This is a genomic window from Nonomuraea antri, assembly GCF_013283785.1.
GTDB lineage: Bacteria > Actinomycetota > Actinomycetes > Streptosporangiales > Streptosporangiaceae > Nonomuraea > Nonomuraea antri.
Genome location: NZ_JABCPZ010000003.1, coordinates 1 through 54,801 on the forward strand (window position 1 = coordinate 1; position 54,801 = coordinate 54,801).

At 70.1% G+C, this 54,801-nt stretch carries 58 protein-coding genes, 1 pseudogene and 1 riboswitch (1 of these 60 only partly in view); of the genes and pseudogenes, 31 read left to right on the forward strand and 28 right to left on the reverse strand.

Annotated elements, in window-relative coordinates; translation table 11 throughout:
* Positions 1-102: pseudogene (locus HII36_RS59455) on the forward strand (IS982 family transposase); the annotation flags it as partial.
* Between the two features lie 65 nt (positions 103-167).
* Here the strand turns inward: HII36_RS59455 and HII36_RS01300 are convergent.
* Positions 168-983 carry an MBL fold metallo-hydrolase gene (locus HII36_RS01300; RefSeq protein ID WP_173521151.1) on the reverse strand — a complete coding sequence of 272 codons (816 nt, stop codon included), beginning with the start codon at positions 981-983 and terminating at the stop codon, positions 168-170.
* 4 nt (positions 984-987) lie between these two features.
* Complete coding sequence (locus tag HII36_RS01305) at positions 988-1,188, reverse strand: hypothetical protein (protein ID WP_173521152.1); 201 nt, start codon at positions 1,186-1,188, stop codon at positions 988-990.
* A 202-nt stretch (positions 1,189-1,390) separates the two neighbouring features.
* On the opposite strand from HII36_RS01305, the gene HII36_RS01310 reads away from it, so the two are divergent.
* Both HII36_RS01310 and HII36_RS01315 read left to right on the forward strand, forming a co-directional pair.
* The gene (locus HII36_RS01310) at positions 1,391-1,870 is read left to right on the forward strand and encodes a hypothetical protein (protein WP_173521153.1); all 480 of its coding nucleotides are present in this window, start codon (positions 1,391-1,393) and stop codon (positions 1,868-1,870) included.
* Between the two features lie 17 nt (positions 1,871-1,887).
* Positions 1,888-2,565 (forward strand): class F sortase, encoded by a 678-nt coding sequence (locus HII36_RS01315; protein ID WP_173521154.1) that lies wholly within the window; start codon positions 1,888-1,890, stop codon positions 2,563-2,565.
* On the opposite strand, the gene HII36_RS01320 is transcribed toward HII36_RS01315, so the two are convergent.
* Positions 2,566-4,938 (reverse strand): acyl-CoA dehydrogenase, encoded by a 2,373-nt coding sequence (locus tag HII36_RS01320; RefSeq protein ID WP_173521155.1) that lies wholly within the window; start codon positions 4,936-4,938, stop codon positions 2,566-2,568. It lies immediately after the preceding gene.
* A 431-nt stretch (positions 4,939-5,369) separates the two neighbouring features.
* On the opposite strand from HII36_RS01320, the gene HII36_RS01325 reads away from it, so the two are divergent.
* From HII36_RS01325 to proS, 3 genes are all read left to right on the forward strand, one after another.
* On the forward strand, positions 5,370-5,732 hold the full coding sequence (locus HII36_RS01325; RefSeq protein WP_173521156.1) for an RNHCP domain-containing protein: 363 nt from the start codon (positions 5,370-5,372) through the stop codon (positions 5,730-5,732).
* Positions 5,733-5,734: 2 nt separating this feature from the next.
* Positions 5,735-6,130 (forward strand): RNHCP domain-containing protein, encoded by a 396-nt coding sequence (locus HII36_RS01330; protein WP_173521157.1) that lies wholly within the window; start codon positions 5,735-5,737, stop codon positions 6,128-6,130.
* Between the two features lie 204 nt (positions 6,131-6,334).
* Complete coding sequence (gene proS, locus HII36_RS01335) at positions 6,335-7,777, forward strand: proline--tRNA ligase (RefSeq protein WP_173521158.1); 1,443 nt, start codon at positions 6,335-6,337, stop codon at positions 7,775-7,777.
* 11 nt (positions 7,778-7,788) lie between these two features.
* Here proS and HII36_RS01340 read toward each other — a convergent pair whose 3' ends face one another.
* Both HII36_RS01340 and HII36_RS01345 read right to left on the reverse strand, forming a co-directional pair.
* A complete protein-coding gene (locus HII36_RS01340) occupies positions 7,789-8,697 on the reverse strand; it encodes a tetratricopeptide repeat protein (RefSeq protein WP_173521159.1) in 909 nt (302 codons plus the stop codon).
* 17 nt (positions 8,698-8,714) lie between these two features.
* A complete protein-coding gene (locus tag HII36_RS01345) occupies positions 8,715-10,154 on the reverse strand; it encodes an aldehyde dehydrogenase family protein (RefSeq protein WP_173521160.1) in 1,440 nt (479 codons plus the stop codon).
* Between the two features lie 67 nt (positions 10,155-10,221).
* On the opposite strand from HII36_RS01345, the gene HII36_RS01350 reads away from it, so the two are divergent.
* The 3 genes from HII36_RS01350 to pgeF all read left to right on the forward strand — a co-directional run bounded on the left by HII36_RS01350 (position 10,222) and on the right by pgeF (position 12,672).
* Positions 10,222-10,809, forward strand: coding sequence for a GNAT family N-acetyltransferase (locus HII36_RS01350; protein WP_173521161.1), 588 nt, complete (start codon positions 10,222-10,224; stop codon positions 10,807-10,809).
* 74 nt (positions 10,810-10,883) lie between these two features.
* On the forward strand, positions 10,884-11,954 hold the full coding sequence (locus tag HII36_RS01355) for a class I SAM-dependent methyltransferase (protein ID WP_173521162.1): 1,071 nt from the start codon (positions 10,884-10,886) through the stop codon (positions 11,952-11,954).
* Positions 11,955-11,964: 10 nt separating this feature from the next.
* Positions 11,965-12,672: a peptidoglycan editing factor PgeF gene (gene pgeF, locus HII36_RS01360; RefSeq protein ID WP_173521163.1), complete on the forward strand. Its 708-nt coding sequence runs from the start codon at positions 11,965-11,967 to the stop codon at positions 12,670-12,672.
* Between the two features lie 4 nt (positions 12,673-12,676).
* Here the strand turns inward: pgeF and HII36_RS01365 are convergent, their stop codons facing one another.
* The 3 genes from HII36_RS01365 to HII36_RS01375 are packed head-to-tail and all read right to left on the reverse strand — an operon-like array spanning position 12,677 to position 14,919.
* Positions 12,677-13,018 (reverse strand): hypothetical protein, encoded by a 342-nt coding sequence (locus tag HII36_RS01365; RefSeq protein ID WP_173521164.1) that lies wholly within the window; start codon positions 13,016-13,018, stop codon positions 12,677-12,679.
* A gap of 27 nt (positions 13,019-13,045) precedes the next feature.
* Complete coding sequence (locus HII36_RS01370) at positions 13,046-14,200, reverse strand: ATP-dependent DNA ligase (protein WP_173521165.1); 1,155 nt, start codon at positions 14,198-14,200, stop codon at positions 13,046-13,048.
* Positions 14,197-14,919 carry a pyrimidine reductase family protein gene (locus tag HII36_RS01375; protein ID WP_173521166.1) on the reverse strand — a complete coding sequence of 241 codons (723 nt, stop codon included), beginning with the start codon at positions 14,917-14,919 and terminating at the stop codon, positions 14,197-14,199. Before HII36_RS01375 ends, HII36_RS01370 begins: the two co-directional genes overlap by 4 nt.
* Before the next feature lie 132 nt (positions 14,920-15,051).
* On the opposite strand from HII36_RS01375, the gene HII36_RS01380 reads away from it, so the two are divergent.
* On the forward strand, positions 15,052-15,453 hold the full coding sequence (locus HII36_RS01380; RefSeq protein WP_173521167.1) for a hypothetical protein: 402 nt from the start codon (positions 15,052-15,054) through the stop codon (positions 15,451-15,453).
* A 3-nt stretch (positions 15,454-15,456) separates the two neighbouring features.
* Here the strand turns inward: HII36_RS01380 and glgX are convergent, their stop codons facing one another.
* Both glgX and HII36_RS01390 read right to left on the reverse strand, forming a co-directional pair.
* A complete protein-coding gene (gene glgX, locus HII36_RS01385; RefSeq protein ID WP_173521168.1) occupies positions 15,457-17,574 on the reverse strand; it encodes a glycogen debranching protein GlgX in 2,118 nt (705 codons plus the stop codon).
* A gap of 33 nt (positions 17,575-17,607) precedes the next feature.
* Positions 17,608-18,033, reverse strand: a complete 426-nt coding sequence (locus HII36_RS01390) for an OsmC family protein (RefSeq protein WP_173521169.1) — start codon at positions 18,031-18,033, stop codon at positions 17,608-17,610.
* A 150-nt stretch (positions 18,034-18,183) separates the two neighbouring features.
* On the opposite strand from HII36_RS01390, the gene HII36_RS01395 reads away from it, so the two are divergent.
* From HII36_RS01395 to HII36_RS01405, 3 genes are read left to right on the forward strand one after another with little or no spacing between them, the layout of a single operon-like run.
* Positions 18,184-18,741 carry a sigma-70 family RNA polymerase sigma factor gene (locus HII36_RS01395; protein ID WP_217369034.1) on the forward strand — a complete coding sequence of 186 codons (558 nt, stop codon included), beginning with the start codon at positions 18,184-18,186 and terminating at the stop codon, positions 18,739-18,741.
* Entirely contained in the window at positions 18,741-19,640 is a 900-nt protein-coding gene (locus HII36_RS01400; RefSeq protein ID WP_173521170.1) for a maleylpyruvate isomerase family mycothiol-dependent enzyme, read from the forward strand. The genes HII36_RS01395 and HII36_RS01400 overlap by 1 nt, the downstream gene beginning before the upstream one ends.
* Before the next feature lie 6 nt (positions 19,641-19,646).
* Positions 19,647-20,771, forward strand: a complete 1,125-nt coding sequence (locus HII36_RS01405) for a P-loop NTPase family protein (RefSeq protein ID WP_173521171.1) — start codon at positions 19,647-19,649, stop codon at positions 20,769-20,771.
* Here HII36_RS01405 and HII36_RS01410 read toward each other — a convergent pair.
* On the reverse strand, positions 20,761-21,621 hold the full coding sequence (locus tag HII36_RS01410; protein ID WP_173521172.1) for an ADP-ribosylglycohydrolase family protein: 861 nt from the start codon (positions 21,619-21,621) through the stop codon (positions 20,761-20,763). The two genes, HII36_RS01405 and HII36_RS01410, sit on opposite strands and share 11 nt — an antisense overlap.
* 22 nt (positions 21,622-21,643) lie before the next feature.
* The gene (locus tag HII36_RS01415) at positions 21,644-22,978 is read right to left on the reverse strand and encodes an ankyrin repeat domain-containing protein (RefSeq protein WP_236003068.1); all 1,335 of its coding nucleotides are present in this window, start codon (positions 22,976-22,978) and stop codon (positions 21,644-21,646) included.
* A 172-nt stretch (positions 22,979-23,150) separates the two neighbouring features.
* On the opposite strand from HII36_RS01415, the gene HII36_RS01420 reads away from it, so the two are divergent.
* The 3 genes from HII36_RS01420 (at position 23,151) to HII36_RS01430 (ending at position 25,292) form a co-directional block, all read left to right on the forward strand.
* Positions 23,151-23,975, forward strand: coding sequence for a DUF1707 SHOCT-like domain-containing protein (locus tag HII36_RS01420; protein WP_173521173.1), 825 nt, complete (start codon positions 23,151-23,153; stop codon positions 23,973-23,975).
* A gap of 70 nt (positions 23,976-24,045) precedes the next feature.
* Positions 24,046-24,546, forward strand: a complete 501-nt coding sequence (locus HII36_RS01425) for a SigE family RNA polymerase sigma factor (protein WP_173521174.1) — start codon at positions 24,046-24,048, stop codon at positions 24,544-24,546.
* 2 nt (positions 24,547-24,548) lie between these two features.
* Positions 24,549-25,292: a hypothetical protein gene (locus HII36_RS01430; RefSeq protein WP_173521175.1), complete on the forward strand. Its 744-nt coding sequence runs from the start codon at positions 24,549-24,551 to the stop codon at positions 25,290-25,292.
* A 3-nt stretch (positions 25,293-25,295) separates the two neighbouring features.
* Here the strand turns inward: HII36_RS01430 and HII36_RS01435 are convergent, their stop codons facing one another.
* The 5 genes from HII36_RS01435 to HII36_RS59095 form a co-directional block, all read right to left on the reverse strand.
* On the reverse strand, positions 25,296-26,075 hold the full coding sequence (locus tag HII36_RS01435) for a sirohydrochlorin chelatase (RefSeq protein WP_173521176.1): 780 nt from the start codon (positions 26,073-26,075) through the stop codon (positions 25,296-25,298).
* Positions 26,057-26,785 carry a phosphoadenylyl-sulfate reductase gene (locus tag HII36_RS01440; protein WP_173521177.1) on the reverse strand — a complete coding sequence of 243 codons (729 nt, stop codon included), beginning with the start codon at positions 26,783-26,785 and terminating at the stop codon, positions 26,057-26,059. The genes HII36_RS01435 and HII36_RS01440 overlap by 19 nt, the downstream gene beginning before the upstream one ends.
* On the reverse strand, positions 26,782-26,949 hold the full coding sequence (locus HII36_RS01445) for an Insertion element protein (RefSeq protein WP_173521178.1): 168 nt from the start codon (positions 26,947-26,949) through the stop codon (positions 26,782-26,784). Before HII36_RS01445 ends, HII36_RS01440 begins: the two co-directional genes overlap by 4 nt.
* A complete protein-coding gene (locus tag HII36_RS01450; protein ID WP_173521179.1) occupies positions 26,946-28,616 on the reverse strand; it encodes a nitrite/sulfite reductase in 1,671 nt (556 codons plus the stop codon). The genes HII36_RS01445 and HII36_RS01450 overlap by 4 nt, the downstream gene beginning before the upstream one ends.
* Positions 28,617-28,722: 106 nt before the next feature.
* Positions 28,723-28,806: a putative leader peptide gene (locus HII36_RS59095; protein ID WP_311132608.1), complete on the reverse strand. Its 84-nt coding sequence runs from the start codon at positions 28,804-28,806 to the stop codon at positions 28,723-28,725.
* 208 nt (positions 28,807-29,014) lie between these two features.
* Here HII36_RS59095 and HII36_RS01455 point away from each other — a divergent pair, with 208 nt between their 5' ends.
* From HII36_RS01455 to HII36_RS01480, 6 genes are all read left to right on the forward strand, one after another.
* Positions 29,015-30,664: a recombinase family protein gene (locus tag HII36_RS01455; RefSeq protein WP_173521180.1), complete on the forward strand. Its 1,650-nt coding sequence runs from the start codon at positions 29,015-29,017 to the stop codon at positions 30,662-30,664.
* Between the two features lie 151 nt (positions 30,665-30,815).
* The gene (locus HII36_RS01460) at positions 30,816-31,439 is read left to right on the forward strand and encodes a hypothetical protein (protein ID WP_173521181.1); all 624 of its coding nucleotides are present in this window, start codon (positions 30,816-30,818) and stop codon (positions 31,437-31,439) included.
* Between the two features lie 766 nt (positions 31,440-32,205).
* Positions 32,206-32,667 (forward strand): hypothetical protein, encoded by a 462-nt coding sequence (locus HII36_RS01465; RefSeq protein ID WP_173521182.1) that lies wholly within the window; start codon positions 32,206-32,208, stop codon positions 32,665-32,667.
* 22 nt (positions 32,668-32,689) lie between these two features.
* Positions 32,690-33,610 carry a hypothetical protein gene (locus tag HII36_RS01470; protein WP_217369035.1) on the forward strand — a complete coding sequence of 307 codons (921 nt, stop codon included), beginning with the start codon at positions 32,690-32,692 and terminating at the stop codon, positions 33,608-33,610.
* A gap of 61 nt (positions 33,611-33,671) precedes the next feature.
* Positions 33,672-33,956 carry a hypothetical protein gene (locus HII36_RS01475; RefSeq protein ID WP_173521183.1) on the forward strand — a complete coding sequence of 95 codons (285 nt, stop codon included), beginning with the start codon at positions 33,672-33,674 and terminating at the stop codon, positions 33,954-33,956.
* Positions 33,957-34,664: 708 nt separating this feature from the next.
* Complete coding sequence (locus HII36_RS01480) at positions 34,665-36,302, forward strand: YfjI family protein (RefSeq protein WP_173521184.1); 1,638 nt, start codon at positions 34,665-34,667, stop codon at positions 36,300-36,302.
* Between the two features lie 678 nt (positions 36,303-36,980).
* On the opposite strand, the gene HII36_RS01485 is transcribed toward HII36_RS01480, so the two are convergent.
* The 7 genes from HII36_RS01485 to HII36_RS01515 all read right to left on the reverse strand — a co-directional run bounded on the left by HII36_RS01485 (position 36,981) and on the right by HII36_RS01515 (position 40,372).
* The gene (locus tag HII36_RS01485; protein ID WP_173521185.1) at positions 36,981-37,367 is read right to left on the reverse strand and encodes a hypothetical protein; all 387 of its coding nucleotides are present in this window, start codon (positions 37,365-37,367) and stop codon (positions 36,981-36,983) included.
* 71 nt (positions 37,368-37,438) lie between these two features.
* Positions 37,439-37,651 (reverse strand): DUF397 domain-containing protein, encoded by a 213-nt coding sequence (locus HII36_RS01490; protein ID WP_173521186.1) that lies wholly within the window; start codon positions 37,649-37,651, stop codon positions 37,439-37,441.
* A gap of 94 nt (positions 37,652-37,745) precedes the next feature.
* A complete protein-coding gene (locus HII36_RS01495) occupies positions 37,746-38,366 on the reverse strand; it encodes a hypothetical protein (RefSeq protein WP_173521187.1) in 621 nt (206 codons plus the stop codon).
* A complete protein-coding gene (locus HII36_RS01500; RefSeq protein ID WP_173521188.1) occupies positions 38,363-38,785 on the reverse strand; it encodes a hypothetical protein in 423 nt (140 codons plus the stop codon). The genes HII36_RS01495 and HII36_RS01500 overlap by 4 nt, the downstream gene beginning before the upstream one ends.
* 33 nt (positions 38,786-38,818) lie before the next feature.
* Positions 38,819-39,679, reverse strand: a complete 861-nt coding sequence (locus HII36_RS01505) for a helix-turn-helix domain-containing protein (protein WP_173521189.1) — start codon at positions 39,677-39,679, stop codon at positions 38,819-38,821.
* Complete coding sequence (locus HII36_RS01510) at positions 39,676-40,188, reverse strand: DUF6879 family protein (RefSeq protein ID WP_173521190.1); 513 nt, start codon at positions 40,186-40,188, stop codon at positions 39,676-39,678. The genes HII36_RS01505 and HII36_RS01510 overlap by 4 nt, the downstream gene beginning before the upstream one ends.
* Entirely contained in the window at positions 40,172-40,372 is a 201-nt protein-coding gene (locus HII36_RS01515; protein WP_173521191.1) for a hypothetical protein, read from the reverse strand. Before HII36_RS01515 ends, HII36_RS01510 begins: the two co-directional genes overlap by 17 nt.
* 347 nt (positions 40,373-40,719) lie before the next feature.
* Between HII36_RS01515 and HII36_RS01520 the strand changes: the two genes are divergently transcribed.
* From HII36_RS01520 to glyA, 3 genes are all read left to right on the forward strand, one after another.
* Positions 40,720-41,487, forward strand: coding sequence for a TIGR03084 family metal-binding protein (locus HII36_RS01520; RefSeq protein WP_173521263.1), 768 nt, complete (start codon positions 40,720-40,722; stop codon positions 41,485-41,487).
* A gap of 105 nt (positions 41,488-41,592) precedes the next feature.
* Positions 41,593-42,525 carry a YihY/virulence factor BrkB family protein gene (locus HII36_RS01525; protein WP_217369037.1) on the forward strand — a complete coding sequence of 311 codons (933 nt, stop codon included), beginning with the start codon at positions 41,593-41,595 and terminating at the stop codon, positions 42,523-42,525.
* A 46-nt stretch (positions 42,526-42,571) separates the two neighbouring features.
* A riboswitch (ZMP/ZTP riboswitch) is annotated at positions 42,572-42,654 on the forward strand.
* A gap of 24 nt (positions 42,655-42,678) precedes the next feature.
* A complete protein-coding gene (gene glyA, locus HII36_RS01530; protein WP_173521192.1) occupies positions 42,679-43,932 on the forward strand; it encodes a serine hydroxymethyltransferase in 1,254 nt (417 codons plus the stop codon).
* A 197-nt stretch (positions 43,933-44,129) separates the two neighbouring features.
* Here the strand turns inward: glyA and HII36_RS01535 are convergent, their stop codons facing one another.
* On the reverse strand, positions 44,130-45,434 hold the full coding sequence (locus tag HII36_RS01535; protein WP_173521193.1) for a CHRD domain-containing protein: 1,305 nt from the start codon (positions 45,432-45,434) through the stop codon (positions 44,130-44,132).
* Between the two features lie 179 nt (positions 45,435-45,613).
* Here HII36_RS01535 and HII36_RS01540 point away from each other — a divergent pair, with 179 nt between their 5' ends.
* Positions 45,614-49,168, forward strand: coding sequence for a protein kinase domain-containing protein (locus tag HII36_RS01540; RefSeq protein WP_173521194.1), 3,555 nt, complete (start codon positions 45,614-45,616; stop codon positions 49,166-49,168).
* 9 nt (positions 49,169-49,177) lie between these two features.
* On the opposite strand, the gene HII36_RS01545 is transcribed toward HII36_RS01540, so the two are convergent.
* Both HII36_RS01545 and HII36_RS01550 read right to left on the reverse strand, forming a co-directional pair.
* Complete coding sequence (locus HII36_RS01545; RefSeq protein ID WP_173521195.1) at positions 49,178-49,891, reverse strand: anti-sigma factor family protein; 714 nt, start codon at positions 49,889-49,891, stop codon at positions 49,178-49,180.
* The gene (locus tag HII36_RS01550; RefSeq protein WP_456238007.1) at positions 49,888-50,487 is read right to left on the reverse strand and encodes a sigma-70 family RNA polymerase sigma factor; all 600 of its coding nucleotides are present in this window, start codon (positions 50,485-50,487) and stop codon (positions 49,888-49,890) included. The genes HII36_RS01545 and HII36_RS01550 overlap by 4 nt, the downstream gene beginning before the upstream one ends.
* A 240-nt stretch (positions 50,488-50,727) precedes the next feature.
* On the opposite strand from HII36_RS01550, the gene rsgA reads away from it, so the two are divergent.
* Together rsgA and HII36_RS01560 are read left to right on the forward strand one after the other, a co-directional pair.
* Complete coding sequence (gene rsgA / locus HII36_RS01555; protein WP_173521196.1) at positions 50,728-51,825, forward strand: ribosome small subunit-dependent GTPase A; 1,098 nt, start codon at positions 50,728-50,730, stop codon at positions 51,823-51,825.
* A gap of 60 nt (positions 51,826-51,885) precedes the next feature.
* Positions 51,886-52,524, forward strand: coding sequence for a phosphoribosyltransferase (locus HII36_RS01560; protein WP_173521197.1), 639 nt, complete (start codon positions 51,886-51,888; stop codon positions 52,522-52,524).
* A gap of 91 nt (positions 52,525-52,615) precedes the next feature.
* On the opposite strand, the gene HII36_RS01565 is transcribed toward HII36_RS01560, so the two are convergent.
* Positions 52,616-53,089, reverse strand: a complete 474-nt coding sequence (locus tag HII36_RS01565; RefSeq protein WP_173521198.1) for an ATP-binding protein — start codon at positions 53,087-53,089, stop codon at positions 52,616-52,618.
* A gap of 129 nt (positions 53,090-53,218) precedes the next feature.
* Here HII36_RS01565 and HII36_RS01570 point away from each other — a divergent pair, with 129 nt between their 5' ends.
* The 3 genes from HII36_RS01570 to HII36_RS01580 form a co-directional block, all read left to right on the forward strand.
* A complete protein-coding gene (locus tag HII36_RS01570) occupies positions 53,219-54,100 on the forward strand; it encodes a helix-turn-helix domain-containing protein (RefSeq protein WP_328807547.1) in 882 nt (293 codons plus the stop codon).
* Between the two features lie 132 nt (positions 54,101-54,232).
* A complete protein-coding gene (locus tag HII36_RS01575) occupies positions 54,233-54,466 on the forward strand; it encodes a DUF397 domain-containing protein (RefSeq protein WP_173521199.1) in 234 nt (77 codons plus the stop codon).
* Positions 54,467-54,567: 101 nt separating this feature from the next.
* Positions 54,568-54,801 carry the 5' portion of a YciI family protein gene (locus HII36_RS01580; protein ID WP_173521200.1) on the forward strand. 189 nt of this gene lie beyond the right edge of the window, so the window shows 234 of its 423 coding nt (coding positions 1-234); its start codon is at positions 54,568-54,570; its stop codon lies beyond the right edge, outside the window.

The window sequence follows — 54,801 nt, forward strand, 5'->3', positions numbered from 1 at the left end:
GCCAGGATCGCCCAGCGCATCCTGGCCCTGACCGCCGCCATCTGGCACAACCGCCACACCGGCCAGCCCATCACCCGATCACTGATCGCCTACGACCACTAACCCGACTTAGGAATCACTCGTCTAGGACCCGGCCCGGCGGGCGGGCAGGACGTTGCGGTTGCGGGTCAGATGCGGCGGATCAGGCGGTGCGGAGCGAGTTCGCGGCTTTCGCCGGGTTTCAGGTAGACGACTCGGTCCGACAGTCCTGCCTGCTCGATGTGGTGGCGGAAGTCGTCCAGTGGTGAGGTGAACACGGTGTAGTCGTCGTAGTGCACCGGCACCACGGCATGTGGGTTGATCAGGTCCACCCACGACGCTCCCTGCTCGCCGTCCATGGTGACCATGACCGTGCCGAGCAGCTTGGTGCCGCCCAGGTGCACGAGGGCCAGGTCGATCTCGGGGAAGCGGCGCGGGATGGCGTCCAGCCTGCGGTCGAGCAGCGTGTCGCCGCTGATATGAAGGCGCAGCTCCACGCGTTCGTCGCGGCCGCTGAACTCGAGCATCGTCCCGATCGTGGGCGGCAGCAGGCCCTCGATCGGGCTCGGCGCGTGCTTGGCGGGCAGCGCGGTGATCTTCACGCTGCCGCCGGCACCACGCAGTTCGTGGTCCTGCCACGGGTCGAGCCCCACGCACTGGCCGAACCCGCGCCAGCGCAGCCTGCGGGCCGCGTGCTTGGTGGTGATGATCGGGGTGTCCCGGTCGAGTCCCTTGCGGGCGACCCGGTCGAAGTGGTCGCCGTGCAGGTGTGAGAGCACCACGGCGTCCACGGTCGGGAGGTCCTCCAGCTCGACGGCCGGGTTGGTACGGCGGCGGGACGTGAGCCCGTAGCCCAGATACGCCCGCTGCCCCTGGTGCAGGAAGTTCGGGTCCGTGAGCAGCGTGAAGCCGTTGAAGCGGATCAGCGTCGTGGCGTTGCCGATGAATCGGAGGCTCCCGTTCATGGCGTCACCCCGGGTGCGGTGGCCGCTGGCCCGGAGGCACGCCGCCGCCCTTGCCGCCGCCCTTGCGTCCCTTGTCGGTGCCGTGCGGATGCCCGCGCCGCTTGGCGCTACCGCCGCTCTTCGATTCGGGTACGGCCTGAGTGGACTTGGTCTCGGCCGCCGACTTGCCCGACCTGCGAAGTTCGGGCTGTTGTGGATTACTCATGGCTTTTGTCCCCCTTTGTGGCGTATCTCTGCCACCGCAGGCAGGGGGCAAACCCCATTTCCGTGACGACGCGTTTCACTTCGGTCACATTACTTGACGCTCGGTCCAATAGTTCGCAAGGCTCTCTTGTGCATCGGGGCGCGACAACCGATCCAGGAGCCTGGTTATGGCAAGAGCGCGACGTCTCGCAGCGGCTGGAGCTGTGACGGCCTTCCTCGTCGGCGGAGTGAGCCTGGCGGCCGGCATTGGCACCGCTTCGGCCGAATCGAGTGAACAGGTGCCCAAGGTCGTGTCGACCTGCCTGCTGCCGCTTCTCCCGTGCGACGAGCCGTCGGGGGGAAACTCCGGTGATTCCTGGTCGGAGGCGCCCGCGCCGCAGGATTCCTGGTCGAACGCGCCCGTACCCCACGACTCCTGGTCGCAGGCGCCCGTCCCGCAGGATTCGTGGTCGAACGCGCCCGCTCCGCAGGATTCCTGGTCGTCCGGACCCGCGGAGCCCGAGCAGCCGTGGCGGCCCGCGGACGAGGAGCAGCACAAGGTCCCCAAGGGCCACCCCGAGACCGGCGGTGGCGGGCTGCAGCCAGGCAACCCGGTGTGGCCGTTCGCCGTCGGCGGTGTCGCGCTGCTCACCGGAGCCGGTCTGACCGGGTACGCGGCCCGGCGGCGCAAGACCTCGGTCTAGCGGCAGGGAAGCGCGCGATGCCCGGCCCGAAGACGATCATGGCGGGAGCGGCCATCGTGTCCGTGGCCGGGCTGGCGCTGATCGGGCTCGGGCTGGGCGGCATCTTCGCCGGTGAGCCCGCGTCCGAGCCGGTGGCGGACGTCCGGCGGAGTGGGGCGCCCAAGGGCGCGCCCGCGCTCACCGACCCGCCGGACGTGCTGCTCGGCAAGGTCGCCAAGCCGATGAAGGCCGCCAGGCCGACGGCCGTCTACATCCCGTCCATCGGCGTGTCGGCGCCGCTCATGGAGCTGGGCCTGGACGCGGCCGGCGCCATCGAGAACCCGCCGCTCGGCTCGCCCAACCTGGCCGGCTGGTACCGCTACGGCCCCGTCCCCGGCCAGCGCGGCGCCGCGGTGATCACCGGGCACCTCGACACCAGGACCGGGCCGGCCGTGTTCGCGGCGCTCAAGAACGTCAAGCGCGGCGACCAGATCCAGGTGCTGCGCGCCGACCGCTCGGTGGCCATCTTCGTGGTCGACAGGATCGAGCACACGCCCAAGCGGAGCTTCCCGGCCAAGAAGGTCTACGCGAAGCTCTCCTATCCCGGGCTCAGGCTGGTGACCTGCGGCGGCGTGTTCGACAAGCAGGCGCACAGCTACAAGGACAACACGATCGTGTACGCGCACCTGGCCGCGCCGTACTATCCGCGGAGCTGATCACGGGTCGCGAGGCAGGCCGAGCGCGCGTTCGGCGATGATGTTGAGCTGGATCTCGGTCGTGCCGCCGCCGATCGTGAACGCGCGGGTGGTGAGGATCATCCGGCTCCAGTGGCGGTTCTCCGGAGCCAGCGACCAGCAGAACTCCGAGACGGCCTGGGCGTGCCGCATGCCGAGCAGCTTGCGCACGCTGGCCGCGGGGCCGGGATCGGTGCCGGACAACCGGGACAACGTCACGCGCAGGCCGAGCGCCGAGATGGCCTGGCCCTCCGCCCACAGCCGGCCGGCCTGCTCACGCTGCGCCTGACGCAGCCGCCCGCCGGGCCACCGGCTCGAGCCCGCGTCCAGCCACCGGTTCGAGCCCGCGTCCGGCCGCCCGTGCGAGCCCGCGTCCGGCCGTCCGTGCGAGCCCGCGTCCGGCCGCTCGCTCAACGGCCCGCTCGGCGGTTCGCTCAGGCGGGTGATGTGGTCGGCCATGTCGGTGTGCTGGGAGCCGGGGCCCCAGGAGTCGCCGAGCGCGACGCGCTCGTGCGACAGCGTGTCGCGGGCCACCCGCCAGCCGCCGTCCACCTCGCCGACCACGAGGTCGTCCGGGACGAAGACGTCGTCGAGGAAGACCTCGTTGAACACCTCGTCGCCGTTGATCTCCTTCAGCGGCTTGACCGTCACCCCGGGCGACGACATGTCGACCAGGAAGTACGTGATCCCGTCATGCTTGGATTTCTCGGGAGACGTCCGGGCCAGGCAGATGCCCCAGTGCGCGTACTGGGCGAGGGACGTCCAGATCTTTTGCCCGCTCAGCGCCCACCCGCCCTCGACCCGGGTCGCCTTCGTGCTCAGCCCGGCCAGGTCCGAGCCCGCGCCGGGCTCGCTGAACAGCTGGCACCAGACGATCTCCCCGGTGAACGTCCGCGGCAGGAACCGTTCCCGCTGCTCAGGCGTGCCGTGCGCGACGATGGACGGCACCGCCCACGCCGCGATCCCCAGGTTGGGCCGCTTGAGATCACGGAACTCCTGATGGATGATCACCTGCTCCAGCGGCGTGGCGGCCCGGCCCCACGGCTCGGGCAGGTACGGCATGATCCAGCCTTCCCTGGCGAACCGCCCCAGCCTGGCGAGCGGCTCCTCGGCCCGCAGGCTCTCGGCCTCGCGCCTGATCGACTCGCGCACGGCCGCCGCCTCGTGCGGCAGATCGGGCTCCATGGGACGGCGCGTCCCCGCCAGGGCCAGGCCGATGGTCTCCTCCGCCCACACTCCCGGGTCGCCGCTGAGCATCCGGTCGGACAGGGCGCGGCGGTAGTAGCGGTGCGCGTCGTGCTCGAAGGTGTAGCCGATGCCGCCGAGCACCTGGATCGCGTCGGCCGCGCAGCGCACCGCCGCGTCGGCCCCCAGCACCCCGGCCACCGCGACCGCCAACCGCACCTGCGCCGCCATCCCTCCGCTCCCTGGCCCGCTCCCCGGCCCGCTCCCTGGCCCATCGAAGGCTTCGGAACTGGGGGCGGCATGGGATGTGGCCGTCTCGTCCAGGGCTCTGGCGGCGTCCCAGACGGCGGCGCGGGCCTGTTCCAGCGCCACCAGCGCCGCCGCCACCCGGTGCTTGACCCCCTGGAACTGGCCGATCGGCCGGCCGAACTGTTCGCGCAGCTTGGCGTGCCCGGCGGCGGTGTCCACCGACCAGGCGGCCACCCCGCAGGCGTCCGCGCCGAGCAGCACCGCGGCGAGTTCGCGCACCGGCGCCTCGCCGAGCACCCGTTCCGCGGGGACGACGCGCGGGGCGACGCGGCACAGCGCGCGGTCGAGATCCACGCATTCGGCCGGCTCCGCGGTGACGTCGGCCCGGTCCAGCACCGCCCACGCCCCGCCGCCGACGGGCAGCAGGAACAGGTCGGCATCGGCGGACCCCAGCGCGAGAGACCCTTCAGCCGCACCGGCGTCGGGGCGCCCTCCCGAGCCGACCCGACCAGCCGCGTCGGCCACGCGCGCATCCGTCAGTTGGGCATCGGCCGCGCGCGCGTCCGTCAGGTGGGCGTCGGTCGGGTGCGCGGTCGTGAGAGCCGGGCCGATCAGGGTGATCGCCGCGGTGAGCGTCCCGTCGGCGAGGCCGCGCAGCAGGGACGGATCCCCGCCCGCGCGGCAGAGCACCGCCGAGACCAGCACGGCCGGCAGGTAGGCGCCCGAGATCCGCCGTTCGCCCAGCACCTCCAGCGCCACGCACGACTCCAGCAGTCCGTACCCCTGGCCGCCGTGTTCCTCGGGCACGTGCAGCCCGAGGATCCCCTGATCGGCCAGCGCCGCGTGATCGGCGCCCCGGCTCGCCAGCCCCCGGACGGACGCGGCCAGCGCACGGTGTTCTTCGGTCAGCCCGATACCCATGAGACCGAATCTAGAACCTTATTCGGTCGATCTCCAGGGCCCACCCGCGATTCACCCACCCCGGCACCGGCCGGGCGAGGCTCACGGAAAATGCTTCGCGGCGGCCGGTGGCGTCCTGCTACCGTCGCCGTTGTCCTTGTTGGTGACTCCTAGCCGGGCCCGCGTGCCCTCGAAAGTGGTGGGTTGATGAGCCGGCCCGCGCCCTGCGCGCCTCGCCGCCCCGTGGGCTGATCCTGCCCTGATCAAATCGATCCCCCCTGCGCGGGTTGATCCCGCTCTGCGCGGGTTGATCCCGCTCTGCGCGGGTCGATCCCGCTCCGCGGGTTGATGATCGGAAGGATCCCCCGGCTTTCCCGCACGCGCGTGCCCAGCGAGGCCGCTCGGCGCTCCTCGCTGCCCTTTTCCGGAAAATCGGCAAGGAGTTCTTTCCGTTGTCTGCCAACAACAAAGCTCAGTCCACCCTGAACACCTTCCAGTGCGTCCGCTGCGGTCTGACCGTGACCGCGACGGGCCCCGACGGCACCCGCCGCAACCACTGCCCGAGCTGCCTGCATTCGCAGCACGTGCTCGACCGGGTGGAAGGCGGCCCGTCGGACTGCCGTTCGCGGATGACCCCGATCTCGATCGCGGTGCTACGCACGGGCGACTGGATGATCATCCATCGGTGCACCCGCTGCGGCGAACTGACGTCCAACCCGATCTGCGGGGACGACAACCAGCTCATCCTCATGCGCATGGCCGTGCGGCCGCTGGCGCAGCCGCCGTTCCCGCTCGAAGCGTTCGGCGACCTGTGACCATGCCGCGCAGGAAACCCGGCCCGCGCAGGCCGCAGAGACGCAAGGAGCCCGTACGGCCGGCGGACGCGTTCCGCTGCGTCGGCTGCCGGCTCGACATCCCGGCCATGGCGCCGGGCACGGCGCACCGCAACCACTGCCCGCACTGCCTGACCAGCCTGCACGTCGACGGCCGCATCCCGGGCGACCGGCGGGCGAGCTGCCGGGGCAGGATGACGGCGCTGAGCGTCAGCGTGCGGCAGGACGGTGAGTGGCTGATCATCCACCACTGCCAGTCCTGCGGCGAGCTCAGCGCCAACCGCATCGCGGGCGACGACAACGCGCTGGCGCTGCTGCGCATCGCCATGCGCCCGCTGTCGGACGTCCAACGCCCGGTCAACGCGCTGCTGGCGCTCTGACCGGCGGAAACACTCAGGCCCCCGGCCCCCGGCCCCGCCGCTCGGCGGGTGTCCGGCGGCCGGGTGGTCCTGAGGCGCAGGCGGACACCGTCTCGTCGCCGCCGCTCCCGGAACCGGTCCACGCATCCACGAAACAGCGGCCGATCGGGTGGATACGCAGGTCGTATCCCGGACATGACCTGCGCATCTGACTATCCTCGGGACATGGCACGTGATGAACGCGGTGTGACGCCCCAGAGCGAGGACTTCTCCGCCTGGTACAACGAGCTCGTCGCCAAGGCGCAGCTCGTCGACCGGGGGCCGGCGAAGGGCACCATGGTCATCCGACCGTACGGCTACCGGCTGTGGGAACTGCTCCAGGGCGAGCTGGACCGCCGCATCAAGGACACCGGCCACGAGAACGCCTACTTCCCGCTGCTGATCCCGGAGAGCTACCTGCGCCGCGAGGCCGAGCACGTCGAGGGCTTCTCGCCGGAGCTGGCCGTGGTCACCCACGCGGGCGGCAAGGAGCTGGAGGAGCCGCTGATCGTGCGGCCGACGTCCGAGACGGTCATCGGCGAGATGATGGCCAAGTGGATCTCCTCGCACCGTGACCTGCCGCTGCTGCTCAACCAGTGGGCGAACGTGGTGCGCTGGGAGCTGCGCCCGCGCATGTTCCTGCGCACGACCGAGTTCCTCTGGCAGGAGGGCCACACCGCGCACGCCGACGAGGACGACGCGATGCGCGAGACGATGCTCGCACTCGACCTCTACACCCAGGTCGCCCGCGACATCGCGGCGATCCCGGTGGTGCCGGGCGAGAAGACGGCCGGTGAGCGGTTCGCCGGCGCGCTGCGCACGTTCACCATCGAGGGCATGATGCGCGACGGCAAGGCGCTGCAGGCCGGCACCTCCCACTACATGGGCACCAACTTCGCCAGGGCCTTCGACATCTCCTACACCTCCGGCGCCGGACGGCAGGAGCTGTGTCACACCACCTCCTGGGGCATGTCCACGCGGATGATCGGCGGCGTGATCATGACCCACGGCGACGACAAGGGGCTGGTGCTGCCGCCGCGGCTGGCGCCGTACCAGGTGGTGGTGGTGCCGATCGGGCGCGGCGAGCAGGGCGAGCGGACCCTGGCGGCGGCGCGCGGGCTGACCGGCAGGCTCAGGGAGGCCGGGATCCGGGCGCACGTCGACGACCGCGACCAGCTCTCGCCCGGCTTCCGGTTCAACGACTGGGAGTTGCGCGGCGTGCCGATCCGGCTGGAGCTGGGCCCGCGCGACCTCGACGGCGGCTGCGCGCTCATGGTCAAGCGGCTCGGCGACGACGGCAAGCAGCCGATCGCGCTCGACGCGGCCGCCACACTGCTGCCCGGCGTGCTCGACGACTTCCAGGAGTTCCTGCTGCGCCGGGCCACGGAGTTCCGCGACGCCCACACCAGGCGGGCCGACGACTGGAACTCCTTCACCGAGGCCGTCGCCACCGGCTGGGCGCTGGCGCTGCACTGCGGCGGCCCGGGCTGCGAAGACGAGATCAAGGCCAAGACCGCGGCGACCCCGCGCTGCGTCCCGCTCGACGCCGAGCCGGAGTCGGGGACGTGCCTGAGCTGCAACGCCCCCTCCGCCTACGGCAAACGGGTGATCTTCGGCCGCGCGTACTGAAGCCGACGTGGCTAGGCGTCGCCGAACTCCAGGTGGAGCGCCTGGGTGAAGTCCGACACGGCCTCCTCATGGCGCTCCAGCTCCTGCAGCACCTCGCCGCGCACCCGGTAGGCCCAGATGTAGTCGGGGTCCAGCTCGATGGCCCGGTCCAGGTCCTTCAGCGCGCCCTCGTTGTCGCCCAGCTCGCTCAGCACCGCGCCCCGGCTGCCGTGCGCGCGGTCGTTGTCGGGGTCCAGCTCGATGGCGCGGCCCAGGTCGGCGAGCGCCTCGTCGAAGCGGTCGATCATCCGGTACGCCTCCCCGCGCCTGCTGAGCCCGCGCACGTACCCGGGGTCGACGCGCAGCGCCTGGGTGTAGTCCTCGATGGCCTCGGTGTAGAGGTCGAGCCGCTGGTACAGGTCGCCCCGGGCGAGCCAGGAGTAGGCCTGCTCGCCGTTCAGCGCGATGATCTTGCTGTGCTCGTCCAGGGCCTCGTCCAGCCGGCCCAGGTCCGCCAGCGCGTCGGCCTTGGCCTCCAGGATCCACAGCGACTCGGGGGAGAGGGTCAGGGCGTGCTCGAAGTCGTCCATGGCCTCGTCGAGTCGGCCGGTGGCGGCGTAGGCCTGGCCGCGCGAGCCGAGGGCGTAGGCGCTGTCCGGCTCCAGCCGCAGCGCCTCGTCGAAGTCGTCGATCGCCGCCTCGTGGCGCTCGATCAGCCGGTGGCTCTCGCCGCGCAGGCGCCAGGCGCGGGCGTTGTCGGGCGCCAGCGCGATCGACTCGGTCAGGTCGGCGATCGCCGCGTCGTGGCGCGACAGCGCGATGTACGACTCCGCCCGGCTGCGCAGCACCGACGCGCGCGACTGCGCAGCCGCCGCCGACAACTCGACCTCAGGCGACCCGGCCTCCGCCGGCCGGTCATGATCGTTGATCCCCTCGCTCATGGAGGGAATCTATCCGACTAAATCTGGATGATGGCCGCCTTTTCCCGGGTGTACTCCAGCACCGCGTCGTGCCCGTAACCGCTGTCCTTCACGCCGCCGAACGGCAGCCCTGGCGGCATCTGGCGGAAGGTGTTCACCCAGACCGTCCCGCTGCGCAGATCGCGGACGAACCGGTGCGCGCGGCCCAGGTCGCGGGTCCACAGCCCGGCCGCCAGGCCGTAACGCGAGTCGTTGGCGATCTCCAGCGCCTGCTCGTCGGTCTCGAACGGCAGCGCCACCGCCACCGGCCCGAAGATCTCCTCCTGGCAGATCCGCAGCGAGTTGTCCGTGGCCGTGTAGAGCGTGGGGGAGACCCAGTAGCCGCCGGGCAGGCTCGGCACCACCTCGGCCCCCGACCGTCCGCCGAACACCAGCTCCGCGCCCTCCTTCTGGGCGATCTCCAGGTACGAGGTGACCCGCTCGAACTGCCCGGCCGACACGATCGGCCCCATGGTGGTGGCCAGGTCGAGCGGGTCGTCCAGCACCAGCCCGGCGCAGATCTCCTGGACGCGGCCGAGCAGGTCGTCCCAGATCGAGCGGTGGACGAGGATCCGCGACCCGGCCACGCACACCTGGCCCGCGTTGCCGGTGTAGATGGAGTTCACGGTCACGCCCTGGGCGGCGGCGTCCAGGTCGGCGTCGGGGAAGACGATGTTGGGCGACTTGCCGCCCAGCTCGAACGTCATCGGCTTGAGCGCGTCGGCCGAGGCCCTGGTGATGGCCTGGCCGGTCTCGGTGGAGCCGGTGAGGCTGATCTTGGCGACGTCCCGGTGCCTGACGAGCGCGTCGCCCACCTCCTCGCCCAGCCCGGCCACGATGTTGAGCACCCCGGGCGGGAACACCTCGGCCAGCAGCTCGCCCAGCCGCAGCACCGACGCGCTGGCCTGCTCGGCCGGCTTGACGATCACCGTGTTCCCGGCCGCCAGCGCGTACGCCGCCTTGGCGGAGAATGTGGAGATCGGCGAGTTCCACGGGATGATGCACACCGCGACCCCGTACGGCTCGCGCCTGGTCAGCCCGAGCGCGTCGGGCCCCAGGATCACGCTGTCGCCCTTGACCGCGTCCAGGCACTGGCCGGCGGCGATCCGCCACAGATGGGTCATGCCGGGCAGGTCCTTCTTGAGCGTGTCGCGCAGGATGCGCCCGTTGTCGCGGGTCTCCAGCCGCGCCAGCTCCTCGGCGTGGGCGGCGAAGATCTCCGCGACCTGGCGCAGGAAGTGCGCCCGGCCCAGCGCGGGCAGGCCGGACCAGGCGGGGAAGGCCCGCTTGGCCGCCGTCACGGCCGCCTCGGCGTCGGCCGGGCCGCTCGCCGGGATCGTCGCCCAGACCTCGCCGGTCGCGGGGTTCACCGAGTCCAGGGTCCTGCCGTCGGCCGAGGGGACGAGACGCCCGCCGACGAGGTTGCGATAGTCAGCCACGCGGCCAAGCATATGCTTGCTTGTGTAAGGCCACCAGTCACCATAAATCACGACATAATGGTCGATTGTGGCGATTGAATTGGTATGGCCGGAAAAGACGGACGAGGACGTGCTGGCCGGCGTACACCGGGTGCTGCACGCCGTCGTCGAGCTGGGCGGAGCCGTCGGCTACCTGGCGCCGCCCGCGCGCGAGTCCACCGACCCGTGGGTGGAGAGCGTGCTCGCCGCGGTCAGAGCCGGCGACGCCGCGCTCGCGCTGGCCACCGTGGACGGCACGATCGAGGCCATGGGCCTGTGGCGGCGCGACGGCGAGCCGGTCTTCCGCCACTCGGCCGACCTCGGCAAGATCATGGCCCACCCGGCGGCCCGCGGCCTCGGCCTGGGCAGGCTCGTCGTCTCCGCGCTCATCGACAGCGCCCGCCGCGCCGGGCTGGAGAACCTGCGGCTCGGCGTGCGCGGCAACAACCACGGCGCCATCGAACTGTACGAGGAACTCGGCTTCCGCGAGTGGGGCCGGCTGCCGAACTCCATCGAGGTCGGCGACGAGCGTTTCGACGACGTACGCATGTACCTGGACCTTGGCAAAGCACCGCACGTCGTGTCGCACGGCGCGGCCCCGGGCGGTCCCGGCTCTTCACCCCGACGCCGCGGTTAACCCAACAAACCGGCAAGAAGCGCATACATCCCCAGGTCGAAGGGCAAGGTCCCATCATCTGGAGGATGGTGGCGATGGCATTTCGACTGCTCGGCAAGCTCGCGTACGGCACTCGGTACAACAAGATTCCCTGGGGGCAACGGGTCTACGTACGACCCGGTGAACGGCTGGTCCGCGAGGCCCAGTGGCGGTGGCTGATCCAGCGGGCGCCGGTCGTGCCGCTGGACGACTACCAGCGGATGCGGCCGCTCGGCGAGATCGAGGAATTCCTCAGCTGCATGATGTGCGGGGAGTCCCGCCAGCAGCCCCTGTACCAGCCCACCGGCGGCAAGGGATGGCGCTACCACGTCGTCCGCTGCCCCTCCTGCGGGTTCCTCTACCGCAACCCCAACGTCCGCCCCGAGCGGCTCGGCGACCTGTACGCCACCGGCTACAGCAACTTCCTGACCGGCGAGTACGCGGCCAACCGGCAGCGCCGCTACCGCCTGACCATGGAGGCGTTCTCACCGGTCTTCGAGGACGGCACCGGACGGCGGCTGCTCGACTTCGGCTCGGGTGTCGGGCTGTTCCTCGAACTGGCCGAGCAGCGCGGCTTCGACGGCTACGGCGTGGACCTGTCCGCCGACTCCGTCGCCCAGGCCAACGAGCGGCTGACCAAGGCACGCACGTACTTCGGCGCGCCCGAGGACGTGCCGGAGATCGCCGAGGGCGGCTTCGACGTGATCACGCTCTGGTCGGTGCTGGCGCACCTGCCCCGCCCGCTGGAGGACTTCACCACGTTCCGCCGGCTGATGGCGCCCGGCGGCGTGCTGCTCATCCTGACCGTGAACGCGCGCTCGCTGCTGCTCAAGGCGTACGGGTCGAAGTGGAGCGGCTTCACCAAGAACCACCTGATGTTCTACTCGTCCAGGACCGTGCCCACCCTGCTAAAGCGCACCGGCTTCGCGGGCGTGGCCTTCGCCCCGCACTACGGCGACACGATCGAGGCGGGCACGACGCGGATGTCCGGCCGCCTGCCCGACCGGCTGCGGCGCACCGTCGAGCGCAGCGACGGCGGGAACATGATGCGCGTGCTGGCCTTCGCCGACGAGGAGGCCATCCAGCGGTGGGGCGGCTCGCTGAAGGTGCACCGGCTGCAGACGTAAGATCGGGGGCATGGAACTGGCCCCTGGAGTACGTGTCGCCGTCACCGATCGGCACGGCGGGGTCAGCGCGCCGCCGTTCGGGTCGCGCAACCTCGGCGGCCTGGTCGGCGACGACCCGGAGGCGGTGCGCGCGAACCGCGCCGGCGTGGCGGCCGAGCTGGGCGTGCGCGCGGTCGTGTTCATGCGCCAGGTGCACGGCGCCGAGATCGCGTACGTGAGCGAGCCGTTCGGCGACGACCCGCCACCGGTCGACGGCGTGTTCACCACCGAGCCGGGGCTGGCGCTGGCCTCGCTCGGCGCCGACTGCCCCGCCGTGCTGGTGGCCGACCCGCACGCCCGCCTGGTCGGCGCGGCGCACTCCGGGCGGCCCGGCACCGCGGCGGGCATCGCCACCGCACTGGTCGAGGCGATGGCCGCCAAGGGCGCCGAGCCGGGGCGCATGGTCGCGCTGATCGGCCCCGGCGCCTGCGGCCGCTGCTATGAGGTGCCCGCCGAGCTGCGCGAACAGGTTGCCTCCCGGGTGCCGGAGACCTGGTCCGACACCTCGTGGGGCACGCCCGCGCTCGACCTGCGGGCCGGGATCGAGGCGCAGCTGCGCGCGGCCGGGCTGCCCGAGGTGCGACACGACGCCCGGTGCACGATCGAGGCCGAGGAGCTGTACTCCCACCGCCGCGAGCAGCCCGGCGGCCGCTTCGCCGGCCTGATCTGGCTCACCTGAGGCGTCAGCGCGACCGGTTGAACACCAGGTTCACCAGCACGATGCCTCCCCAGACGAACAACAGCGCCGGAGTGGCCTCACCCCCGTTCACGACCACCATGACCAGGGTGAGCAGGGTGCCGAGCGAGAGGGAGACGATGGCCAGCGCCAGCCGCTGACCGTCGGTGGCCCTGCTCCGCTTGGCCAGGTCCTTGGCCGCGGACGCGGTCGCGAGCCGTTCGTCCACCCGCCGGTCGACCTCCTGCGCCATCTTGTCGAGGAACGACTCGACCAGCGCGTCCTCGAAGTCCGGGCCGAGATCTCGGCGGGCGGACACGGCGGCCTTGAGTTCATCACCGGTGCTCATATGACGAGATATAGCCGATTTTCCGGGCTAACGGGCGAGGATGTCGTCAAGATCGTACGAGACGGGCCGTTCGAGCTGCTCGTAAGTGCACGATTCGGGCGTGCGGTCGGGACGCCAGCGCCGCCACTGCGCGGTGTGCCGGAACCTGTCGCCCTCCATCTGGTCGTAGGCCACCTCGATGACCAGCTCCGGCCGCAGCGGGATGAACGACAGGTCCTTCTTGGCGTTCCACCGCGACACCGCGCCCGGCATGCGCTGCCCGCCGGTGGACGGCCCGGCCGCCGGCTGCCCCATGTTGGCCAGGCCCTGGTCGGCCCAGGCGCCCCACGGATGCTCGCCCAGCTTGGCGATGTACGGCTTGAGCTCCTCGACCAGCTCGGCCCTGCGGGCCATCGGGAACGACGCGGCCACGCCCACGTGGTGCAGCCGGCCGTCGTCGCCGTAGAGCCCGAGCAGGATCGAGCCCACGATCGGCCCGGACTTGTGCTCGCGGTAACCGGCGATCACCACGTCGGCGGTGCGCTCGTGCTTGACCTTGAACATGGTCCGCTTGTCCGGCACGTACGGCTGATCGCCAGGCTTGACCACGATGCCGTCGAGCCCGGCGCCCTCGAACGTCTCGAACCACTCGGCCGCCCGCTCTTCGCTGGTGGTGACCGGGGTGAGCCGCACCGAGCCGCCCTTCTCCGGGAAGATCGACTCGAGCCTGGCCCTGCGGTCGGCGAACGGCTGCTCCATCAGCGATTCGTCGCCCAGCGCCAGCAGGTCGAACGCGATGAACGAGGCCGGCGTCTGCTCCGACAACATCTTGACCCGCGAGGCCGCCGGATGGATGCGCTGCTGCAACGCGTCGAAGTCGAGCTGCGACCCGCGCGGCAGCACGATCTCGCCGTCGACCACGCACCGCTCGGGCAGCTCGGCCTTGACCGCCTCGACCAGCTCGGGGAAGTAGCGCGTGAACGGCCGCTCGTTCCTGCTGCCCAGGTAGACCTCGTCGCCGTCGCGGAACACGATGCAGCGGAAGCCGTCCCACTTGGGCTCGTAGAACAGCGTGCCGTCCTGCTGGGGCATCTTCTTGACGGCCTTGGCCAGCATCGGCGGCACCGGCGGCCGGACCGGCAGGTTCGGCACCGGCTCCGGCTCGGGCGCCGCGTCGGCCGGCGGGCTGATCGGGTCGCTCATGCGGTCAACTCCCTCGTGTACTTGCAGAAGAGGAAGCCCTCCTCCTCCAGCACCTGACTGAGGCGCAGCGGCACCTCGGACGGGCTGCCGTTCTGAATGCGCGCCGCGCCGCCGCCGACCAGCTTCGGGCTGATGGCCAGGCACAGCTCGTCGACCAGGCCGTCGGCCGACAACTGCGCGTTGACCCGCGGCCCGCCCTCGCACAGCACCCGGGTCAGGCCGCGCTCGTGCAGCTCGCGCACCGCCCGGACCATGTCGACGCTCTCCTCGCCGGCCACGATCAGGTCGGCCCGCTCGGCCACCGCACTGCGGCGCTCGTGCGGGGAGTCGGCGCAGGTGATGACGATCGTGCGGCTCGGGCACCGGTCGAACAGGTGGCCGTCGAGATCGAGGTCGAGGCTGCGGCTGATCACCGCGATGGGCGGCACCTCGGGCCTGCCGTCGCGCAGCCCCTCCCACGACTTGCGTGGTTTGATCACACCGTATCCCTCGGTGCGCACGGTCGCGGCCCCCGCCACGACCACGTCGGCCAGGCCGCGCAGAATCCCGAAGATCCGTTTGTCGCCCTTGCTGGACAGGTCGCCCGACCGGCCGTGCAGCCAGGCCGCGCCGTCGGCGCTGGTCACCATGTTGAGCCGCAGCCACGGTCGCCCCTCGGGGTAGGCGTAGGCGGAGGCGATGTCTGGTTCGTCCTGAATGTCGGGATAGATGCGGCGCACCTCTCTACCTTGGCATATCCGGCCGACAATCAGCCGGAGGGGCAGGGGATAGCGCTTTTGCGGTATCGAAGGACGAAACCGTAGATCTGTGCATAACGTGGCAGCAGGGAACGGGGACTACAGGGAGGCCCAGTGGGGCTGCTCAGCGTGACGACGTGGACCACCGCCGCGCTCATCGGGATCTACCTGCTCTACCTCTGGCTCTCCGGCGGCGGGCTGCGCGGCCAGGCGGCCAAGGTCACGCGCTTCCCGGTGGCGCTGATCTTCTCGCATCCGGCGCTGGCCGTGACGTCGCTGGGCTGCTGGGTGGCCCACCTGATGACCGGCAACCGGGCGCTGGCCTGGGTCGCGTTCGGCGGGCTCACGGTGGCGGCGCTGCTCGGGTTCACCATGTTCACCCGCTGGCTGGGCAGCGGCAGGCACAAGAAGGGCGCCGACGCGTTCCCGGTGCTGGCCGTGGCGCTGCACGGGGTGGCCGGCGTGGTCACGTTCGTGCTGGTGTTCCTCGGCGCCAGCGCCGCCCGCCTGTTTTGACCCTCAGGACGAGCGGGGCAGGCGCAGGACCTGGAGCGAGCGGGCGGTGACCGCGACCACCGACGAGGCCGGCCAGCGCTCGTCGGCGAAGACCTCCTCGACCGTGTCGTCGTTGGTGTTGAGCACCGGCACCCACCCGCTGCCGAACTCCTCGCCGGGCAGCGTGAACGCCATGTTCTCGTGGTGCGCGTTGATGAGCAGCAGGAACGAGTCGTCGACGATGCGCTCGCCGCGCGGCCCCGGCTCGGTGATGGCCTCGCCGTTGAGATAGACCATCAGCGACTTGGCGTAGCCGGTGTGCCAGTCTCCCGCCGTCATCTCCGCGCCGGCCGGAGTCAGCCAGACCAGGTCGCGGCCGTTGTCGGAGCGGCGGCCGTGGAAGAAGCGGCGGCGCTGGAAGACCGGGTGCTCGCGGCGCAGCTTCGACACCGCCCGGACGAACTCCAGCAGGTCGGACTCGGTGTGCAGCATCGACCAGTCGATCCAGGCCAGCTCGTTGTCCTGGCAGTAGGCGTTGTTGTTGCCGCGCTGGGTGCGGCCGAGCTCGTCGCCGTGCGAGAGCATCGGCACGCCCTGCGACAGGAACAGGGTGGCCAGGAAGTTGCGGCGCTGGCGGTGGCGCAGGGTGACGATCTCCGGATCTTCGACCGGGCCCTCCGCGCCGCAGTTCCACGAGCGGTTGTCGTTGGTGCCGTCGCGGTTGTCCTCGGCGTTGGCCTCGTTGTGCTTGTGGTCGTACGACACCAGGTCGGCGAGCGTGAAACCGTCGTGGCAGGTGACGAAGTTGATCGAGGCGACGGGACGGCGGCCGGAGGATTCGTACAGGTCGGCCGAGCCGGTCAGGCGGGAGGCGAACTCGGGCAGTGCGGAGTGCGTGCCCCGCCAGAAATCTCGGACGATGTCGCGGTATTTCCCGTTCCACTCCGTCCACAGCGGCGGGAAGTTGCCGACCTGGTAGCCGCCCGGGCCCACGTCCCACGGCTCGGCGATCAGCTTGACCTGCGAGATCACCGGGTCCTGCTGGATCAGGTCGAAGAACGCGCTCAGCCTGTCGACGTCGTGCAGCTCCCGGGCCAGCGCCGAGGCCAGGTCGAAGCGGAAGCCGTCGACGTGCATGTCGAGCACCCAGTACCGCAGGGAGTCCATGATGAGCTGCAGCGCGTGCGGCGAGCGCGCGTTCAGCGAGTTGCCGCAGCCGGTGTAGTCGAGGTAGTAACGCCGGTCGCCGTCGTGCAGCCGGTAGTAGGCCGCGTTGTCGATGCCCCTGAACCCCAGCGTGGGGCCCATGTGGTCGCCTTCGGCGGTGTGGTTGTAGACCACGTCGAGAATGACCTCGATGCCCGCCTCGTGCAGCGCCCGTACCATCGCCTTGAACTCCAGCACCTGCTCGCCGCGCGTGCCCGCGCTGGAGTAGCGGCCGTGCGGGGCCAGGTAGGCCATCGTGTTGTAGCCCCAGTAGTTGGTCAGCCCGCGGGCCACCAGGAAGTGCTCGGGCATGAAGTGGTGCACCGGCATCAGCTCGACCGCGGTCACCCCGATCGACAGCAGGTGGTCGATGATCGCCGGATGCCCGACGCCCGCGTACGTGCCGCGCAGGTCCTCCGGCACGCCGGGGTGGCGCATGGTGAGCCCGCGCACGTGCGCCTCGTAGATCACGCTCTCGTGGTACGGGATGCGCGGCGACCGGTCGTTGCCCCACTCGAAGAACGGATTGATCACCACGTTCTTCGGCATGTGCGGCGCGCTGTCGTTCATGTTGATCCGCGAAGGATCGGTGAAGAAGTAGGGGAACAGCGCCTCGTTCCAGGTCAGGTCGCCGTCGATGGCCTTCGCGTACGGGTCGAGCAGCAGCTTGGCCGGGTTGCACCGGTGCCCGTGCGACGGTTCGTACGGCCCGTGCACCCGGTAGCCGTAGCGCTGGCCCGGCATGATGCCCGGCAGATACCCATGCCAGACGAACCCGTCGACCTCGGGCAGATCGACGCGTTCCTCGGTGCCGTCGTCACGAAAAAGGCACAGCTCGACCCGCTCGGCGACCTCGGAGAACACCGAGAAGCTGGTGCCCACGCCGTCCCAGGTGCCGCCGAGTGGATAGGGTTCGCCCGGCCAGACCTCGCGCATGTGACCCAATTGTCGCACGCGAAAGCGTTCTTGCTAGAGGAGTTCGGCATTCAAGGTGATCGTGGTGCCCGCCAGTGCCTTGCTGACCGGGCAGTTGGCCTTGGCGGTCTCGGCCGCCTCCTGGAACTGCTCGGCCGTGATGCCGGGCACGTGGCCGCGCACGGTGAGCACGATGCCGGTGATGCCCTCGCCGGGCTGGAACGTCACGTCCGCGCTGGTCTGCAGGGATTCCGGCGGGGTGCCCGCGCCGGCCAGGCCGTGGGAGAGCGCCATCGAGAAGCAGGAGGAGTGCGCGGCGGCGATCAGCTCCTCCGGCGAGGTCTTGCCGTTCGCGGACTCGGCCCGCGACGGCCAGGAGACCTCGAACGTGCCGACGCCCGAGGTGTCGAGCGACACCGTGCCCGAGCCGTCGAGCAGGGCGCCCTTCCACTGGGTGGTCGCGGTGCGGGTGGTGGCCATGTGTGTGCTCCCTCCGTGATGCACTACCGACCTTATCGCGCGCATCACAAAGTCTCGGCGGTTGGTCATCCGCCTCAACATTTCCGGCGAATAGTGACATGCTCGGGTCGCGGCGCACCCGCCGCCTTGGTCCGGATCACTGGGAGTGTGGTGCCAGTGGAGGCACCGTACGACGACCGCCTGCTGCACCAGCGCGTGGTCGGCGGCGACGAGGCCGCGCTGGGGGAGATCTACGATCGGCTGTCCGCGCTGATCTTCGGTCTTGCGCTGCGCGTCACCAGGGACCGTGTGATCGCCGAGGACATCACGCAGGAGGTGTTCCTGGTCTTCTGGGAACGTCCACTGGCCTACGACCCCGACCGCGGCACGCTGCGCGCCTGGCTGGCCACGATCGCGCACCGCCGCGCGGTCGACCACGTCAGGGCCGAGGAGCGCCGCCGCGTCTCCTCGATCGGGCCCAGGCTCTTCGAGCGCGACCCGCCGAGGCTGGAGGAGACGGTGCTCGCCGCCGACGAGGCGAAACGGGTCCGCCAGGCGGTCACGGCCCTGCCGGAGGGCTTACGCCAGGCGGTCGAACTGGCCTATTTCGGGGGACGTACCTATCGTCAGGTAGGCGAGGAACTGGGCGTGCCCGAGGGCACGGCCAAATCGCGCATCCGGCTGGCACTACGGCGCCTGGCGGACGCGCTGGCGGAGGAAGAGGTCTGATGGAGCCCGTCGAGCGTCTCTACCTGGACGCGCTGATGGAGGACCCGGCGGTGCCCGCCGGGTCCCTGCGGCCCCAGCTCCTGGCCGGGGCCCGGGCCAGACGCAGGCCCGCCGCCCCCACCGCGACCTGGGCCGAGCCGTACGCGGGCCGGGTGGCCGCCATGGACGCCCTGCTGGCCTCCGCCATGGACGACGACTGGTCGCGGACCATCGTCGAAGGCTGGACGCTGCAGGAACTCGTCGCCCACCTGGCCGCCAAGGACGGGCTCATCGCCGCCGCCGTCGGCGCCCCCGTCCTCGGCCCGCCGCTGGCGGCGATCGACTCGGCCGGGCGCACGCGAGACGTCCAGGCCTACGAGCGGGAGCGCAGCCCCGAGCAGACCCGCAGGGACTGGCGCGCCCAGGCCGACGCGCTCTGCCGCCACCTGGCCGCGCTCGACCCCGGCACGCTCGCCACCCTGGACGGCATGGAGGTCGCGATCAGCGACCACATGCTGGCCAGGTGCCTGGAGACCTGGGTGCACACCGACGACGCCGCCAAGGTGGCGCACGTCCGGCTGCCGCACCCGGTGCCCCAGCACATCCACCCGACGGCCGACCTGTGCGCGCGGCTGCTGCCGTGGACGATGCTGTTCTCCGGCCTCGACGGCTCGGGCCGCACGATCCTGCTCACGCTGACCGGCCCGGGCGGCGGGGAGTGGCGCATGCCGCTGGGCATCTCCGACGCGGCCCCCGGCGAGCCCGAGGCCCACATCACCGCCGACGTGGTGGACTTCTGCTTCCTGCTCGGCGGCAGAAGGCGCCCGGGCGGCCCGGACGGCATCGCCGTCGAGATCGCCGGCGACCAGGCCCTGGCCCACGACGTCATCGCCACCGCCCCCGCCCTCTCGGGCCCGTAGTCGTCGATGCTCGTTCTGCTGCGGCTGCTCCGGGCGGCGATGGCGGTCATCGTGCTGGCCTGCGGCTTGTCCGGCTCCACCGTGCCCAGGCCACTGCCCAGGCTGCCGGAGGCCGGGGAGACGTGGCCGCTCTTCCAGGTCCCGGCAGTGATCGAGGGGTTCGGCGCGGCGACCCCCGTCGCCGCGCTCGGCGACCGCGAGGTCCTGATGCGGACCGGCAAGGCGATGCTGATCTACGACCGCCGCACCGCCCGGCACCGCGTCCTGGCCAGGGCGCCCAGGGGAGAGCGGTTCACCGGGCCGATGAAGGCGGTCGTCCTGCCCGGCGAGATCGTCTGGATCAACGGCTCCGACGTGCCGACCTCCCTGTGGCGGGCGCCTCGCGCCGGCGGCCCCGCCCGGCGCGTGCTCGACCGGTTCCCCAGCGAGGACCTGGTCGCCGGGATGGCGGTCGAGGCAGGCACGGTGGTGTGGTGGGGATACCACGGCCCGGCCTACGAGCTTCCGCCGGCGGGTGGCGAGCCGCGACTCGTCCGGCCCGCGGGGTTCGGCTCCGTCAGCCGCTGGCCCTGGGCGCACGACCGCCACGGCGACGTCGTCAACCTCCGCACCGGCGAGAAGCGTGACATGGCGGGGGGCGGCCTGCGGGATTGGCGTCACTGCGGCCCCGAGTGGTGCGTGGGCGGCAGCCCGGACGACACGGAGGCCGAAGTGGTGGTGCAGCGCCTGGACGGCTCCGGCCGGCGGCGCGTGCACGGCAAGATCATGCCGGACGGAGTCTTCGCGGGCGAGCGGTACGGGGTGTTCGACGCGCCCGAATGGGCCCGCGACGAGAAGATGATCGACCAGGGCAGATCGGGCGACGTCTGGGGGGACGCGGTGGTGGTCCACGACCGCTGCACCGGGAAGACCGGCCTGATCGACCCTCCCGAGCTGACGGAGCCGGACGAGGCGCCGGTGAACCCGGCCGGACTCGGCTACCCGAGCCTGATCCGCGGCGGAGGCGACGCGGCGGGCCTGCTCATGTACTGGCCGTGGATGAGGGACCGGTACACGGTGCTCGCCCTGCCCGCGCCGTCCGCCACGGAACCCTGCCAGGACGACGGGCGGGTCAGCAGGCTCAGGCGATGAACGAGAACCAGGCCGGGAGCGGGTCGCGGCGTTCCCGCCACGCCTCGGGCGGGCCGCCGAGTATGCCGCCGACGATCGCCGCCGTCGTGTCCATGTCGCCGCCCACCGCCACGCACGAGCGCACCGCCCGCTCGTAGTCGCCCCGGTGCCTGGCGGCCAGCCACAGCGTGAACGGGACCGTGTCCTGGGCGGTGATGCGCGAGCCGTTGCCGAGCCGCCGCGCCGCCTCGTGCGGGTCGTCCGTCTGCAGGCTCCTGGCCAGCTCGACGCCGCGCCGCAGGTAGCCGGGCCGCAGGTGGTCGAGGACGGCCTCGAACAGGTCGCCTTCGTCACCGGCGGCGACGTGCGCGGCCGCCACGGCCACCGCCACCGCGCCCGCGACCCCCTCCGGGTGCGCGTGCGTCACCTCCGCCGACCGCGCTGCCTCGGCCGCCGCCCGCGCCGGGTCGCCCGCGAAGTACGCGCCCAGCGGCGCGACCCGCATGGCCGCGCCGTTGCCGTAGGAGCCGTTGCCGCCGAAGCCCTCGGTGGTCGCCTTGGCCCACGGCACGCCGTCCCTGACCTTCATCAGCAGCGCGAACGCCCCGGCGCCGTAGCCCCGCCGGCGATCGAGCCTGGCGGCGAAGTCGGCGGCCAGGGCGTCCTGGTCGACGTGGTCGCGGCGGATCAGCAGCTCCGTGACCGAGCAGGCCATCTCGGTGTCGTCGGACCAGGGCCAGTCGCCGGGCGGCACCCCGGTCCACGGGTCGAGACCCCGGTTGGACAGCAGGAAGTACTGGTCGCCGAAGGCGTCGGCGACGGACAGCCCGGTCAGCGAGGCGAGCGCCCGCTCGGCACGAGTGGTATCCATGCCGACATGGTGGCCCCGGCGGCTACTCGGTGACCAGGTTCCTGGCGTAGTCGTCGTCGCTCTCCGCCAGCACCCGCTCGGCGCCCTGGGCGGCCCGCTCGTCGCCGCGCGCCCGCAGCCCGCGGGTGGCCTCGGCGACCGTGCGCAGGTCGGCGTCGCCGAGCCGGGCGGCCAGGGCCTCGCGGATCTGCGGGGTGTCGGCCGACAGCCCGGCCAGGCCGGAGGTGGCCCAGTCGCGGACCTCGGTGTCGTCGTCGCCGGTCATCTCCACCAGCAGGGCCAGCCCCTCGGCGTGGTCCGGCGGCAGGACGTCGGCCAGCGCGATCGCGTCGGTCATCGTGCGCTTGTGCCCGGGACGGCCGAGGATGTCGAGCACCTGCGGCAGCGCGCGCGGGTCGCCCTGGTGCCCCAGCGCGGCCAGGACCGAGCGCAGCACCTGCGGGTTGCCCTCGGTGGTGGCCATCTTCTGCAGCAGCGGCAGCGTGCGCTCCAGGTACGGCTTCCCGTCCTCGGTGACGCCGAACTGGGCGATCGCGTCGACGCCGAACTCGCGCTCCCTGGCGTCCTCGCTCAGGCACAGCCTGGCCAGCGCCTCGTACGTCTCGTCATCGGCCCGCCTGCCCAGCGTGTCGGCGACGATCCACCAGGTCTCGGCGTCCTCGTCGGTGTCGCGGTGCGCCAGGGCGCGCGCCACGAGCTGGTCGACCGGCGTGTACACCCCGGCCGCGTCCTCCAGCAGGGTCGCGATGGCCGCGTGGCCGCGCTGGGCCTGCACCTGCTCGCTCTGCTCGCCGTCGGCCGACCGGCCGGCCACGGTGACCAGCTCGGTGCCGTCCTTGGCGTACTGGCGGGCGACCACGTACTCCCAGCCCTCCTGCTCGATCTGGTCGAGCAGCGCGCTCTCCAGGTGCACGCCCACCCAGTCGACCGCGATGTCGAGCGGCGAGTCGCCGTCGCCGTCGTACTTCTCGTGGTCGGCGCCCGACGTCAGCAGCACCTGGACGACGCCGAGCGCGCCCCGGCGGGCGGCCAGGCTCAGCGGGGTGTCGCCGTCGTCGTTGGCGGTGTCGAGCCCGGCCCCGGCCTCGATCAGCACGGTCGCGGTCTCGGCGTGCCCGTTGGCGGCGGCCCAGAGCAGCGCGGTCCAGCCGCCGTTCTCCCGGCCGTCGACGTCGGCGCCGGCGGCGAGCAGCGCCGCGGCCACCTCGGCCCGGTCCCAGGCGGCGGCCGCGCACAGCGGCAGCCCCTCGTCCTCGCCCGCGCTGAGTGCGTTGGGGTCGGCGCCGGCGGCGAGCAGCTTGCCCACGGTCTCGGAATCGCCGTTCAACGCCGCGCGGTAGAGCTGTTCCTCATGCATGACAGGGACCCTAGCTTGATCCGGCCGCGCCCCGGACCAAGCCGGGGTCCGTGTCATCCGGTAGTACGCGCCGCCGCCGCGCGAAGGTTCAACGGACTCCACCCTTTTCCGCAGCGCCAATTCCTCCCGGAGGAGGAGCGCCAGGCCCGACAAGACGCGATATGTTGCGACTATGAGTGAACCCGGTGAGGTCCGAGCGTCGGACGCCGAACGCGAGGCCGTCGTCGAGCAGTTGCGCGTCGCCTCCGTGGAAGGCAGGCTCACGCTCGCCGAGCTGACCGACCGCACGGAGGCCGCCTACACCGCGACCACGCACGCCGAGCTGGCCATGCTCACCCAGGACCTGCCCGCCGGCGCGTCCTACGCCCCCGCGCCCGCGCCCGCGCCGCGCGAGCGGCGCAAGAAGCGGTGGTTCGTCGGCATCATGGGCGACGCCAAGCGGCGCGGCTCCTGGCGCATCGACCAGGAGATCGGCGCCGTCGCGGTGATGGGGGACGTGCTGATCGACCTGCGCGAGGCCGAGGTGCGCACCGACGTGGTGGACGTGACGGCCGTCGCGGTCATGGGCGACGTCAAGATCATCGTCCCCGACGGGGTGAACGTGGACCTCGACGGCGTGGCCGTGATGGGCGACAAGAAGGTGAACGTGCTGGAGGGCCCGCCCGGCACCAACGTCCCGGTCGTCCGGGTGCACGCGTACGTGGTGATGGGCGACGTGAAGGTGCTCGGCGACTCGGCGGCCAAGCCGATCAAGCGCGGCTTCGCCGCCTGGCGCGAGCACTGGCGTCAGCTCCACGGCGAAGACTGGCGCGAGCTGGGTCGGCGCCTGCGCGACGACCATCGGGAGATCCACCAGCGCATCCGCGACGACCACAGGGAGATCCACCAGCGCATCCGCGACGAGACCCGCGAGCTGCACGAGCGCATCCGCGACGAGCACCGGGAGATGCGCGGGCGCATGCGCGAGGATCGGCGGGACCCGCACCGCGATCACTGATGCAACGTTTCGCCCGCCCCGGCGCGTAGAGATCGGTGAACACATCACCGGACAGTGAGGACGCGCAGCGATGCGGGATCGAGCCGACTTCGAGCGTTACGTCGAGCAGCGCTCGGCCCGCCTGCTCAGGACGGCCTACCTGCTGTGCCGCGACTGGGCCACCGCCGAGGACCTGACGCAGACCGCGCTGGCCCGCGCCTGGCTGGCCTGGCGGCGGGTCGGCGCCAACCCCGACCCGTACGTCTACCGCATCCTGACCAACACGCACGCCTCCTGGTGGCGGCGGCGCTGGCGGAACGAGGTGGCCACCGGGGAGCTCCCCGAGACCGCCTGCGACGGCGACACGGCCGCCGAGATCGGCACCAGGGAAGCGCTGCGGGCCGCGCTCGCCGCGCTGCCCGCCAAGCAGCGGGCCGTGATCGTGCTGCGGTACTTCGCGGACCTGCCCGACGAGGAGATCTCCGCGATCGTCGGCTGTTCGGTGGCCACCGTACGCAGCCAGGCCAGCCGCGCGCTGGCCAAGCTGCGGCTCGATCCCGCGGCCAGGGCCGCGATCCAGACGGGGAGCTGACCATGACCGAACAGGATCTACGCGAGCTGCTCGACCGTGACAGCGCCGAGGCTCCCCGCGGGGGCGTGAGCCTGGCCGACGTCGATCGCCGGGTGGGCCGGATCCGCCGGGGGCGGGTCAGGGCGCTGGGCTCGGTGACGCTGGCGGCCCTGGCCGTGGTGGCGGTGGCGAACCTGCCGCGCACGGAGACCGCCAGGGCGCCCGAGGACGTCTGGACCGGCGTCATGGCCCGGCCGTCGGCGAGCGGCTACCATCCGGGCCTGCCGATCACCTACGCCTACAGCGTGGCCGGGCACCGGCAGTCGATCACCTTCGACACCACGGCGGGGCCGATCTCGTTCGCGATGTTCTGCCCCGCCGACGGCTATGCGCTGATCTGGCTGAACGAGCGGTTCGTGGCCGACGGGCCGTGCGGGCCGACCAAGCTCGCGCCGCCCCGCTGGATGGGCGAGGCCGTCGCCCAGAGCGGCGTCAACGAGGTGGTGGCCGCCGTGGTGCCCGCCGCCGAGGCAGGCACAGGCCCGATGACAGGCGCGCGGGCAGAGCAGGTGCTCGCCCGCATCACCTCCTACCCGGCCACCTGGTCGCTGGCCGTGATGCGGGGCGCGCCCAGGACGTGTTCGACCGTGGTCATGCTCGACCCGAAGTCCGGCAAGGTGGACCATGCCGACATCTGCCCGTCCGTGACCCCGGTCGCGACCATGACCCCGGCCGCGACCGTCGCCGGACGGCCCCCGAACTCCTGAGCCTCAGGAGGCGGCGGCCACGGCCACCGGGGCGCGCACGGCCTCGGCGTACCGTTCGAGCAGCACCTCGGCCAGTTCGGGCGCCGGGCCGAGCACGTCCGCGACCACGTCCGCGCCGCACTCCCTGGCCACCTTGTCGGCGAAGAACCCCGGCGCCAGCAGGTACGGCGCCACCGCCACGCGCGGCGCCCCGGCGCGCCTGAGCGCCGCGACGGCCTGCGCCGGGGTGGGCTCGGCGGCCGAGGCGTAGGCCGCGCGCACCGCCCACCAGCCGCGCTCGCGCGCCCACCCGCGCGCCAGCTCGCCGATCACCGCGTTGGCGCGGGCGTCGCTCGAACCCGCCGAGACCAGCACCACCGCCGTCTCCGGGTCACCGATCGGCACGCCGGCCTCGGCCAGCCGCGTCTCCAGCGCCGAGACCAGCAGCGGGTGCGGGCCGAGCGTGGCGCCGTAGCGCACGCGCAGCCGCGGGTCGCGGGCGCGCGCCTCGTTGAGCGCCGCGGGCAGGTCCACCCGGCTGTGGTAGGCCTCGGTGAGCAGCAGCGGCAGCACCACCGCCGTGTCGAGGCCGTGCAGCGCCTGGCCGAGCGTCGGCGCGCTGTGGTCGAGGTAGGCCACCCGGACGTCCAGGCCGGGCCGCAGCAGCCTGGCCCGGTCGAGCAGCGCGGCCACGGTGGCGGCGGCGCGCGGATCGCGCGACCCGTGCGCCACCGCCACCAGAGGGGGCCTCCCGCCTGCCAACGGAAGGGAACCCGCGCCGGGGATCACAGGTGAATGCCGCATTCGACCTTCCCCAGCCCCGCCCAGCGGCCGCTGCGCGGGTCCTCGCCCTCCGCGACCTGCCTGGTGCAGGGGGCGCAGCCGATGGACGGGTAGTTGTCGTAGTGGAGCGGGTTGATCAGGACCCCGTTGTCGGCGATGTAGTTGTCCACCTCGTCCTGGGTCCACTTGGCGATCGGGTTGACCTTGACCATCTGCCGCTTGGCGTCCCACTCGACCACCTTCGTGCCGGCCCGGGTGGCCGATTCGTCGCGGCGGATGCCGGAGATCCACGCCAGGTACGGCTCCAGCGCCCGGTTCAGCGGCTCCACCTTGCGCAGGTAGCAGCACAGGTCCGGGTTGCGGCCGAACAGGCGCGGGCCGAGGTCGCGCTCCTGCTCCTCGACCGTGCGCGACGGCTTGATGTCGATCACGTTGACGTCGTAGACCTGCCGCACCGCGTCACGGGTGCCGACGGTCTCGGCGAAGTGGTAGCCGGTGTCGATGAACAGCACGTCGACACCCGGCTTCACCCTGCTCACCAGGTCGATCAGCAGGGCGTCGCTCATCGAGGACGTCAGGCACAGCCGGTCGCCGAACGTCGCCGCCGCCCAGCGGATGATCTCGCGGGCGGACGCGTCCTCCAGGAAGACCGCGGCGGACTCGACGATGTTCTGCAGGTCGAGCGCGCCACGCTGTTGCCTTAAACCGACCTCGATGTCGACGAGCGTCATATCTTTACCCCGATTCCGAGAAACTTCAGCTTGAACGCCCGGGCGCAGGAACGGCAGTACCAGCCCCCGTGCGAGGACTCGGCGGCGTCAGGAGCGCCCTCGTACGGCTCCAGGTCCTCGTCGCCGCAGTACGGGCAGTGGAAGGGGACGGCCCGGCTGCTCATTTGAGATCCGCCTCGTCGGCGCGCTGCACCCAGTCGGCGAAGCTCTCGCCTTCCTTCTTCTGCGCGTCGTAGTGGCCGACCACCCGCTCCACGTAGTCGGGCAGCGCCTTGGCGGTGGTCTTGAGCCCGCGGACCTTGCGGCCGAAGCCCGAGCTGAGCCCGAGCGAGCCGCCCAGGTGGATCTGGAAGCCCTCGACCTGGTCGCCGTTCTCGTCGACGACGAGCTGGCCCTTGAGCCCGATGTCGGCGACCTGGACGCGGGCGCAGGAGTTGGGGCAGCCGTTGAGGTTGATCGACAGCGGCTGGTCGAAGGTCGGCAGCCGCCGCTCCAGCTCGTCGATCAGGTCGGAGGCGGCGGCCTTGGTCTCGACGATGGCCAGCTTGCAGTACTCGATGCCGGTGCAGGCCATCGTCTGGCGGCGGAACACCGACGGCTTGACCCGCAGGTCGCGCGCCTCCAGCTCGGCCACCAGGGAGTCGACCTGGTCGGGGGCGACGTCGAGGATGACCATCTTCTGCTCGACCGTGGTGCGCACCCGGTCCGAGCCGTGCCGCTCGGCCAGGTCGGCGATCGCGTGCAGGGTGTCGCCGTCGACGCGGCCCACGCGCGGCGCGAAGCCGACGTAGAAGTTGCCGTCCTTCTGGCGGTGCACGCCGACGTGGTCGCGCGGGCCGGCGGACTGCTCCGGCGCCGGGCCGTCGGGCAGCGGCTCCTTGAGGTATTCGGTCTCCAGCACCTCGCGGAACTTCTCCACGCCCCAGTCGCCGACCAGGAACTTCAGCCGCGCCCTGTGCCGCAGCCGCCGGTAGCCGTAGTCGCGGAAGATGCCGACGACGCCCTCGTGCACGTCGGCCGCCCGCTCGGGGCTGACGAACACGCCCAGCCGCTTGGCCAGCATCGGGTTGGTCGACAGGCCGCCGCCCACCCACAGGTCGAATCCGGCCTCGCCCTGCTCGTTCACCACGCCGACGAACGCCACGTCGTTGATCTCGTGCACGGTGCAGTGCGCCGCGCAGCCGCTCAGCGCCGTCTTGAACTTACGCGGCAGGTTCGAGTACGCCGGGTTGCCGACGACCCGGTCGTAGATCTCCTGGACCTGGTCGGTGGCGTCGATCACCTCTTCGGTGTCGATCCCGGCCAGCGGGCAGCCCATGATGACGCGCGGGGTGTCGCCGCACGCCTCGGTGGTCGACAGGCCCACCGCCTCCAGCCGCTGCCAGATGTCGGGCACCGACTCGATCTCCACCCAGTGGAGCTGGATGTTCTGGCGGTCGGTGATGTCGGCGGTGCCGCGGGCGTACTCGTTCGAGATGTCGGCGATCGTGCGCAGCTGGCGCAGGTCGAGCTGGCCGCCGTCGATGCGCACCCGGAGCATGAAGTAGCGGTCGTCGAGCTCCTCCGGGTCGAGCACGGCCGTCTTGCCGCCGTCGATGCCGGGCTTGCGCTGGGTGTAGAGGCCGTACCAGCGCATGCGGCCGCGCAGGTCGGCGGGGTCGATCGAGTCGAAGCCCCGCTTGGCGTAAATGTCGATGATCCGCTGGCGGACGTTGAGCCCGTCGTCGTTCTTCTTGTTCTCTTCGTTCTTGTTCAGCGGCTCCCGGTAACCGAGAGCCCACTGGCCTTCGCCACGCGGGCGCTTGTGATGCCGGCTGGCAGGGGTGCTCATTGCGCGTCCTTCGGATTATGGGCGCGCGCAGTGGTCCTCCTGCCTCATCGTCGAGTGCAGGGGTCATAAGGAGGGTTGCGACGCGCTCAGCGGTAAAAACGTGGAGTTAGCGGGCGTCGCAACAGATGGCACTGCGGACACGCTGAAGGTCGACGTGGCGTCGACCGACGAGCATGGGGTCCGCTGGCATGCTTCGAAGATACTCTGACCGTCGAGGATGTCCAAGACCGGGTCCATAGTCTGGACGTGTTTCGCCTCCGGCCTAGCCCTGACGTGGCCAGTCGAGCTCCGATTCGCTCGGTTCGTCGTCGACGTGATGCTGGCAGTCGCACCGAACAAATACCCATAACATCCATCAGATGCCCAAACCGGACATCTAGGCATGAAGGGTATTGCCGGTGCGTGCGCTGCTCGCCATCCGCCTGTCAGTCTTGACCGACGAGACCACCAGCCCAGAACGTCAGCTCGCTTGGACCTCGGAAGAGGCCGAACGCCGGGGCTGGTCCATCGTAGGCCAGGCCGTGGACCTAGACGTGTCCGCGACCAAGACGAGCCCCTTCGAGCGCCCCAACCTCGGCAAGTGGCTCAACGAGAGGGCCCATGAGTTCGACGCCGTGATCTGGTGGAAGCAGGACCGGGCCGTCCGCTCCATGGCGGACATGGCCGAGTTGGCCAAGTGGGCCAAGCAGAACCGGAAGGTACTGGTGTTCGCGGAGGGCCCCAGTGGCGGCCCGATCTCCTTCGATCTCTCCTCCGACATCGTGGCCGAACTGATCTTCATGATCTTCGCCTTTGCGGCACAGATGGAAGCGCAATCCATCTCGGATCGGACCACAGACGCCAAGAAGTACATGCGTCGGATCGGGCGTCATCCTGGCGGCTCGGTGCCGTACGGGTATGTGGCCGTGGCGACGTCGAGCGGCTGGCGACTTGTTCGCGACCCGGTGTATGCATCGATCACTCAGGACATCGTTAATCGAGTACTTGCGGGCCACTCCGTTCGGTCGCTGGCTCGTGACCTCACCCTCCAGGGTATTCCCACTCCTAAAGATCTCCAGAGGATGCGCAACGGAAAATGGCATCCCCCGATGGCGCTGCGTCAGTGGAGCGCTGCCGGACTCACCGAGATCCTGCGGTCACGAAATCTTCTGGGACAGCAGACGTTCAAGGGGGGTGACGGGCGAGGGCCGGAAGAGATCGTCAGAGGCGACGACGGCATGCCCGTCATGCGGGGCGAGCCGCTTATCTCCCGGGCGACTTGGGACCAACTACAAGAGACTCTGAGCGGGCGCGCGACGAAGAAATCTGGCAGCCGTGCAAATGGATCACTGCTACTTCGGGTGCTGTTTTGCGCGATCTGCGATCAGCCGATGCACGAGAATCGCAATTCGCGGGGAGAGCGCTACTACAAGTGTGCTTCCGGGAGGTTGTTCCCATGTGGGAACCGGTCGGTTCAGGCTGATTACGCTGAAACCCTCTTCGTGCGCAACCTGTTTGGGCTGCTCGGCGACCTTCCGCGTTTTATAGAGAGGCGACTTCCAGGCGAGGATCACACGGAGGAGTTGAAGGAACTCCAGGCCAACTATGAGGCCGTGTCGGTTCAATTGGCGAGCGCACGTTCCAGCGCCGCACGGGCGGCTGCGCAACGGAATCTGGATGCCCTGGATGCTCGTATCGTGGCGCTTGAGGCTCTGCCCGTCGTGCCGCCCCGTACCGAATGGACGCCCACGGGCGAAACATGGGGCGAATACTGGGAGAGTCTTGATGTGCCGGAAAAGAACTCCTTCCTCCGCTCCTCTGGCGTCTCCATGAGCTACGTCAAGGTGATGCCTGGTGGGCGGGCCTGGGTTGACGCCTCGGACCCCTCGGCAGTCCCGCAGGTGGTTTATGAACCCCCGGCGGTGGCCCCGTCGTCGCGCAGCAGGCAAGGGGAACCCTTCTTCCATATGCATTTCGGCATCTTTCCGGAACTTGCGGCCAAGGCGGTCGGCGTTCCAGGTCAAACGCTTTCCGGCATGCTTGACGCCGTAGCACGTGTTGAGGAGTAGGGAGCCGATCTAGGCGTCTACCATCAGCCCTGGCCCCGACAAGGGCCGGGGCCTCTCTACGTCACGGTTTGTCCAAGTCGGACGGCATCAGGTATCCATGCGAGCGCGACGCGTCTCCGCGTCTTCCCTGCTCACAGCCCCTAGGAACCCCATGTCAGATGACGCCACTACGGACAAGGTCGTCCCACGCCAGATCGTGACTGCCGACAGCGATTCGATCTTGCAGTGGCAACGGATGGTATACCGCGAGTTCGGGGAAAAGCGCGGCTTGCTGCGACACCCGGACATCACTCGCGCGGCGCTCCATCTGGCCGTAGGTGTATCACTGTCGGTCAACGGACGACGGAACGTCAGTGAAGTGGGTATCCGGCATATTGCCCGCATGGTGGGCTATTCCGGCAACGGACATGATCTGTACGAGCAGCTTGACCACCTCTTGGTGCGCGGCTTCCTGACGAAGGACGGCGAAGGTGGCAAGGGCGGCAACGCTCCCAGGCTGGCGTTGTCTGTGCCGTGCTCGATCACCGATGATCTGGCCAGGGTGAAGAACAGTGGGTATCTCGTGCTGCTGCACTCGCTGGAGCCCGAGGTGGTGACTGTCGCCGACAAGCAGGCCAAGACCACCACCCCACCCGCAGCGGAGGTCGAGGGCGGAGTGTCGGGTTCTGAGCAGCCCACTTCGGTGACCGAAGCCGCCCCCGGCGCTACCGCCGACGAGTGGGAGCACTCGAAGCCTCGGGACGACCACGACTTGCCAGAGGGCTGGGCCATCTAGAGAGGGCATCGGTCGCTATGTGCCCCGTCCAGCGGTGCACAAGTAGTAGTTAGAGCAGTAGGACTAGTTGGAGCGGTAGCGGCAGCTACAGCGACAGGGTCAGTACCAGTCAGAGATTCAGGGTTAAGTGCAGGACACTGCACTGATCCGCACCGAGACGGACTCACGGAGTCTCCGTGAGGACTGCGACTCCAGATCACCGGTCTTGACGCTCCAATCGGATGTGCCCTCCAGGGCACTGCCAGACTTTGTGATTGGCTCACTTCGTGCCCCGGTCTCCCAAGGCCGGGGCACTTCTTGTTGTTGTGTCAGAGGGCCTCCTCAGCGACAACAGCCGGCTCTTTGGTCCGTACGGTGCTTTGGTCTTCAGCGAGAACGCCCTCGCCCTGGGACTGGCCCAGGTAGTTGGCAAAGACCAGGGTTCCCTGTGCGGACCTCTCCGCCTTTGTCCGACAGATAGATCTGGGGAAGGAGATCCAGCCTGCCTCTGTGGGCTGACTCCTGTTCTTGGGTGACTAACGCCACAGGGCCTCATTAGGACGATCGGGCTCTTATCCGCCCCATATAAGTCTGAGGCGAAGTGAGAGCCGCCGGGGGGTTCGCTCCCCTTCGGACTTCTCTGAAAGGTCCACCCTATACACATCCGCAGAGGGGTCTAGGCCGTAGGGCCAAGCGCTCCTTTGTCCTCCATCCAGGCAGTCTTCGGACTGCCTTTTTTCATGCCTGCACGCCTGGAATGGGCGGCGAACTTCACAGGAGGTCCGATATGGACGACATCACGACTGAGGCCACGACCGCACCCGAGCCGGTGGCCGATGTCGAAGGAACCCCACAGTTCGAGAACGACGCAGACCGCTGGAAGTACTGGTCTCGTCTGAACGAGAACAAGTGGAAGAGAGCCACCGCCGACCTGGAGGCCGCAACGGCCCGAGCGGCGGAGCTGGAACAGAACCTTGCCCAACTGCGTCAGCAGGACACCGTCCGCAAGATCCGTGCTGTTGCGCGGGACGAGTGCGGTGTCGAGCTGGACGACAAGGCGCTGTCCGTGCTGAACCTCGCTGCCTTCCTCGCGGAGGACGGAGAGGTGGACTCTCACGCCATTTCCGGGTTCCTTGGCCGTTTCGGTCCCTCCGAGCCTAAGTTCGATCAGCATCTCGGCATCGGCCCGCAGGGACAGAACCGCTACTCCGCTCAAGCGATTCCACGCGATGCTCGCCAGCGTCGCTAACTGTCTCTGAAAGGACATTCTCTTGGCTATTGAGCCGATGCCCGCCTACGCCCACGACGGCACCTATTCCTGGGTGCCCACGGACTGGAGCAACGAACTCCTCACCCAGTTCGACCCGCTTCTCGTCTGGGCCTCGCCGCTGGTGTGTAACCGCGAGTATGAGGGAAACATCGCCGACAAGGGCGACCGGGTCGTGATCAACGGCCTGATCCGGCCGAATGTCGGCAAGTACACCGACGCGGCGGGCATGACCATCGAGGACCTGAAGACGGTCGAGCAGTACGTCGATATCACCGAGGCCGATTACATCGCGTTCTACGTCCGCGACATTGAGACTGTCCAGGTTGCCGGCGCTCTGGCGGCCCCGGCCACTCAGGAGTCCATTAAGGCTCTGGCCACGGAGACGGACACTTTCGTTGGTGCCAAGGTTGCGGCCTCGGCTACGGCGATGCCGCAGGTGGACGTCAGCACCATCACCAAGAGCTACGACAAGGGTGAGGCGCTGCTCGAAGCGGTCTTCGACATGATGGAGCGCCTGGACACGTCCGACGTGCCGGGCGGACGGTTCGTGGTCGTCTCGCCGAAGGTCAAGCGCTTCCTTCTGCGTGCCCCGGACATCGCCAACGCCGCCGCTCTCGGCGAGGGGCAGGCCACGGCCAACGGCGTGGTTGCCCGCCTGGCCGGGTTCACCGTGGTCTCCACTACGGCCATGCCCGCAGGCGTGGACATCCTGGCCGGGCATCAGGCGTTCACCACGTTCGCCAGCCAGTTCACGAGCTTCCGCGAGCAGAAGGTGGAGAAGTTCCGCCGCAACCAGATCGACGCCCTGCACCTGTACGGCGCACGTGTGCTGTCCTTCCCCGGTGGCGCCCAGCCCGTCACTCCAGAAGCGGCTGTAGTCAATTCTGAGGGCCTTTTGAAGGCCGCCGTCACGTGGGCTTAGCCCATCGCGCCCCCAGGCTCTCCGTGAGTCTGGGGGCCTTTTTGCGTATAGGAGGAAACGCATGGATGAGTTCGGTCCGGAAGGGCGCAACCTCTGGGAATCGGTCACCGCGGAATTCGACCTACCCGAGGACAAGCTGACGCTTTTGCGTCGGGCCTGCCACACCGCCGACATCTGCGCCCGCCTGGAAGCTGAACTGTCGGTCGGCAACACGGTGGACATCGGGTCCAAGGGTGCGGCTGTGGTGAACCGCCTTATCACCGCCCACCGGCAGAGCAGCGAGACCCTGGCCCGCCTGCTGCGAGCCCTGGAGTTGGTCACCCTGGACGCCGGAGGGCAGGCGTGAGAGACAATGGCCACGCCTACCGGCCAGGGCCAACGGCCGGTTTGCCGGCGGACGCAAAAGGCCAGGTAGAGGAAGCCGGCGAGTGGGCCCCGAGCCGGAGTGCTGCACCCAGGCCGGCCAGGGCCACGAGTGGGAGTGTCTCGTCTACCGAGCCAGCGCGGAACACCGGGCTTTCATCGCCGGATGCATGTCGGCGGGCTGTGCGACCGCCCCGGCCTGTGCCGTCGCGCCCGAGTTCCTGCCCTGCCCCGTCTGCCCGAGTTGACCGCTCACACCAAGCCCCGAGTTCGTCCTTTGCGGATGACTCGGGGCCTTTTTGTTTTGTCAGCGACGCGGAAACCCCTATTTCCAGGAACTAAAAAGCTTTACCGTACGGGAGGGGCGGAGGAGGCAGGACCTTCGGGCTTTCCCGTGTAATGATCTCGGGTATCCCCCCTGGATGTGTGCTAGCACACAATCAAGAAGTCACCCCGATGAGGGAATTGACAGATTGATAAAAGTCCCTCTAAGTTCCTGCTTGCCAGCTTCACTCGCTGGCCGCCGACACCTCGTGATGACGATTCTCACGAACTAAGAAAGTCGGCCCTCAACATAGACCAGCCCACAGCGCTCCTCTCGCCAAAGACTCACGCTGTGGGCCAGCACAGTAAGGCTACCTTCGCCATGCACGACTCTCGCCCTGTCATCAGCTCTGCCGCTTTCTCTGGCTTGTTCGGCTCCATCACCTCAGCCCTCGACCCCTACACCGAGGGCGACAGGACGGGAGTCCTCGTCTCGCTCATGGCCGGGTTCTCGGCCTACATCGGCAACGGGCCTGCCGTGGAGACCGGCAAGGGGGCGTCGCCGCTGATGTTCTGGCCGGTCCTGTGCGGCCCGTCCGGGCTGGGCCGCAAGGGCACCGCTACCGGCATCGCCTCCCGCGTGCTGGAGGCGGCCTTCCGCACCTTCAGCGAAGACAACACCGTGCACGGCCTTCCGGCCACCGGGCTGGGCTTCATCGGGGAGTTGGACGAGCGCAGCGCCAACGGCACCGCTCAGCCGGTGCTGTTCCTGGAAGAGGAGATGGACACCTTCATCACCAACGCCCGCCGCGACACCAAGGTGGGCGTGTACCTGCGCAAGGCGTGGGACGGCCAGACGATCAGCCACAAGACCAAGCACGACGATGTGAAGATCCGCCGTCCGCACGTGGCCATCATCGGCCACGTCCAGCCGAAGAACTGGGCCGCGATCAGCGGTAGCCGAGACGCCACCGGCGGCACGTACAACCGGTTCTTCCCGGTGTGGGTCTACCAGTCCAAGACGCTGCCCGTCTTCGAGGCCACCGACACGGCCCAGGTCATCCGGGCCTGCGCGAGGGCGCTGCGGGAGGTGGCGGACTGGGCGCGTGACGCCGACACGGTGACCGTGCCCCGGCACGTGGCCCAGGTCTTCGAGACTACCCATCGGCCCATCTGTGAGGCCCTGACCAACGGATCTGAGGAGCTGTCGCAGTACACCGAACGGGCGATGGCGTACATGGTGCGCCTGGCCGCTCTGTACGCGCTTGCCGACCAGCGGGAGGAGATCAGCGTGGCCGACTTTGACGCCGCCTTGGCTCTGGTCACCTACAGCGTGGAGAGCGTGGCCTACATCCTGCCTGAGGCTGAGATGGCCCAGGAACTCCCGCTTGCGCTGCGGGTGGAGCGTTTCATCGCCGAGGCCGGGGAGACGGGCGTGGCCTCCACCGTCATCTACCGCAAGTTCGGCATCCGCAAGGCCGAACTGGAGACCCTGATCGCCGACATGGACACCATCGAGAGCTTCAAGGCGGCCAGCACGGGCGGCAGGCCCGCGCAGATGTACCGGTACGTGGGCGCACCGGCGGCCGACGACGCCGACGACATCGAGGGCGACACCATCTGGGAGGTGTTCCGTGAGGACGTCCCCACCGAGGACGCGCCGGAGGAGTCGGCCGAGGTGGCTCCGGTGTTCGCGCTCGCCCCTGCCCCCGCCGTGGTTGCGTCTGATGAAACAGAAGTCCTCTCGGGTATGAAGGACGCCGCTCCCGCTGCGTCGTACTACCTGACCGAAGACGAGTGGGACGAGGTTGACGCGTCCACGCCTGAGCCGGTTGTCCCGGCCATCGAGGAGCCCGCCGCCGAGACGGTTACCGAGAGCGCCGTGCGGGCGTTCCTGACCACCCCGGCCGGAACGGAGATGCTTCAGGAGATCCTGTCCGCGATGATGGCCGCGCAGGCCCCGACGCCCGCCCCCGCGAAGCGGCCCGCCAGGGCTTCCCGGTCGAGGTCCAAGGTCAAGCTGGACGCGGCAAGCCTGGCCACGGTGGACGAAGTCGCGGCCTAGGGACCATAGCCCCGCCTGGCCAGCACCAGGCGGGGCCACAGGGTTCTGCCACTATGGGATGACAGGAAGGGCACTCAGAGCATCGCCGATGGGCCCAAAAGCAGAGCAAACCCCCCCGATTCGACCCTGCTGGACGGCTCGATGCCCTGAGCGCCCCCGCTCCTCCATTGTGCCCCTGACCACTCCAAATGCACGTAACGCGCATCCTCGGCGTGGCGAGTGTGATCGGGATGAAGTGGGGGTAGCAGGACATTGTCACCGCTGGAGGGAACTGCCATACCGTCAGCGGCGGCATCGGGCCCCCACTGGCCTCGTGGGGGCCCTTCGTACGTCCTACGCGGGTACGTCATCTACGAGGACCCGGGTACGTGAAAACGCAGACGTACGGCACCCCCGGCCGGACACGCGGTGGCCCCGCCTGGCAGCGAATGAGGTACCCAGGCGGGGCCATGCCAGCGATGCTAAGGGGCTTTCAGCCGAGATCAGAGGTCATCCACGCGATCGCCCAGGTGGTCAAGGCGATCCACATGAGTACACACGCGATCACGACTATCAACACAAGGCGTTTACGCGGTCTCATAGCGTCACCATAATGGGCAAGACAGAGCCCCGCCCCGTCCTTGGAACCCTCGCTCCTTGGGGCGGGGCTCTCTTCTTCTACAGGGGCACGTCTCATCTCTAGCGACTTACCGGGCATGGATTGCTCACGTGCCGGTTGGGGCAGCAGACCATGCCCACCGTGATGAAGCGGCCCCCAGGCAGCCACTCGCCCCACTGCACATCAACACCGCGCGGCAACAGATCGGCCGCCAGCGCCTCACGGCTCTCCAACGGGATCTGGCCTTCCGCGACGCCGTGCAGACCGAACGTCTGGGACATCCACTCGACGGCTTTGCTCGCGTCATCGAAGGTCTCGGCGATCCGCGATGCGGGCTTTGCCAGCCACAACCCCGTCCGCATCGGCGGCAGGGCCGACGTGTGAAAGTCCGGTGAGGTGGGGCGGCGTTCACCCTCGCGGGCCAGGTCCGCCCCGTTGCCGAGCCACGTGTAAGCGTGCCAGTGCATCGTTCCCCGTACAGTCGAAGGGAACGGCCCCTGCCTGATTGAGGCGGGCAGGGGCCGTCATCGGTGGTGTACTAGATGGTCGCCTTCTGGAACGCCTCCAGCTCGGACCTGGTGAACCGGAGCGTCCCGGCATCCGGGTTCTTCGAGTCCCGCAGGGCGAACGCGTCGCTCAGACCGGGAATCGCCGCGATCTCCACGCAGGACTCCATCTCGTCGTTGTCCTGGTTGCCGCCGCACATGCGGCGGAACTCCGAGGCTCCGAGATCCCTCGCGTACAGGTCCATCTACCTACCTCCCTCCACTCGGGCCGGGCGACCCGAGGTGGTGGCACGACTGGTGACGGGTTCGCAGCCACCAGCCGCGCGTCTACGCGGCGACCTATCGCGCATCGCCGTCTGTGACGGCCGGCTGCACGTCATGTAGTCGCACCAGCAGCTCCCGTGCGACGCAATAGGCGATCTCCTCGTCGGCGAAGCGCACCACGGCGTTGCTCCTGAACGGCACCACCGGTGGCAGGTAGGGCAGGAACACATCCCCCCGCACGCCGTGCGGATAGCAGGCTCCCACCGTGAACACGGCGGCGTTGCGGCGCAGGTGCGAACACTGCGAGATCGCCTCGGGTATGCAGACCCGGCATGTCGGCGGGGCGTTGGTGAACCCGTCCCCCGCCTCACCTTCGCATGAGGAAAGAAGCCACCAGATCCGGCCCGTTTCCGGGTCCACTGCCGACCCCGCGCACACCTGGCACAGCCGCTTGTCCATGCACCTCCACTGCCGCCGCGTATTGACAGTGGTGAAGTCGGGCTTGCCCGTCCTCTTCTGGCCCTGCCGCAGCCGCAGCACGCCGTAGACGTAATCGGATGGGCGGCTTTCGGCGTAGGCCAGCCTCTCGCCGTCCCGGCGCAGTTCCCACCGCAACCGATGCTGCTGAACCTCTCCACTCCAGCCGATCACGTACGGGTAGCGAAAGCCCGTCACCGTCGTCGCGATGCCGCTCATGACGCCTCGCTGACGTGGCCACGCTGGTACCGCTTGTTCTGCGCGATCAGACGCGCGACCCTCGACGGCTTGTTCACGGGGACCACTTCGATCCGATCCGCCAGCGGCTGATTGCCGGGGCCGATCTGCGCCAGCTCGACCGCGTAACACCCCGAGCGAGGCCCGATGCTCACGGTGGCCACCCGCCACCCACCGTCCGCGTAGATGATGAGCTGCGGCGGATGCCACCGCCGCTCCACGGATGAGGACGCCCCGCTCTTGGCCTCGACCCACACCCGCGAGATCAGTTGGGCGTTGACGCCCTCGACATCCAAGATCAGGAGCAGCGTGTCCAAGAGGTCTCGCTGGACCTGTGCGGCGTCTTGGGGGATGGGATCACCCAGAGGTGTTACGTCGGTGGGGATGTCCGTGGCCGTCATGCCTCGACGTTAAGAGCCCAGGCCAGGGGTGATCTACGGCGATTCATGTAGTCGCATAAACCCGGTAGATATCTCCGCCAGCAGCGTCCGCGCCTGGTCGTCCCAAAGGGCATGGTCTCCGAAGTAGGAGAACAACAAGTGGTAGTGACTAATGTCTTTTGGATCACGTAAAACGATCTGACCCGTAAACGTCTCTACGGTCGCAAGAGAATCGTCATACAACGTGAAGGTATTCATCGGTCCGACAGCCATGTCACGGCCGTAGGACAATATTCCTACTTTCACATTCGGGAATCGCGATAGCGAGATGAGCCGGTCAACCTGCAGTGCCATGACCGGCGCGGAACAGAGCTGCCAACGTATGGCCTGCTCCGTGAGCAGGAACTCGAATCGCTTGCCCCGATTCTGGAGAACGGCCTGCCTCTCCAGCTTGAGGGCGATGGCGCGCGATGTGTCGCCTTGTGCGGGCTCCACGGGCATGTCCATGGCTGCTCTCATGTATTCAGGTATCTGGAGTAGACCAGTCACGAGAGCGGGCAGGAAGTATCGCATCCGGATGGCGTTCGCTTCCAGGGCCGCTAGTTCGCGCTGTCGGTGGTGGAGCCCCCGGCGTACCGATGCCCGGATGTCTCGGAACTCTGTGTTGGCAACCCTGGCTAGGTCGAGAAGGCCGTTAGCGGTCGCCCTGTCCACCCCGAGTGCTTGAAGCATGCGCTCCACGTCTACAACGGACGGGAGGATCTTCCCGCTCTCGATGCGGGAAACCTTGGATTGGCTCATGTTGCAACGTCGGGCCAGTCCCGCGCCGGATAGTCCTGACGCTCTCCGCAAGTCGCGGAGCGCTTCCGCTAGGCGTTGCCGGTCTTCACCGGCCTGTTGCGGGTCGACCTTCACGCTCTGAGGTACTCCAAGAACGGTACGGACAGAGCGAGTGCCCGGTGCTTGTACTCCACGAAGGGTGCCGGGTCTATTTGCTCCAAGAGCTCCCGGCCACTTTGGGTGCCGTCCTCTAGGTAGTGCATGAGCACGACTCGGGAGTCATCGAACAGCCAGAAGTCTTGAACTCCCGATACAGGATTCTCCACGTCGGTTACATCGAGAATCCTGATGTCCTCTCCAGCGGCAGAGCTGAGCGGGTAGAACGCGAATTGGAACCGCTGGTACTCCGTGAGGGGCCGGGTCAGCACCCGGACGCGCCCGATGGTGCGGCCGGTTGCCCTGAAGTGGCGAACGCGAACGAACCAAGGGTCGTCAGGGGGTACGTCCAGGCGCCCCGTCTTACGCCACTCGCGGAACTCGACGTCCTCCTCGGGGACGCCGTAGGCAGGGAGAGTTTCCAGCCGGAAGGCGTCGTTTCGGAAGGCATCGAAGAACGCCTTCCAGTCGTCACCCTCCAAGCGCACGGAACGCCTTTCGCAGAAGTTCCTCTGGGATTTCCACGATTGCCTCCCCGCTTGGGGTGACCTGGTTGACGAGGTGATCGCCTTGCACCGCGATGGTTCCACGGCTGGTTCGGTAGATGGTCGGGCAGTCATCCCGATTGCAGTTCTCATCGCCTGCGATGCGTGTTAGCTGAAGATCATCCATGTGTTGGCCTCCCGACCATGCGTGAACGTGACTAGGACGCTAAGTAGGCCCCTGATCAAGGTCAAGGGCTATGCACGTTCGCGCATAAGTTCAGAGCGAGCGACCCTAGATCGTCTTGCCCCGCTGTCTGACTACCCCTGTCGGAGCCAGTTCACGAGCGGTTCGGGCTCGTGTCCGTCCTGGTCGTCGGGAACGCTATCCTCAGGGCGGGTGTTTGTCTGGTGCTGGCAGTCGCACCACGATCCGCCGCGGCATTCGTCGTGGCGTCGTTGTTTGCAGCTCTCGCAGATCACGTCCCCATTATTCTCCTAGAAGCTTGTTCGGGTTAAGGTGCGGGCGTGGACCTCATGGGCGAGTTACTCGACGACCTGGCCGCCGAGACCGCATCACTGGAAGAACTGCTGAAGCCGCTGAGCGCGGCGGACTGGGAGCGGCCCACGCCCGCCGCCGGGTGGGCGATCCGCGACCAGATCAGCCACCTGGCCTGGTTCGACGACGCCGCGAGCCTGGCCGCCTCCGACCCGGTGGCCTACGCCGAGCTGCTGGCCGGCTTCAGCTCCGTCGACGCCGTCGCCGCCGAGGCCCGCACCCTGCCCGCGACCGAGGTGCACGCCTGGTTCCGCACCTCGCGGGCGAACTGCCTGCGGGTGTGCTCCACGCTCGACGCCAAGACCCGGGTGCCCTGGTTCTGGCTGGAGATGTCGGCCGCGTCCTTCGTCACCGCCCGGCTCATGGAGACCTGGGCGCACGGCCAGGACGTGGCCGACGCGCTCGGCGTCACCCGCGCCCCCACCGCGCGGCTGCGGCACGTGGCCTCGATCGGCTACCGCGCCAAGCCGTACGGCTTCGCCGTGCGCCGGCTGCCCGAGCCGCCGCAGCCGGTACGCGTGGAGCTGACCATGCCCGACGGCGGCCCCTGGACGGCGGGCCCGGCCGGGGCGGCCGACGTCGTACGCGGCCCGATGCTCGACTTCTGCCTCGTTGTCACCCAGCGCGTCCACCTCGCGGACACCGCGCTGGAGATCACCGGCCCGGCGGCCAGGGCCTGGATGGAGATCGCCCAGGCGTTCGCCGGCGACCCGGGCGAGGGACGCAAGCCCCGCTCGGACCGCTGACCGGCACCGCCGCCGGCCGCCCCCACCTGGGCAGGTGCATCGTCCCCCCTGGCCAGGGCAGGACTAAGCTGTCCCGAAGAGTCACTGCGAATACCGTTGGGTGCCATGACGTCCACCGATGCGCCTTCCCGGCCCAAGAGGCGGCTCGCCTCGAACGCGCGGGCCAGGCTGAACTGGGTGCTCGACACCAAGTCGTGGGCGATCGTGCGCGCGGCCACGAACGCCGGCGTCAACTATCGCGTGACCGGGCTGGCGGGCGAGGCGGCGTTCTTCGCGCTGCTGTCGCTGCCGCCGTTCGTGCTGGGGCTGATCGGCGTGCTGGGCAAGCTCAGCACCTGGCTCGGCGCGACCGTGGTCGACCAGGTCAAGACCTGGGTGATCCAGCAGGCCGGGCTGGCGTTCACCGACGACGCCGTGCAGAAGGTGATCAATCCGCTCATCACCGACGTGCTCAGCGACGACGCAAGCAAGGTGTCGATCATCTCGCTCGGCTTCCTGCTGTCGCTGTGGTCGGGCTCGCGGGCGCTGTACGTCTACGTGGACCTGATCTCGGTCGCCTACGGACTGGGCGAGGAACGCGGCATCATCAGGACCAGGCTCATGTCGTTCGGCCTGTACCTGGTCGGGCTGCTCATCGGCATCGTCGTCATGCCCGTGCTGGTGGTCGGGCCGACCCTGATCAAGGACGCGCTGCCGGCCCAGTACGGCGTGCTCATCGACATCCTGTACTGGCCGGTGGTGATCATCGGGTCGGTGTTGTTCCTGACCGTGCTCTACCACGTGAGCGTCCCGGTGCGCACGAAGTGGTACCGGGAGCTGCCCGGCGCGGTGCTGGCCCTGTTCCTGTGGATCGCCTGCGCCGCCGTGCTGCGCGCCGTGCTGGCCGCCTGGTTCTCGCCCGTCTCGGTGTACGGCTCGCTGGCCGCCCCCATCGCGCTGCTGCTGTGGCTCTACATCACCGCGCTCGCCGTGCTGATCGGAGCCATTCTGAACGCCGAGGTCGACCGGCTCTGGCCGGGCGTCAATCGCATCAGGTGACGGCGGCCGAGCCGCCATCACGGACGGTGTGCGGGTCCGCTATCGTCTAGGGCGTCGCGACTGGCGCAATCGGTGGGATCGACCACCAGGGAGCGAAAGGAGCGGAGGCCGTGCGCCTGGGTCTTCGCAGTTGTCAACGATGACAGGAGAGTCATGAGTTCTCTCGCTAGCGTCGACCCGCGGATCGCCGAGCTCATCAAGGCGGAAGAGCGTCGTCAGGCGGACACCGTCAAGCTGATCGCGTCGGAGAACTACGTCTCCAAGGCCGTGCTCGAAGCCACCGGCACCGTGTTGACGAACAAGTACTCCGAAGGCTACGCGGGCAAGCGCTACTACGAGGGCCAGCAGGTCATCGACCAGATCGAGACCGTCGCGATCGACCGCGCCAAGTCGCTGTTCGGCGTCAACCACGCCAACGTGCAGCCGTACTCGGGCTCGCCCGCGAACCTGGCCATCTACCTGGCCTTCCTGCAGCCCGGCGACACCGTGCTCGGCATGGGCCTGCCGTTCGGCGGCCACCTCACGCACGGCTGGTCGGTCTCGGCCACCGGCAAGTGGTTCAACTCCGTCCGCTACGGCGTGCGCAAGGACACCGGCCGCATCGACCTCGACGAGGTCCGCGAGCTGGCGCTGGAGCACCGGCCGAAGCTGATCTTCTGCGGCGGCACCGCGATTCCGCGCACCATCGACTTCGAGGGCTTCGCCGCGATCGCCCGTGAGGTCGGCGCCGTGCTGGCCGCCGACATCGCGCACATCGCCGGCCTGGTCGCGGGCGGCGCGCACCCGTCCCCGGTGGGCCACGCCGACGTGATCTCCACGACCACGCACAAGACCCTGCGCGGCCCGCGCGGCGCCATGCTCATGGCCACCACCGACGAGCACGCCACCGCGCTCAACAAGGCCGTCTTCCCCGGCCTGCAGGGCGGCCCGCACAACCACACCACCGCCGCCATCGCGGTGGCGCTGCACGAGGCGTCCACCGACGCGTTCAAGACGTACGCGCACCAGGTGGTCGCCAACGCCAAGGCGCTGGCCGACGAGCTGTCCAGCCGCGGCTTCGACCTGGTGTCCGGCGGCACCGACAACCACCTGATCCTGCTCGACCTGACGCCCAAGGGCATCGGCGGCAAGCCGGCCGCGCAGGCGCTCGACCGCGCCGGCCTGGAGACCAACTACAACACGGTGCCGTTCGACACCCGCAAGCCGTTCGACCCTTCGGGCATCCGCATCGGCACCCCGTCGGTCACCTCGCGCGGCATGGGCGAGGCGGAGATGCGCCAGATCGGCGCCTGGATGGACGAGGTCGTCACGGCCCTGGCCAAGGGCGACGCGGAAGACGTCATCACCCGCGTGCACCACGAGGTCAGCGAGCTGACCGCGCAGTTCCCCGCGCCCGGCCTGTCCTAGTTCCGAAGGCCAGCGGGTCCCGAGACACGCGAACGCCCCGCCGCAGGCTCCCTTGCGGCGGGGCGTCGTCGCGACCGGGGTGGGCCGGAGTACCCCGGAGGCGAGGGCCGATCGGCGGCCGGGGGGACGGAGCCGGGATCGGCCTGGGGAGGGTCCGCGTGGGGAGGGGACCGATTCCTCCCCGGCGGACCTGAGGTCTATCCGAGGAACACGTAGTCGGCGCCGTAGGGCACGCGGGCCTGGCTGCCCGGCGTGCAGGATCCGGCGGGCGCGAGTCCGCCCTCGGTGTTCAGCCGCAGGATCTGGGTGGTGTGGGCGAGCAGCCCGGTGGGCGCGCCCGCCTGGGTGGCGTCGAGCACCAGCTCGGGGATGTTGCCCGCGCCGTTCGGCGTCCTGGTCACGACCGCGCCGCGCACCGCGCTGCGGTCGGGCGCGATCCACTGCGGCGGGCCCGCGGCCGGGGTGACGAACGAGTGGTCGATGCCGCGCCGCAGCCCGGCCGTCACGCCGTGCTGGGTGAAGGCGTACCCGCCCGACGGCTGCCGGGTGCAGGCGTAGATCTGGGCGCCGCGCAGCACGTCGGCGGTGACGGCACGCGGGTGCGCGAACGGGCGGCCGGACAGCTGCCCGCGCACGGCTCCGCCGTCGAAGTCGGCGGTGCGCAGGTTCGCGTAGTAGCGGCCGGGAGCGGCGGCGATCCGCTTGACCACCGCCGGGTCGGCCGGGGCGTCGCCGGCCACGCCGGTCAGGTTCTCCGGCAGGCCCTTGGCGGCGAACAGGTCGACGGCCACCGGGCCGTTCGCGCCGGGCGCGGCCTTGTGCAGGTGTCCCGCGGTGACCCGGCCGAGCCCCGACCAGGTCGCGGTGTAGCCGATCGCCGAGCCGTGCGGGCGCAGCCACCAGGTCGCCCGGCCGTCGGCGTCGCCGCGCCGCTGCCCGTCGTCGGCCCGCACCTCCTGCGCGGCGTCGGCGCGGGCGGACAGCGTCGCCTGGTTGCTGCCCTGCAGGACGCCGTGCAGGTCGACGGGCCGGCTCAGCCGGTGGAACTGCCCGCGTACGGCGCCCTTGGGGTGCGCGGCGTCGTGCAGGTTGGCGTAGAAGGCGCCCGGGTCGTCGGTCAGCGCCTTGACCAGCGCCGGGTCGGCCTTGATCGTGCCGGTGACGCCGAGCACGCTCCTGGGCAGCGGCCTGGTGAAGAACTCGAGCGCGACGTCGCCGTTGACGCCCTTGGCCCCGGCGTGGACGTGACCACCGGCCGGGGTGCCGATCTTGTTCCAGCGGGCGGCGAAGGTGACCTCGCCGTCGCTGATCCGCAGCACGACCGTGGCGCGCCCGTCCTGGTCACCGCGGGTGCCAACCTCGTTGGCCCCGCGTAAGCCGGCCGCCAGGTACACCTCGTCGGACGCATCGGCGGCGACGGCCTGGCCGGGCACGACAGCGGCGCACACCAGGGCCCCGGCGAGCGCGGCGACGGGAAGCGCGAACTTGCGAGCAGACATCATGAAACCTCTTCACAGATGGTTAGTCCGGCTGGTACGGCAAGCAGTACGGGACGCGAACCCGGCGCGGTTCAACCCGGAATCCGGTAAAAGTGCACACAACGCCGAGCCGGACGAACGTCAGGATTTCGGTCCGCAACTTTCCCGGGCGCCCGCGCATCCAACTCGCCGTGGGAATGTTGATGACGGGCGATCCGCAGCGGCTCGGCGGCTACTGGCTGGCCGGGCGGCTCGGCGCGGGCGGGCAGGGCGTGGTCTACGAGGCGTACGCCGAGGACGGCAGGCGCGTGGCGATCAAGGTCCTGCACGGCGACCAGGCCGCCCAGCTGGCCAGGGAGGCGACCGCGGCGCAGCGGGTGGCCGCCTTCTGCACCGCCCCGGTGATCGAGGCCGTGCTGGAGGGGCCGCGGCCGTACATCGTCAGCGAGTACGTCGAGGGCCCGAGCCTGCGCAAGGCGGTCGCGGACGGCCGCCGCTTCACCGGCACCGACCTGCACCGGCTCGCCACCGCCGTGGCCACGGCACTGACCGCCATCCACGACGCCGGCGTCATCCACCGCGATCTCAAGCCCGACAACGTGCTGCTCGGCCCGGACGGCCCGCGCGTGATCGACTTCGGCATCGCCAGGACGGCGGAGATGTCGCTGACCGCGACCGGCCTGGTCACCGGCACGCCCACGTACATGGCGCCGGAGGTGTTCACCGGGCAGCGGGCCGGCATGCCCGCCGACGTGTTCGCCTGGGGCGGCATCATGGTCCACGCGGCGACCGGCGCCGACCCGTTCGAGGCCGAGAGCCTGGGCGGCGTCATGCACCGGGTGCTGTCGGCCAACCCCGACCTGGGTGCGCTGCCCGACTCGGTGCGCCCGCTGGTGGCCGCCGCGCTCGGCAAGGACCCGGCGCGCCGTCCCACCGCCAGGCAGCTCCTGCTGGCCCTGGTCAGCGGCGACAGCGCGCTCGACACCGCGTACCTGCTGGCCCGGGGCAGCGGCCAGGCGGCCGGCATGGCCGTCGCGGCCGACGACCCCGGGCTGGGCGCGCTGGCCGAGCAGGCGTACGAGTCGCTGAGCCGCGAGGAGCACGAGGCGGCGGCCGAGGTCTTCCTGCGGCTGGTCACGGTGGGCGAGGGCGGCGAGCTGTCGGTGCGGCGCGCGGCGCTGTCGGAGCTGATGGAGGGCCGCCCGCTGCCGGAGTCCGCGGCGGTGGCCAGGATCCTGGACGTCTTCGGCTACCTGCTCGGCCGCGACGGCGAGGAGGTGTGGCTGTCACGGCCCGCGCTGCCGCACGCCTGGCCGCGCTACCGCCGCTGGATCGAGGCCAACAGGGACGGGCTCGCCGTGCACCGCGAGATCCTGTCCGCGGCCAGGCGCTGGCACCAGGCCGGACGCAGGGACGGCGACCTGTTCCAGAACCACAGCCTGCAGAACGCCCTGCACTGGGCGGCCACCGCGCGCAGGAACATCACCCTGTCACCGGTCGAAAGGGACTTCCTGGACGCGGGCGCCCAGCTCACCAGGCGCAAGGCCAGGCGGAACCGGCTGGTCACGCTCAGCCTGGCGGGGCTGCTGGTGATCGCGCTGGTCGCGGCCGGTCTGGCCGTCCAGCAGGGCAGGCTGGCCGACGAGCGGGCCGAGGCCGTCGCGGCGCAGCGCGACAGGGCGGAGGGAACGCGGCTGGCGCAGGTCGCGGACGGGCTGCGGCAGCGCGACCCGCGAGTGGCCATGCAGCTCAGCGTGGCCGCCTGGCGGCTGGCCGGCACCCCGCAGGCCCGCGCCGCGCTGACGGCCGCGCTCGCCCAGCGCGAGGTGGCCGTGTTCAAGGACCCGGCCACGGCCGGCGAGACGGTCCGGGCGCTGAGCCGCGACGGCAGGATCCTGGCCAGCGCGAGCGACGACGCGATCAGGCTCTGGGACCCGCGCACCGGCAAGCGCGCGGGCGGCTTCACCGGGCTCGGGCTGAAGGACGAGTCGCCGGTCGAGATCGCCGTCTCGCCCACCGGCCGCGACGTGCTGCTGACCACGACCAGGCGGCTCATCGTCTGGCGGGCGGCCACCGGCGAGCCGGTGCGCTCCCGGCCGATCCGCGGGGACGTGCAGTACTACGGCCGCTACGGCACCGTCGACCGGTACGTGATGATCACGTACACCGACGACGTCGGCGTCAGGCACGACCACGTCTGGGACCTCGACCGAGACACGTTCGCCTCGATCCCCGCCTACGACGGCGCGATGACGGAGAAGGGCGAGGCGATCTACGTCCGGGCCGACGGCGCGCGCGGCGAGGTGGAGCGGCGCGCGCTGCCCGGGCTGGAGGTGGAGCTGAGCCAGCCGCCCGCGGGCGTCTGCCACTGCCGCGCCCCCCTGGCGGTCACCGCAGGCGGCGGCGACCTGATCGAGGAGAGCAAGGGCGACCTGGTCGTCAACCCGGTCAAGGGCGCCCGCTCCTCCGACGACACGCTGCAGACCGGCGTCCGGCCGTGGAACCGCGGCGACCTCACCGTCAGCCCCGACGGGCGGCTGTTCGCCTCGGTCACCGACTCGCAGATCCAGGTGTGGCGGGCCTTCGACGAGCACCTCACCACGCTGCGCCTGCCCACCGGCGCCGACAACGGGCAACAGCGGGCCCAGGTCGGCTTCGACGGCACCAGGCTGCGCTACCTCAGCGAGGACCGCGTCTTCACGGTGGACCTCGGCGACCTGCCCCTCCGCCCGGCCGCGCCCGCCCCGTGGTCGCCGCCCGAGCTGGGCCAGGGCGCGCGCCTGCTCGCGATGCACGACGACGACGGCAAGATCTACCTCAGCGACGAGCGCGGCGCGGGCATGCGCCCGGTGATCGAGGCCGAGCCAGGCGGCAACGAAGTACGGTCACCGGTGCTCGCCTTCGGCCCCGACGGCCGCCTGGCCGGCATGGGCGGCGGTACGATCGCCGTCATCGACGTCGCCGCCAGGCGCGAGGCCGCGCGCTGGCGTCCGATGCTCGGTGGCCGGCCGCAGCACACCGGCCTGCTGGCCTTCAGCCAGGCGGGCACCCTGCTGGCCGCCGGGCACTTCGGCGCGGACGGCGACGCGAGCCGGGAGGCCCTGGCCGTGTGGGACTGGAAGACCCGACGGCTGCTCTGGTCGGCGCGCTTCACCAACATCAGGGGCGCGAAGTTCGCACCCGACGGCAGGACGCTCGCCGTCATCGCCGACACCTCGGCCGACGTGGCCGGCTACGACCTGCGGCTGTACGACACGGCGACGGGCCGCCGGCTCGGCGCGCCGTTCGGCCAGAGCGGCCAGAACTCGACCGTGATCGACTTCGTGTTCTCGCGTGACGGCTCGTCCGTCGCGGTCGTGGACGGCCGCGGCCGCGTCACCGTCTTCGACCTGGCCACGCGCACCCAGATCGGGCAGATCGACCAGGGCGGGGAACTCGTCGGCGAGGCCGCCGCCTCGCCCCGCGAGGACGTCGTCGCCGTCGCCACCAGGTCGGGCCGGGTGCGCCTGTTCGACATGAAGGCCGGGGTGAACCTCGGGTTCCTGCGCGACGGGGACGTGGGCGGCCTGGCCGCCCTGTCGTTCTCCGCCGACGGGACCGGCGTGACGACCCTCGACAACACCGGCGTGCTGCGTCACCACCCGATCGAGCCGGGGGCGATGGCCGCCGCGGTCTGCGCGCGGGCCGGCCGGCCGCTGACCGAGGCCGAGTGGCGCGCCCACGTCACCGGGGTCCCGTACCGCCAGGTCTGCCCGTGAACGGGCGAGTCAGATGTCCACGGTGAGCAGCGTCCGCCCGGTCCTGGTGACCACCTCGAACCTGTCGATGTCGGTCAGCGCGGTCGGGCTGCCGCCGTGCATGTACAGCGGCGCGGGCGAGCCAGGCACGCCGTAGCCGGTGGGCGGCACCCGCCACCCGGTCATGATCCGCCGCTCGCCCGACTTGGCGACCGAGACCAGCTCGCACTCCAGCGGCCCCTTCACCCCGGCCAGCTTGACCGCGGCGTGGGTGCCCCACCCCTTCGACTCGTAGACCATGCCGCCGCTCACCCCGTCGGCGCCGGTGCCCTCCACCTGCTCGCCCGCGGCGTAGAACTGCTCGGCGGGCCCGAGATGGCTCTCGTGCGCCTGCGCGGGCGCCGCGCTCTCGCCGGTGAGCTGGGTGCCGATCGTGAGCCCGCCGGCCACCAGGGTCACGGCGGCCGCCACCCCGATCACGAACGTGCCCCTGCGGGCCCGCTGGTCGGCCGCCTTCTTACGGCGGAGCAGGTCGATCACGTTGTCCTGCCCGCCGGGCAGAGGGGGGTCGTCCTCCACCGGGGCGATGCCGCTCAGCACGCTCGCCACGCCGGCCAGGTCGGACAATTCCGCCCGGCACGACCCGCACGCGAGGAGATGCGACTCGAAGGCCCGCCTGTCGTCGTCCTCCAGCAGGCCCAGGGCGTAGGCGCCGACGTCGGTGTGCTCGACTCTGGAAGTCACGCCGTCACCCCTCTCTCCTCCAGTGCGATGCGCAGCGCGCGGACCGCGTAGTAGACCCGGGACTTCACGGTGCCCACGGGTATGCCGAGCGCGATGGCGGCGTCGTTGACCGACCGGTCGCGCAGGATCGTCTCGTTGAGGATCTCGCGGTGCGCCGGTGACAACGCCTTCAGCGCCTCTGACACCACCACCTGATGCAGCAGCCCCTCCAATTCATCGGGAACCGGCATGCTCTGCAGCGGTCCGTCGCCAGACTCTTGCGGCCGGGCGTCCTTGCGCCTGCGGTCATCGATCACGATACGTCTGGCGACCGTGGCGAGCCAGGGCATGAGGGAGCCGGAGTCGGGGTCGAGCTGCGCGGCGCTGCGCCACGCGCGGATCATCGTCTCCTGCACCACGTCTTCCGCCCACTGCCGATCGCCCGCGGTCAGCCGGACCACGAAGGCCAGCAGCGGCCGGTGGTACTCCCGGTAGAGCGCGGACACGACCACCTCGTCGTCGGGCCGCACCCGTCTGATCAAGTGGCGCAGGCGCGGCTTGGCCGCTGGGGCGGCTGCCCCGGCCGAGGGCGGGGGATACGTGCTCGTACGCATCATTCCCCTTTCTCGCGTCCGTCGGGAGGAAGTACGGCCGGGGCGGGCGGCAGGGTTCAACGGAACGGGGAAGATAATGCGATTGCGTCCCGGAGAGCGATTGCGTAAAGTCACTTCGGCGAACGAGCAACCGATCGAGGAGGTGAGGACTATGCGGGTCGTCCTGTTCTGCCTGCCGTCCTTCTGCCTCCGGGTTCTGAGCTGACCCCGGGGTTCCTTCTCGAATCCAAAGGATCAACTCCGTTGTTCTTCGATCTTTCTTCGCTCGGCTGGTCCGACTACCGCGCCGCCGAGCTGCCTTTCGACACCGTCCCGGGCCGGGTGGCCCGGGTCGATCGCGGCGCCGCCGAGGTGCTCGCGGCCGACGGTCAGCACTCCGCCAGGTACGGCGCGGCCGTGCGCCGCGCCTCGGCCGCCGACCCGATCGCGCTGCCCTGCGTGGGCGACTGGGTGGCACTCAGGCAACTGCCCGAAGGCCGCTACGAGGTCGACGCCGTCCTGTCCAGGACGACCGCGTTCATCAGGGGCGGCGTCAGCCGCGACTCCATCGGCGGGCTGTCGGGCGACGGCCAGGGCCAGGTGCTCGCGGCCAACGTCGACGTCGTCTTCGTGGCCGAGCCGTCCATGCACTCCACGAGCTTCGCCGACCTGGGCCGCATCGAGCGGCTGGTCGCGCTGGCCTGGGAGTCCGGCGCCACGCCGGTGGTGCTCGTGACCAAGTCGGACCTGTTCGAGCAGGGGCTCGACGACCTGCTCGACGACGTGCGCACCGCGGCCCCCGGGGTCGACGTGCACGCCGTCTCCTCTCTGCACGGCGACGGCGTCGAGCTGGTGCGCGAATACCTCGAAGGCTCGCGCACGGCCGTCGTGCTCGGCCCGTCGGGGGCCGGGAAGTCCACGCTGGTCAACGCCTTGGCCGGAACCGAGGTGATGGAGACCCAGCAGGTCAGGGCGGGCGACGGCCGGGGCCGCCACACCACCGTGCACCGGGAGCTGATCCCGCTGCCCGGCGGCGGCATCGTCGTCGACACGCCGGGCATCAGGCGCATCGGCCTGTTCGAGATGAGCCAGGGCGTCGACCTGGTCTTCTCCGACGTCGAGGCGCTGGCCGAGCGGTGCAGGTTCGGCGACTGCGGGCACGAGAGCGAGCCAGGCTGCGCCGTCCTGGAGGCGGTCGACGCCGGCGAGCTGCCGGAGCGGCGCCTGGAGAGCTGGCGCAAGCTGCGGCGGGAGGCCGCCTGGATGGCCTCGCGCACCGATGCCAGGCTGCGCAAGGAACAGCAGAACAAGTGGAAGATCATCTCCAAGGAGATGCGCCGTTCTGGCAGGAACCGGCCATGACCCGGCGGCGATGCCGGTAAACCGGCGCTGAGTGACCCGCGTCCGGGGTAGTCACCAGTCATGGAGCTCTTCGCTGACCGGGCCGAGGCCGGCCGGCTGCTCGCCGAGCGGCTGCCGGAGTCGCGCGACCCGGTGGTGCTGGCGCTGCCCCGTGGCGGGGTGGCGGTGGCCGTGCCCGTCGCCCGCAGGCTCGGCGGCGACCTCGACGTGCTGGTCACCAGGAAGATCGGCTACCCGCCGCAGCCCGAGCTGGGCGTCGGCGCGGTGGCCGAGGGCGGTGATCCGGTGTTCGACGAGGGATTGCTGAACCGGCTCGGGATGACTCCCGAGTCGGTGTCGGACGTGGTCGAGCAGGAGCGCCGCGAGCTGGAGCGCCGCGTGCGGGCCTACCGCGGTGGCCGGCCGCTGCCCGCGCTGGCCGGGCGCGAGGTGATCGTGGTCGACGACGGCCTGGCCACCGGCGGCACGGCGAGGGCCGCCCTGCGCGCGGTGCGCGGGGCGGGTCCGGCCAAGGTGACGCTGGCGGTGCCGGTGGGCGCGCGCGACACGGTCGAGGCGATGGAGGCGGAGGCGGACGAGGTGGTGGTGCTGCGCGCGCCGGCGGACTTCCGCGCGGTCGGCCAGTGGTACGCGGAGTTCGACCAGCTCACCGACGCCGACGTGCTGGAACTGCTGGCCGAGGGACGCGGCGACGCCTGACCAGGGTCACCCCGCGAAGTGGGCAAGGCTCAGGGGCGCGTCGCGAAGGGGTCAGGCGATGAGCACGTTCCAGAGTCGCCCCGTGAAGCGGTCAGGCGATGAGCACGGCCCAGACGAGCTTGTCGCGCCCGGCGGGGGAGAACCAGCCCCAGGCCGAGCAGAGCGCCTCGATCAGCCGCAGCCCCCGGCCGAACTCCGCGTACACGTCGGCCACCGTGGCCACCGGCACGCTCCGGCTGTGATCGCTGACCACGCAGGCCAGCTCGCGCCCCTGGCACAGCAGCCGCAGCTGGGCCGCGCCGCCGCCGTGCCGCATCGCGTTGGTCACCAGCTCGGAGACCACCAGCTGAGCGTCGAAGACGACCCGGTCGGCGCCCCACCCGGTCAGCGTGCGATCGACGAACCTGCGTGCCTCGGAGACGGACCCCGGGTCGGACGTCGCCGCGTCGCGAAAGGGGTGGACCGCGTCGTGATCGACGGCGTGCCCGTCGGCCAGGCTGGACGAGAGCCACCCTGGCGGCCGGGCGCCGATGGCGGCTTGCGGCCGAGCGTCGAAAGTCGTCATTCTGGCCCCCGAAGCGCGGTCTGATGATCCAATGCCCATCTTTACGGGGTGTGCTGAGCGATGCAAGACTTTCCGTGCTTTACGGATGCGAATCGCATCTGCACGTGCAGATGATCTAGGAGCGGTGTAGTGGACGCAGAGAGTGCGGAAGGGCATCTGCTCAGTTACTCGCCGGGCAGCCCCACGGTCCTGCGGATCCTGCTGGGCACGCAACTGCGCAGGCTTCGCACCGAGCAGGGTATCTCCCGTGAAGACGCGGGATACTCGATTCGCGCGTCCCATGCCAAGATCAGCAGGCTGGAGCTGGGCCAGGTCAGCTTCAAGCAGCGCGACGTGGCCGACCTGCTGACCCTGTACGGCGTCACCGACCCCGCCGAGCGCGAGCCGCTGCTCGCCCTGGCCAGGCAGGCCAACGCGCCCGGCTGGTGGCACAAGTACGGCGACCTGCTGCCCGCCTGGTTCGAGGTCTACATCGGGCTGGAGGGCGCCGCGTCGAGCATCCGCACGTACGAGAACCAGTTCGTCCCCGGCCTGCTGCAGACGCCCGAGTACGCCAGGGCGGTGATCTCGCTGGCGCACGAGCGGGCCGGGCGGGCCGAGCTGGACCGCCGCGTCATGCTGCGTACCACCAGGCAGGAGCGGCTGAAGAGCGGGCTCACGCTCTGGGCGGTCATCGACGAGGCGGTGGTGCGCCGCATGCTCGGCGGGCCCGAGGTGATGCGCAGGCAGATCGAGCACCTGCTGGAGGTCACCGCGGGCGGCGGTGTCACGGTGCAGATCATGCCGTTCGACCGGGGCGGGCACGCGGCGGCCGGCGGGCCGTTCAGCATCCTGCGCTTCCCCGAGCGCGACCTGCCCGACGTGGTGTACATGGAGCAGCTCACCAGCGCCCTCTACCTGGACAAACCCTCGGAGTCCGAGCATTACGCCCAGGTGATGGACCGGCTGAGCGTCCAGGCCGAGCAACCGAAGCAGACCAGGCGCTTCCTGGAGCGCCTCATTTCCGGATGACCTGCTGGTTTGCTGTGATCCACTCCATATCGGATTTTTGATCGTCTGCCATATAGGGATCGACTAGCTGCCGTATTGTCGCCTGCGAACACGGATGCACGTGCATCCGCAAGCGCACTAGGAGCTGCCCTCATGCATGAGTTCCGCAACGGAACGCCGGCCGGTCGCCTTCCCGTCGTCTGGCGCAAGAGCAGGTGGAGCAACCCCAACGGCAACTGCGTGGAGCTCGCCGGCCTGCCCACGGGCGAGATCGCGATGCGTAACTCACGCTTCCCAGAAGGCCCCGCGCTGGTCTACACGCGGGCCGAGATCACCGCGTTCGTGCTGGGGGCCAAGGACGGCGAGTTCGACGATCTGATCTCCTGACTCCCTGGAAAAATTCTCCGGAGGGATGTCCGGTGCGCGCGTGCGGCTCCGACGTCTCTGGTGAAGGCGCCGCGGTGGCGCCACACGGAGAAGGGGAACCCATGAAGTACATGATCATGTTGTACGCCTCGCAGCAGGACTACGACGTGCTGGCCGGTCGTCCCGTGCCGGGCAAGACGCCGTGGTCGGCCGAGGACGTCGCGGCGATGCACGCGGGCATGCAGAAGTGGAACCAGGGGCTCGTCGAGTCGGGTGAGTTCGTCGACACGCAGGGGCTGAGCGCGCCCGCGCACACCAAGCGGCTCCAGCTGCGCGACGGCGTGCCGGTGATCACC

What these genes read in the sequence shown, in the direction of transcription:
- HII36_RS01300 (WP_173521151.1), bottom strand. Translation starts at nt 983, where the DNA reads ATGAACGGGAGCCTCCGATTCATCGGCAACGCCACGACGCTGATCCGC.
- HII36_RS01305 (WP_173521152.1), bottom strand. Translation starts at nt 1,188, where the DNA reads ATGAGTAATCCACAACAGCCCGAACTTCGCAGGTCGGGCAAGTCGGCG.
- HII36_RS01315 (WP_173521154.1), top strand. Translation starts at nt 1,888, where the DNA reads ATGCCCGGCCCGAAGACGATCATGGCGGGAGCGGCCATCGTGTCCGTG.
- HII36_RS01320 (WP_173521155.1), bottom strand. Translation starts at nt 4,938, where the DNA reads ATGGGTATCGGGCTGACCGAAGAACACCGTGCGCTGGCCGCGTCCGTC.
- HII36_RS01330 (WP_173521157.1), top strand. Translation starts at nt 5,735, where the DNA reads ATGCCGCGCAGGAAACCCGGCCCGCGCAGGCCGCAGAGACGCAAGGAG.
- proS (WP_173521158.1), top strand. Translation starts at nt 6,335, where the DNA reads ATGGCACGTGATGAACGCGGTGTGACGCCCCAGAGCGAGGACTTCTCC.
- HII36_RS01340 (WP_173521159.1), bottom strand. Translation starts at nt 8,697, where the DNA reads ATGAGCGAGGGGATCAACGATCATGACCGGCCGGCGGAGGCCGGGTCG.
- HII36_RS01355 (WP_173521162.1), top strand. Translation starts at nt 10,884, where the DNA reads ATGGCATTTCGACTGCTCGGCAAGCTCGCGTACGGCACTCGGTACAAC.
- pgeF (WP_173521163.1), top strand. Translation starts at nt 11,965, where the DNA reads ATGGAACTGGCCCCTGGAGTACGTGTCGCCGTCACCGATCGGCACGGC.
- HII36_RS01365 (WP_173521164.1), bottom strand. Translation starts at nt 13,018, where the DNA reads ATGAGCACCGGTGATGAACTCAAGGCCGCCGTGTCCGCCCGCCGAGAT.
- HII36_RS01370 (WP_173521165.1), bottom strand. Translation starts at nt 14,200, where the DNA reads ATGAGCGACCCGATCAGCCCGCCGGCCGACGCGGCGCCCGAGCCGGAG.
- glgX (WP_173521168.1), bottom strand. Translation starts at nt 17,574, where the DNA reads ATGCGCGAGGTCTGGCCGGGCGAACCCTATCCACTCGGCGGCACCTGG.
- HII36_RS01390 (WP_173521169.1), bottom strand. Translation starts at nt 18,033, where the DNA reads ATGGCCACCACCCGCACCGCGACCACCCAGTGGAAGGGCGCCCTGCTC.
- HII36_RS01400 (WP_173521170.1), top strand. Translation starts at nt 18,741, where the DNA reads ATGGAGCCCGTCGAGCGTCTCTACCTGGACGCGCTGATGGAGGACCCG.
- HII36_RS01405 (WP_173521171.1), top strand. Translation starts at nt 19,647, where the DNA reads ATGCTCGTTCTGCTGCGGCTGCTCCGGGCGGCGATGGCGGTCATCGTG.
- HII36_RS01410 (WP_173521172.1), bottom strand. Translation starts at nt 21,621, where the DNA reads ATGGATACCACTCGTGCCGAGCGGGCGCTCGCCTCGCTGACCGGGCTG.
- HII36_RS01415 (WP_236003068.1), bottom strand. Translation starts at nt 22,978, where the DNA reads ATGCATGAGGAACAGCTCTACCGCGCGGCGTTGAACGGCGATTCCGAG.
- HII36_RS01420 (WP_173521173.1), top strand. Translation starts at nt 23,151, where the DNA reads ATGAGTGAACCCGGTGAGGTCCGAGCGTCGGACGCCGAACGCGAGGCC.
- HII36_RS01425 (WP_173521174.1), top strand. Translation starts at nt 24,046, where the DNA reads ATGCGGGATCGAGCCGACTTCGAGCGTTACGTCGAGCAGCGCTCGGCC.
- HII36_RS01430 (WP_173521175.1), top strand. Translation starts at nt 24,549, where the DNA reads ATGACCGAACAGGATCTACGCGAGCTGCTCGACCGTGACAGCGCCGAG.
- HII36_RS01435 (WP_173521176.1), bottom strand. Translation starts at nt 26,075, where the DNA reads ATGCGGCATTCACCTGTGATCCCCGGCGCGGGTTCCCTTCCGTTGGCA.
- HII36_RS01440 (WP_173521177.1), bottom strand. Translation starts at nt 26,785, where the DNA reads ATGACGCTCGTCGACATCGAGGTCGGTTTAAGGCAACAGCGTGGCGCG.
- HII36_RS01445 (WP_173521178.1), bottom strand. Translation starts at nt 26,949, where the DNA reads ATGAGCAGCCGGGCCGTCCCCTTCCACTGCCCGTACTGCGGCGACGAG.
- HII36_RS01450 (WP_173521179.1), bottom strand. Translation starts at nt 28,616, where the DNA reads ATGAGCACCCCTGCCAGCCGGCATCACAAGCGCCCGCGTGGCGAAGGC.
- HII36_RS59095 (WP_311132608.1), bottom strand. Translation starts at nt 28,806, where the DNA reads ATGCCAGCGGACCCCATGCTCGTCGGTCGACGCCACGTCGACCTTCAG.
- HII36_RS01460 (WP_173521181.1), top strand. Translation starts at nt 30,816, where the DNA reads ATGTCAGATGACGCCACTACGGACAAGGTCGTCCCACGCCAGATCGTG.
- HII36_RS01465 (WP_173521182.1), top strand. Translation starts at nt 32,206, where the DNA reads ATGGACGACATCACGACTGAGGCCACGACCGCACCCGAGCCGGTGGCC.
- HII36_RS01475 (WP_173521183.1), top strand. Translation starts at nt 33,672, where the DNA reads ATGGATGAGTTCGGTCCGGAAGGGCGCAACCTCTGGGAATCGGTCACC.
- HII36_RS01485 (WP_173521185.1), bottom strand. Translation starts at nt 37,367, where the DNA reads ATGCACTGGCACGCTTACACGTGGCTCGGCAACGGGGCGGACCTGGCC.
- HII36_RS01490 (WP_173521186.1), bottom strand. Translation starts at nt 37,651, where the DNA reads ATGGACCTGTACGCGAGGGATCTCGGAGCCTCGGAGTTCCGCCGCATG.
- HII36_RS01495 (WP_173521187.1), bottom strand. Translation starts at nt 38,366, where the DNA reads ATGAGCGGCATCGCGACGACGGTGACGGGCTTTCGCTACCCGTACGTG.
- HII36_RS01500 (WP_173521188.1), bottom strand. Translation starts at nt 38,785, where the DNA reads ATGACGGCCACGGACATCCCCACCGACGTAACACCTCTGGGTGATCCC.
- HII36_RS01515 (WP_173521191.1), bottom strand. Translation starts at nt 40,372, where the DNA reads ATGGATGATCTTCAGCTAACACGCATCGCAGGCGATGAGAACTGCAAT.
- HII36_RS01520 (WP_173521263.1), top strand. Translation starts at nt 40,720, where the DNA reads ATGGGCGAGTTACTCGACGACCTGGCCGCCGAGACCGCATCACTGGAA.
- HII36_RS01525 (WP_217369037.1), top strand. Translation starts at nt 41,593, where the DNA reads ATGACGTCCACCGATGCGCCTTCCCGGCCCAAGAGGCGGCTCGCCTCG.
- glyA (WP_173521192.1), top strand. Translation starts at nt 42,679, where the DNA reads ATGAGTTCTCTCGCTAGCGTCGACCCGCGGATCGCCGAGCTCATCAAG.
- HII36_RS01535 (WP_173521193.1), bottom strand. Translation starts at nt 45,434, where the DNA reads ATGATGTCTGCTCGCAAGTTCGCGCTTCCCGTCGCCGCGCTCGCCGGG.
- HII36_RS01540 (WP_173521194.1), top strand. Translation starts at nt 45,614, where the DNA reads ATGACGGGCGATCCGCAGCGGCTCGGCGGCTACTGGCTGGCCGGGCGG.
- HII36_RS01550 (WP_456238007.1), bottom strand. Translation starts at nt 50,487, where the DNA reads ATGATGCGTACGAGCACGTATCCCCCGCCCTCGGCCGGGGCAGCCGCC.
- HII36_RS01560 (WP_173521197.1), top strand. Translation starts at nt 51,886, where the DNA reads ATGGAGCTCTTCGCTGACCGGGCCGAGGCCGGCCGGCTGCTCGCCGAG.
- HII36_RS01565 (WP_173521198.1), bottom strand. Translation starts at nt 53,089, where the DNA reads ATGACGACTTTCGACGCTCGGCCGCAAGCCGCCATCGGCGCCCGGCCG.
- HII36_RS01575 (WP_173521199.1), top strand. Translation starts at nt 54,233, where the DNA reads ATGCATGAGTTCCGCAACGGAACGCCGGCCGGTCGCCTTCCCGTCGTC.